The sequence below is a fragment of the Phytobacter sp. RSE-02 genome (genome assembly GCF_040578655.1).
Classification (GTDB): Bacteria; Pseudomonadota; Gammaproteobacteria; order Enterobacterales; family Enterobacteriaceae; genus Phytobacter; species Phytobacter diazotrophicus.
This window is the reverse complement of sequence record NZ_JBEULY010000007.1, coordinates 56693-114363: the sequence shown is the minus strand read 5'-3', so window position 1 is coordinate 114363 and position 57671 is coordinate 56693. Positions and strand designations below refer to the sequence as shown.

Annotated in this window: 53 protein-coding genes and 1 other RNA gene (1 of these 54 cut by a window edge); 32 read left to right on the top strand and 22 right to left on the bottom strand. The window is 53.0% G+C overall.

Annotated features, from left to right (window positions below; genetic code table 11):
* Positions 1–562, top strand: the 3' portion of a protein-coding gene (locus ABU190_RS16145) for a molecular chaperone HscC (RefSeq protein ID WP_354691831.1). 1145 nt of this gene lie to the left of the window's left edge; the window shows 562 of its 1707 coding nt (coding positions 1146–1707); its start codon lies off the left edge, out of view; its stop codon occupies positions 560–562.
* Between the two features lie 3 nt (positions 563–565).
* Positions 566–1894: a molecular chaperone DnaJ gene (locus tag ABU190_RS16140; protein ID WP_354691830.1), complete on the top strand. Its 1329-nt coding sequence runs from the start codon at positions 566–568 to the stop codon at positions 1892–1894.
* Positions 1895–1926: 32 nt separating this feature from the next.
* Here ABU190_RS16140 and ampG read toward each other — a convergent pair whose 3' ends face one another.
* A complete protein-coding gene (gene ampG / locus ABU190_RS16135; RefSeq protein WP_354691829.1) occupies positions 1927–3402 on the bottom strand; it encodes a muropeptide MFS transporter AmpG in 1476 nt (491 codons plus the stop codon).
* A 41-nt stretch (positions 3403–3443) separates the two neighbouring features.
* Positions 3444–4022, bottom strand: a complete 579-nt coding sequence (locus ABU190_RS16130; RefSeq protein WP_041852504.1) for a lipoprotein — start codon at positions 4020–4022, stop codon at positions 3444–3446.
* A 303-nt stretch (positions 4023–4325) separates the two neighbouring features.
* Here ABU190_RS16130 and bolA point away from each other — a divergent pair, with 303 nt between their 5' ends.
* The 9 genes from bolA to ABU190_RS16085 all read left to right on the top strand — a co-directional run bounded on the left by bolA (position 4326) and on the right by ABU190_RS16085 (position 14731).
* The gene (gene bolA / locus ABU190_RS16125; protein ID WP_041852503.1) at positions 4326–4643 is read left to right on the top strand and encodes a transcriptional regulator BolA; all 318 of its coding nucleotides are present in this window, start codon (positions 4326–4328) and stop codon (positions 4641–4643) included.
* 345 nt (positions 4644–4988) lie between these two features.
* Entirely contained in the window at positions 4989–6287 is a 1299-nt protein-coding gene (gene tig, locus ABU190_RS16120; protein WP_041852502.1) for a trigger factor, read from the top strand.
* A gap of 286 nt (positions 6288–6573) precedes the next feature.
* Positions 6574–7197, top strand: coding sequence for an ATP-dependent Clp endopeptidase proteolytic subunit ClpP (clpP, locus tag ABU190_RS16115; RefSeq protein ID WP_041852501.1), 624 nt, complete (start codon positions 6574–6576; stop codon positions 7195–7197).
* 126 nt (positions 7198–7323) lie between these two features.
* Entirely contained in the window at positions 7324–8598 is a 1275-nt protein-coding gene (clpX, locus tag ABU190_RS16110; RefSeq protein ID WP_041852500.1) for an ATP-dependent protease ATP-binding subunit ClpX, read from the top strand.
* 183 nt (positions 8599–8781) lie between these two features.
* Entirely contained in the window at positions 8782–11136 is a 2355-nt protein-coding gene (gene lon, locus ABU190_RS16105; RefSeq protein ID WP_041852499.1) for an endopeptidase La, read from the top strand.
* 210 nt (positions 11137–11346) lie between these two features.
* On the top strand, positions 11347–11619 hold the full coding sequence (gene hupB / locus ABU190_RS16100; RefSeq protein ID WP_041852498.1) for a nucleoid-associated protein HU-beta: 273 nt from the start codon (positions 11347–11349) through the stop codon (positions 11617–11619).
* 207 nt (positions 11620–11826) lie between these two features.
* Complete coding sequence (ppiD, locus tag ABU190_RS16095; protein ID WP_354691828.1) at positions 11827–13701, top strand: peptidylprolyl isomerase; 1875 nt, start codon at positions 11827–11829, stop codon at positions 13699–13701.
* Positions 13702–13845: 144 nt separating this feature from the next.
* Complete coding sequence (locus ABU190_RS16090) at positions 13846–14226, top strand: helix-hairpin-helix domain-containing protein (RefSeq protein WP_354691827.1); 381 nt, start codon at positions 13846–13848, stop codon at positions 14224–14226.
* 97 nt (positions 14227–14323) lie between these two features.
* Positions 14324–14731, top strand: a complete 408-nt coding sequence (locus tag ABU190_RS16085; RefSeq protein WP_041852495.1) for a YbgC/FadM family acyl-CoA thioesterase — start codon at positions 14324–14326, stop codon at positions 14729–14731.
* Between the two features lie 121 nt (positions 14732–14852).
* Here the strand turns inward: ABU190_RS16085 and queC are convergent, their stop codons facing one another.
* Positions 14853–15548: a 7-cyano-7-deazaguanine synthase QueC gene (gene queC / locus ABU190_RS16080; protein WP_354691826.1), complete on the bottom strand. Its 696-nt coding sequence runs from the start codon at positions 15546–15548 to the stop codon at positions 14853–14855.
* 67 nt (positions 15549–15615) lie between these two features.
* Positions 15616–17316 (bottom strand): SgrR family transcriptional regulator, encoded by a 1701-nt coding sequence (locus ABU190_RS16075; RefSeq protein WP_354691825.1) that lies wholly within the window; start codon positions 17314–17316, stop codon positions 15616–15618.
* 98 nt (positions 17317–17414) lie between these two features.
* Between ABU190_RS16075 and cof the strand changes: the two genes are divergently transcribed.
* Positions 17415–18233 (top strand): HMP-PP phosphatase, encoded by an 819-nt coding sequence (gene cof, locus ABU190_RS16070; RefSeq protein ID WP_354691824.1) that lies wholly within the window; start codon positions 17415–17417, stop codon positions 18231–18233.
* A 42-nt stretch (positions 18234–18275) separates the two neighbouring features.
* Here cof and ABU190_RS16065 read toward each other — a convergent pair whose 3' ends face one another.
* Positions 18276–19322: a PLP-dependent cysteine synthase family protein gene (locus ABU190_RS16065; protein WP_041852491.1), complete on the bottom strand. Its 1047-nt coding sequence runs from the start codon at positions 19320–19322 to the stop codon at positions 18276–18278.
* 115 nt (positions 19323–19437) lie between these two features.
* Here ABU190_RS16065 and ABU190_RS16060 point away from each other — a divergent pair, with 115 nt between their 5' ends.
* From ABU190_RS16060 to amtB, 5 genes are all read left to right on the top strand, one after another.
* Positions 19438–19896: an Lrp/AsnC family transcriptional regulator gene (locus tag ABU190_RS16060; RefSeq protein WP_041852490.1), complete on the top strand. Its 459-nt coding sequence runs from the start codon at positions 19438–19440 to the stop codon at positions 19894–19896.
* Between the two features lie 45 nt (positions 19897–19941).
* Positions 19942–21705 (top strand): SmdA family multidrug ABC transporter permease/ATP-binding protein, encoded by a 1764-nt coding sequence (locus ABU190_RS16055; RefSeq protein WP_354691823.1) that lies wholly within the window; start codon positions 19942–19944, stop codon positions 21703–21705.
* Positions 21698–23476, top strand: a complete 1779-nt coding sequence (locus ABU190_RS16050) for a SmdB family multidrug efflux ABC transporter permease/ATP-binding protein (RefSeq protein WP_354691822.1) — start codon at positions 21698–21700, stop codon at positions 23474–23476. The genes ABU190_RS16055 and ABU190_RS16050 overlap by 8 nt, the downstream gene beginning before the upstream one ends.
* Before the next feature lie 255 nt (positions 23477–23731).
* Positions 23732–24070 (top strand): P-II family nitrogen regulator, encoded by a 339-nt coding sequence (gene glnK, locus ABU190_RS16045; protein ID WP_002891893.1) that lies wholly within the window; start codon positions 23732–23734, stop codon positions 24068–24070.
* Positions 24071–24100: 30 nt separating this feature from the next.
* Complete coding sequence (gene amtB / locus ABU190_RS16040) at positions 24101–25390, top strand: ammonium transporter AmtB (RefSeq protein WP_354691821.1); 1290 nt, start codon at positions 24101–24103, stop codon at positions 25388–25390.
* A 66-nt stretch (positions 25391–25456) separates the two neighbouring features.
* Here the strand turns inward: amtB and tesB are convergent, their stop codons facing one another.
* The gene (gene tesB / locus ABU190_RS16035; RefSeq protein WP_041852486.1) at positions 25457–26326 is read right to left on the bottom strand and encodes an acyl-CoA thioesterase II; all 870 of its coding nucleotides are present in this window, start codon (positions 26324–26326) and stop codon (positions 25457–25459) included.
* 214 nt (positions 26327–26540) lie between these two features.
* Between tesB and ABU190_RS16030 the strand changes: the two genes are divergently transcribed.
* Positions 26541–27107 carry a YbaY family lipoprotein gene (locus ABU190_RS16030; RefSeq protein ID WP_071195825.1) on the top strand — a complete coding sequence of 189 codons (567 nt, stop codon included), beginning with the start codon at positions 26541–26543 and terminating at the stop codon, positions 27105–27107.
* A 34-nt stretch (positions 27108–27141) separates the two neighbouring features.
* Here ABU190_RS16030 and ABU190_RS16025 read toward each other — a convergent pair whose 3' ends face one another.
* A complete protein-coding gene (locus tag ABU190_RS16025; protein WP_107222594.1) occupies positions 27142–27453 on the bottom strand; it encodes an MGMT family protein in 312 nt (103 codons plus the stop codon).
* 165 nt (positions 27454–27618) lie between these two features.
* Between ABU190_RS16025 and ffs the strand changes: the two genes are divergently transcribed.
* From ffs to ABU190_RS15990, 7 genes are all read left to right on the top strand, one after another.
* Positions 27619–27715: signal recognition particle sRNA small type (gene ffs / locus ABU190_RS16020), an RNA gene on the top strand.
* Positions 27716–27803: 88 nt separating this feature from the next.
* On the top strand, positions 27804–28355 hold the full coding sequence (locus ABU190_RS16015; RefSeq protein WP_354691820.1) for a GNAT family N-acetyltransferase: 552 nt from the start codon (positions 27804–27806) through the stop codon (positions 28353–28355).
* A 450-nt stretch (positions 28356–28805) separates the two neighbouring features.
* The gene (locus ABU190_RS16010) at positions 28806–29057 is read left to right on the top strand and encodes a hypothetical protein (RefSeq protein ID WP_041852482.1); all 252 of its coding nucleotides are present in this window, start codon (positions 28806–28808) and stop codon (positions 29055–29057) included.
* On the top strand, positions 29054–29272 hold the full coding sequence (locus ABU190_RS16005) for a hypothetical protein (RefSeq protein ID WP_041852481.1): 219 nt from the start codon (positions 29054–29056) through the stop codon (positions 29270–29272). Before ABU190_RS16010 ends, ABU190_RS16005 begins: the two co-directional genes overlap by 4 nt.
* 249 nt (positions 29273–29521) lie before the next feature.
* Positions 29522–30604: a LacI family DNA-binding transcriptional regulator gene (locus tag ABU190_RS16000; protein ID WP_354691819.1), complete on the top strand. Its 1083-nt coding sequence runs from the start codon at positions 29522–29524 to the stop codon at positions 30602–30604.
* 105 nt (positions 30605–30709) lie between these two features.
* Positions 30710–33784, top strand: coding sequence for a beta-galactosidase (locus ABU190_RS15995; RefSeq protein WP_354691818.1), 3075 nt, complete (start codon positions 30710–30712; stop codon positions 33782–33784).
* Positions 33785–33846: 62 nt separating this feature from the next.
* Positions 33847–34200, top strand: a complete 354-nt coding sequence (locus ABU190_RS15990) for a DUF1428 family protein (protein WP_354691817.1) — start codon at positions 33847–33849, stop codon at positions 34198–34200.
* A gap of 235 nt (positions 34201–34435) precedes the next feature.
* Here the strand turns inward: ABU190_RS15990 and ABU190_RS15985 are convergent, their stop codons facing one another.
* Entirely contained in the window at positions 34436–35995 is a 1560-nt protein-coding gene (locus ABU190_RS15985) for an EAL domain-containing protein (RefSeq protein ID WP_354691816.1), read from the bottom strand.
* A gap of 99 nt (positions 35996–36094) precedes the next feature.
* Here ABU190_RS15985 and ABU190_RS15980 point away from each other — a divergent pair, with 99 nt between their 5' ends.
* On the top strand, positions 36095–36811 hold the full coding sequence (locus tag ABU190_RS15980; RefSeq protein ID WP_354691815.1) for a GntR family transcriptional regulator: 717 nt from the start codon (positions 36095–36097) through the stop codon (positions 36809–36811).
* 1 nt (position 36812) lies between these two features.
* Here ABU190_RS15980 and ABU190_RS15975 read toward each other — a convergent pair whose 3' ends face one another.
* Positions 36813–38012 (bottom strand): enolase C-terminal domain-like protein, encoded by a 1200-nt coding sequence (locus tag ABU190_RS15975; protein WP_354691814.1) that lies wholly within the window; start codon positions 38010–38012, stop codon positions 36813–36815.
* A gap of 277 nt (positions 38013–38289) precedes the next feature.
* Between ABU190_RS15975 and ABU190_RS15970 the strand changes: the two genes are divergently transcribed.
* Positions 38290–39657: a PTS transporter subunit EIIC gene (locus ABU190_RS15970; RefSeq protein ID WP_354691813.1), complete on the top strand. Its 1368-nt coding sequence runs from the start codon at positions 38290–38292 to the stop codon at positions 39655–39657.
* Between the two features lies 1 nt (position 39658).
* On the opposite strand, the gene ABU190_RS15965 is transcribed toward ABU190_RS15970, so the two are convergent.
* The 4 genes from ABU190_RS15965 to ABU190_RS15950 are packed head-to-tail and all read right to left on the bottom strand — an operon-like array spanning position 39659 to position 42963.
* Positions 39659–40318: a methionine ABC transporter permease gene (locus ABU190_RS15965; RefSeq protein ID WP_162303311.1), complete on the bottom strand. Its 660-nt coding sequence runs from the start codon at positions 40316–40318 to the stop codon at positions 39659–39661.
* A complete protein-coding gene (locus tag ABU190_RS15960; RefSeq protein WP_108702367.1) occupies positions 40315–41106 on the bottom strand; it encodes an ATP-binding cassette domain-containing protein in 792 nt (263 codons plus the stop codon). The genes ABU190_RS15965 and ABU190_RS15960 overlap by 4 nt, the downstream gene beginning before the upstream one ends.
* Positions 41103–41909, bottom strand: a complete 807-nt coding sequence (locus tag ABU190_RS15955) for a MetQ/NlpA family ABC transporter substrate-binding protein (RefSeq protein WP_041852472.1) — start codon at positions 41907–41909, stop codon at positions 41103–41105. The genes ABU190_RS15960 and ABU190_RS15955 overlap by 4 nt, the downstream gene beginning before the upstream one ends.
* A gap of 25 nt (positions 41910–41934) precedes the next feature.
* A complete protein-coding gene (locus tag ABU190_RS15950; protein ID WP_354691812.1) occupies positions 41935–42963 on the bottom strand; it encodes an isopenicillin N synthase family oxygenase in 1029 nt (342 codons plus the stop codon).
* Positions 42964–43228: 265 nt separating this feature from the next.
* Between ABU190_RS15950 and ABU190_RS15945 the strand changes: the two genes are divergently transcribed.
* Both ABU190_RS15945 and ykgO read left to right on the top strand, forming a co-directional pair.
* A complete protein-coding gene (locus ABU190_RS15945) occupies positions 43229–43489 on the top strand; it encodes a type B 50S ribosomal protein L31 (protein ID WP_271850344.1) in 261 nt (86 codons plus the stop codon).
* Between the two features lie 3 nt (positions 43490–43492).
* Positions 43493–43633, top strand: coding sequence for a type B 50S ribosomal protein L36 (ykgO, locus tag ABU190_RS15940; RefSeq protein WP_006818844.1), 141 nt, complete (start codon positions 43493–43495; stop codon positions 43631–43633).
* Here ykgO and ABU190_RS15935 read toward each other — a convergent pair.
* Entirely contained in the window at positions 43630–44331 is a 702-nt protein-coding gene (locus tag ABU190_RS15935) for a GNAT family protein (RefSeq protein ID WP_354691811.1), read from the bottom strand. The two genes, ykgO and ABU190_RS15935, sit on opposite strands and share 4 nt — an antisense overlap.
* Positions 44332–44430: 99 nt before the next feature.
* On the opposite strand from ABU190_RS15935, the gene ABU190_RS15930 reads away from it, so the two are divergent.
* Positions 44431–45876 carry a PLP-dependent aminotransferase family protein gene (locus tag ABU190_RS15930; protein ID WP_354691810.1) on the top strand — a complete coding sequence of 482 codons (1446 nt, stop codon included), beginning with the start codon at positions 44431–44433 and terminating at the stop codon, positions 45874–45876.
* Here ABU190_RS15930 and ABU190_RS15925 read toward each other — a convergent pair.
* From ABU190_RS15925 to acrA, 6 genes are all read right to left on the bottom strand, one after another.
* A complete protein-coding gene (locus ABU190_RS15925) occupies positions 45854–46321 on the bottom strand; it encodes a YlaC family protein (protein WP_271850341.1) in 468 nt (155 codons plus the stop codon). The genes ABU190_RS15930 and ABU190_RS15925 overlap by 23 nt on opposite strands.
* A 99-nt stretch (positions 46322–46420) precedes the next feature.
* Entirely contained in the window at positions 46421–46987 is a 567-nt protein-coding gene (gene maa, locus ABU190_RS15920) for a maltose O-acetyltransferase (RefSeq protein ID WP_354691809.1), read from the bottom strand.
* A 68-nt stretch (positions 46988–47055) separates the two neighbouring features.
* Positions 47056–47274 (bottom strand): HHA domain-containing protein, encoded by a 219-nt coding sequence (locus ABU190_RS15915; protein ID WP_041852465.1) that lies wholly within the window; start codon positions 47272–47274, stop codon positions 47056–47058.
* A gap of 26 nt (positions 47275–47300) precedes the next feature.
* Entirely contained in the window at positions 47301–47675 is a 375-nt protein-coding gene (gene tomB / locus ABU190_RS15910) for an Hha toxicity modulator TomB (RefSeq protein WP_041852464.1), read from the bottom strand.
* A 520-nt stretch (positions 47676–48195) separates the two neighbouring features.
* Positions 48196–51345 carry a multidrug efflux RND transporter permease subunit AcrB gene (gene acrB / locus ABU190_RS15905; RefSeq protein ID WP_169039820.1) on the bottom strand — a complete coding sequence of 1050 codons (3150 nt, stop codon included), beginning with the start codon at positions 51343–51345 and terminating at the stop codon, positions 48196–48198.
* Between the two features lie 22 nt (positions 51346–51367).
* Positions 51368–52564: a multidrug efflux RND transporter periplasmic adaptor subunit AcrA gene (acrA, locus tag ABU190_RS15900; RefSeq protein WP_041852462.1), complete on the bottom strand. Its 1197-nt coding sequence runs from the start codon at positions 52562–52564 to the stop codon at positions 51368–51370.
* 141 nt (positions 52565–52705) lie between these two features.
* Between acrA and acrR the strand changes: the two genes are divergently transcribed.
* Together acrR and mscK are read left to right on the top strand one after the other, a co-directional pair.
* Positions 52706–53359 (top strand): multidrug efflux transporter transcriptional repressor AcrR, encoded by a 654-nt coding sequence (acrR, locus tag ABU190_RS15895; RefSeq protein ID WP_041852461.1) that lies wholly within the window; start codon positions 52706–52708, stop codon positions 53357–53359.
* 125 nt (positions 53360–53484) lie between these two features.
* The gene (mscK, locus tag ABU190_RS15890) at positions 53485–56838 is read left to right on the top strand and encodes a mechanosensitive channel MscK (protein ID WP_354691914.1); all 3354 of its coding nucleotides are present in this window, start codon (positions 53485–53487) and stop codon (positions 56836–56838) included.
* Between the two features lie 128 nt (positions 56839–56966).
* Here the strand turns inward: mscK and rsmS are convergent, their stop codons facing one another.
* Positions 56967–57119, bottom strand: a complete 153-nt coding sequence (gene rsmS / locus ABU190_RS15885) for a pleiotropic regulatory protein RsmS (RefSeq protein WP_354691808.1) — start codon at positions 57117–57119, stop codon at positions 56967–56969.
* A gap of 14 nt (positions 57120–57133) precedes the next feature.
* On the bottom strand, positions 57134–57661 hold the full coding sequence (gene priC / locus ABU190_RS15880) for a primosomal replication protein N'' (protein ID WP_354691807.1): 528 nt from the start codon (positions 57659–57661) through the stop codon (positions 57134–57136).
* Between the last annotated feature and the right edge of the window lie 10 nt (positions 57662–57671).

The following is a 57671-nucleotide window of genomic DNA, read 5'->3' as shown; positions in this document are numbered from 1 at the left end:
CGGCCATTTCCTGCCGATTATTGAACGCAACGCCTTTGTACCGGTAAGCGTGATGAAAACCGTGAGCACGCTGTTTGATAATCAACAGTATCTGGAGATAGAAGTTTACCAGGGGGAAGCCCGTCGGGTCAGCGACAATCTGTTGCTGGACAAAATGAAGATTAATGTCCCGCGTCGTAAAGCCGGTGACGTGAGCGCTGACATCCGCTTTACCTATACGCTGGATGGCATTCTTGAGGTGGAATGTAAAGTTCAGGGTGAAGAGACCGCTTCAACCCTGGTCATTGAAAAAGTACCCGGCCAGCTCAGCGAAGAGGAGATACGTGAACGTCTTCGTCAGCTTGATGGCCTGAAAATGCACCCCCGTGATGTTCCAGAAAATCGTCATTTACTGGCAGAGGCTTCCCGTTGTTACGAACAGCATCTTGGGGAGCGGCGACAAATTATCGATCACTATACCAGCCTGTTTGAGCAGTCACTTGATCGCCAGGATGTACGTATGATTGCCGCCGCGCGGGATGAATTGCGTCAGGTGCTCAACCAATTTGATGATGGGATGTAAGTGATGTCGACAATGTGGGAAACACTGGGCATCGAACCAACAACCGATGAATCAGCCATTCGCCGGGCATACGCGAGAGAGCTTAAGTTGCATCGTCCCGATCAGGATCCGCAAGGCTACCAGCTACTGCGTGAAGCGTTCGATGCGGCGAAAGCATTCGCAAAAGGCGAGATAATCTGGCTGGACGATGACAATGTGAAAGCGGTCATCAATCTGGACCGGGCGTTGTCTGAATTACCGCAAGCTAAATTACAAGAGGCCGTGCAGCCAGCGCTCCCACCGCAGCCAGACTGGCAGCGAGAAACCCTTGAGGAGGATGCCGAGCGCTTTTCCGTTCAGTTACTTGCCGATGAAAGTGACGCGCTCAGTGCGCTGCGATTCTATCTTGATCATCGCCTGCCTGACGCTCTGGAAGCCCGACGGGTGTTCAGCCTTGAGCTGGCGCAGGCGTTGAGTCAACGACCGGGCATTTCCCGGAGTCTGGTGAACAATGTGTCGGACATTATGGGATGGGATCTGGGTGGGTATCGCGATTCCCACCTGCCTTATTGGGTCGTTCACGCCCTGGAAACGCAAATTGAGGCGACTGCTGCGGACCATCATTGGGACTATCTACGCCGACAGGCTAGCCTCGATCGACAGAGCCGTCTGGCCTGGCGAATCCTCAGCGGCGAAATAGCGCATTTACCCTGGTGGGCGCGACTCATTCCGGATTTTGTTCAGGGGCTATTGAATCAGGTGACTGAGATCAAAAATGCTTACCCACAGTTGCTGGAACGGGTTAACCCGGCGCTGCTCCTGCTTCTTTCGACTCCCACGCCAGCCGTTTCCTGGGGGGCGCTGATCGCTATCTGGTTCTGGGGATTCGCTCTTTATATCCAGGTGCGGGCTGATGAACATTTAGTCTGGCAGGCGGTAACCATGGTGGGGATTGTGATCCTCTACTTATGGGGGGCGCCTGCGTTGCTGGCGTGCTACGAACGTAAGGCACTTCTCGCACGCATAAGCCATATTTTCTTCTGGCTACTTTCATGGGCCATTATGGCGGTCCCGTTGTTCCACATCTACGCGCTACTGTATCACTATCCGCCAGCGAGTGCGGGCGTTGCGCGAGTCTGTATGTTTACTGCGGTGATTACTTACCCTGTCTGGTGGCTGGTGCGCAGTAATTTACATCAGTGGTACGCAATACCCTTTAATGGCGTCGTGAAACTGATCATGCTGCCTATCCTGTTTCTCAAGCAGTTGCCGCCGATGGTCAATGTCGTCGGGCTTATCATCCTGCCACCGTTATACAGTTACGTGATTAAGTGGCTCTATTTTTTCAATTAATCACTGTGCGAGCGCCAGCGATGCTGGCGCTTTCAGACAACACGCGTTTTACGTAACGCCAGAAAATCTAATACTCCGCCATAGACAATACCCACCAGCGCCAGCAATGCGCCGAATTCCAGCAACCTACTGCCAATGTCGACATGGACCCATCCGCTGGCGTTCACTATCAGGATGACCAGCCAGAAACCCAGTAACAGACAGCCAATAGAAAGCAGGCGTAATGCCAGGCGGTAGGCTTTGGCAAACTCAGTGCGTGGCATAAAACGTTCTGTGCGCTGCGTGAATTCAAGCGTCTCTTTACAGAGCAGCAGCATCAACAGACCTGGCAGGGCAGCCGCGATAGAGAACAGGTAAAACATTGACCAGCCATGGGCTTCAACAAACCAGCCTGCCAGCGGCCCAACGTAAACCCGACCAACAGCAGATAACGCGGAAAGCAGGGCAAACTGGGTGGCAGAAAAGGACTTGTTGCACAGTGTCATCAGCAGCGCAACGAAGGCAGACGTCCCCATACCGCCGCAGAGGTTTTCCAGAAAAACCGCTGACGCCATGCTGATCATATCTTTCGGCGTCACGGCAAGCAGCCAGTATCCCGCATTCGAAATGCCTTGCAGCAGACCGAAAATCAGCAACGCGCGAAACAGAGACAACCGTTGCATTAAAACACCGCCCCAGAGCGCGCCAATAATAGTGGCGATAAGCCCAAGGGTTTTGTTGACCACGCCCACTTCACCGGCATCAAACCCGACGCCGCGAATCAGAAAGGTGGTTGTCAGGCTCATCGCGAACGCGTCACCAAGCTTATAAAGGACAATTAATAGCAAGATAAGCCAGGCATTATTGCGACCGAAGAAATCACGCAGCGGTTCGACAACGGCTTGCTCCAGTGAGCGCGGTGCCGGGATAGCGTCTGTCGGTTCAGGGGCCAGCAACGTTGCGATAATGCATGGGATCAACAGTCCGGCCATCAGCCAGTACATGCCTTGCCAGCCGAGCCAGCGGTCCGCCAGCCACAGCGCCAGACCGCCAGACACTAACATGCCTAAGCGATAACCCAGAACGCTGATTGCCGCCCCGGTTCCGCGCTCCTCTGCCGGTAGCACATCCGTTTTCCACGCATCGAAAACAATGTCCTGTGAAGCAGAACAAAAAGCGATAACGACGGCCAGACCTGCCATCCAGCGCAAATGACTGCCTGGCTCAAGAAAGCCCATCGCAGCGACCGCGACAAGTAAACCCAGTTGTGTCAGGAGTAGCCAACCGCGGCGTCGGCCAAGGAAGGGCGGGGTATAGCGGTCCATCATCGGCGACCAGAGAAATTTAAAAACATAGGCCTGGCCGACAAGCGAGAAGAAACCGATGGTTTTCAGATCGACGTTAGCTACTGTCATCCACGCCTGGAGCGTACCGGATGTCAGCGCCAGTGGTAAACCTGAGGCGAACCCCAGCATCAGCAGAATGGCTGATTTGGGTTGCTGAAAAATGCGAAGGTAATGACTGGACATGGTTGAGTACTGGCCCGGCGAACCGGGCCAGCGTGCGGAACTTAACGCGTGTTCTGCTTGATGAACTGATGAATTGTGGTGTCCTGAGACATATCCGCGATGGTGTCGGTCAACACGCTGTTAACGGCATTCGTGATCTTGTCGTTAGTCGCCTGGAGTGCGCCTTCAACGTTATAGCTGGCGCGGTAGTTTTTCGTCATTTTATTGCCGTTAGCTGCGGTTGCGATGATTGCAATATCCGCTTTCGTAGCAATGCTGTAACGCAGATTGCCCTGAGAAACATCGGCATACAGCTGGTTAACAATGATTTGCAGGTTAGCCGCACCGCTTGGGCCTATCATATAACCGCGCGCAGTCATTTGTTTTTCCAGCACTTCTTGTAGCAGGAAGCGCAGGTCACGGGATGCCGTTAGGGTAACCAGTTGGTTATCGCGAGTGACTTTTGCCAGTGCCTGGTCAGGGCGCTGGTCTGCGCCAGTGATGCTCACTGTAACGCCCATCAGGCTAGGATCCTGCTGTGGCAGCGTAATCTTCGGTGACACTTCAAGAGTGGTTGGCGGGGTGGCGCACCCGGCCAGCATAAATAAAGCGACCAATGGGAAGAGAAGTTTTTTTAACATGTTCAGGCTCTCAGTGGATCTTAAGCTTAGATAGGGAAAATTCTTGCCATCATAACATCGCCGTCAACAAGGGGAAGTCCTCAATGCATGTAAATTCATCGCCTTGTGCTTTTTTTAATCGCACGAACGATTTGCTCTGTCGAACATGACGTCATTTTTGACCTTTTCAGTAGAGTTCATACCTTTGACTGAGAAAATAGGACGAAAGCTAAATTTTTGTTGTTTTCTTGTTATGGACAGGATAAAAGCGGCTAACATTTAAAGGGATGGGTCGCATCTCAGCGTTGTCGGAGGAGTCCTTTCATGATGATACGTGAGCAGATAGAAGATAAATTAAGGGCAGCGTTTGAACCCGTGTTCCTCGAAGTTGTTGATGAAAGCTATCGTCACAATGTACCGGCCGGTTCCGAAAGCCATTTCAAAGTTGTGCTGGTCAGTGACCGCTTTTCCGGGGAACGTTTCCTCAACCGTCACCGTATGATCTACGGCACCCTTGCGGCGGAACTCTCGTCCACCGTTCATGCACTGGCTCTGCATACCTACACGATTAAGGAGTGGGAAGGTCTGCAGGACACCGTTTTCGCCTCGCCGCCATGCAGGGGAGCAGGTAGCATCGCGTAAAACGCATTTGCAACTGCCAGAGCTTTTCCAGTATGTTGCGTACAGTTTAAGTAAAAACGGCCTACGGGCCGTTTTGTTTTGTCTGAGTTTTGAGCGAGAAGCGCAATTTTTAGGTCAAAATTACCTCGGAATTGTGAAAAATGGCGCAACAATGCGGCGTTCCCGTTCTCGACTCACTAAAGTGATGCCGCTATAATGCCGCGTCTTTATATATGAACGTCTTCGGGATGATTCTGGTGACAGGGAATGTATATCTGATTTGAGAGAGCATCCCGGTTCTGCGAAGCCCTATGACAGCTTCCAGAGTAGAGTTGACCGAGCACTGTGATTTTTTGAGGTAACAAGATGCAAGTTTCAGTTGAAACCACTCAGGGCCTTGGGCGCCGTGTAACGATTACTATCGCTGCTGACAGCATCGAGACCGCTGTGAAGAGCGAGCTGGTTAACGTAGCGAAGAAAGTACGTATTGACGGCTTCCGTAAAGGCAAAGTACCGATGAATGTCGTTGCTCAGCGTTATGGCGCCTCCGTACGTCAGGACGTACTGGGCGAACTGATGAGCCGCAACTTTATTGACGCGATCATTCAGGAAAAAATCAACCCGGCTGGCGCACCGAACTATGTTCCGGGCGAATACAAACTGGGCGAAGACTTTACCTACTCCGTAGAATTCGAAGTTTATCCGGAAGTTGAGCTGAAAGGCCTGGAAACTATCGAAGTTGAAAAACCGGTTGTAGAAGTGACCGACGCTGACGTCGACACTATGCTGGACACCCTGCGTAAACAACAAGCAACCTGGAAAGATAAAGATGGTGCTGTTGACGCGGAAGACCGTGTGACTGTTGATTTCACTGGCTCTGTAGACGGTGAAGAGTTCGAAGGCGGCAAAGCCACTGATTTCGTGCTGGCGATGGGCCAGGGTCGTATGATCCCTGGCTTTGAAGACGGCATCAAAGGCCACAAAGCGGGTGACGAGTTCACCATCGACGTGACTTTCCCGGAAGATTACCACGCTGAAAACCTGAAAGGTAAAGCGGCGAAATTCGTTATCAACCTGAAAAAAGTTGAAGAACGTGAGCTGCCGGAACTGACCGAAGAGTTCATCAAACGTTTCGGCGTTGAAGATGGTTCTGTTGCTGGTCTGCGTGCAGAAGTTCGTAAGAACATGGACCGTGAGCTGAAAGGCGCAGTGCGTAACCGCATCAAGTCTCAGGCAATCGAAGGTCTGGTAAAAGCGAACGAGATCGAAATCCCGTCTGCCCTGATCGACAGCGAAATCGACGTTCTGCGTCGTCAGGCTGCTCAGCGCTTCGGTGGTAACGAGAAACAAGCGCTGGAGCTGCCGCGTGAGCTGTTTGAAGAGCAGGCTAAACGCCGCGTGATCGTTGGTCTGCTGCTGGGCGAAGTGATTCGCACCAACGAGCTGAAAGCTGACGAAGAACGCGTGAAAGGTCTGATCGAAGAGATGGCTTCTGCTTACGAAGATCCGACCGAAGTTATCGAATTCTACAGCAAAAACAAAGAGCTGACCGATAACATGCGTAACGTCGCTCTGGAAGAACAGGCTGTTGAAGCTGTACTGGCAAAAGCAAAAGTGACTGAGAAAGCAACCAGCTTCCAGGAACTGATGAACCAGCAGGCTTAATTTACTCATCCGGTATAAAGAGTAAACAATAAGCCCGTCACCTTCTGGTGACGGGCTTTTTTTATCGCATTGATGTTATCAGAAGTGTGCTAAAAGGGCGTTTCAGTGTTAGCGTAACAGCAAAAGGTTGTTATGCTTGAAATAAGGTGTGGTCATCCCCATTAAGGGACTATCGACTGTGAACACTCTGGCTGATAATCCGTCCGTGAGGGGTCGTAGTCAGACCTGGCTCACTCAAGTACAATCAGTACAGCAGGTTATTTATTTTTAGATCCAGGAGACGGACATGTCATACAGCGGCGAACGAGATACCTTTGCACCCCATATGGCCCTGGTGCCAATGGTTATTGAACAGACCTCACGCGGTGAGCGCTCTTTTGATATCTACTCCCGTCTTCTTAAGGAACGTGTCATTTTCATGACGGGTCAGGTTGAAGACCACATGGCAAACCTGATCGTGGCGCAGATGTTGTTCCTGGAAGCGGAGAATCCGGAAAAAGATATTTACCTGTATATTAACTCTCCGGGTGGCGTTATCACCGCCGGAATGTCAATTTACGACACCATGCAATTTATTAAGCCTGACGTCAGCACCATTTGTATGGGGCAGGCCGCGTCCATGGGCGCATTCCTGCTGACGGCGGGAGCAAAAGGCAAGCGTTTCTGCCTGCCAAACTCACGCGTGATGATTCACCAGCCGCTGGGTGGTTACCAGGGGCAGGCGACGGATATTGAGATCCACGCCCGTGAAATCCTGAAAGTGAAAGGGCGTATGAACGAACTCATGGCGCACCACACGGGTCAATCTTTAGAGCAAATTGAACGAGATACAGAACGTGACCGTTTCCTCTCTGCGAACGAAGCCGTCGAATACGGTCTGGTTGATTCAATTTTGACCCATCGTAATTAATGCTCAGGCCGGAGTAGTGCCGCTATAATGAATATCGAGCGGCACTACGCTGGCAAGCGTTTTGCGCCTGGAATGGCATTTGCGTCGTCATGTGCGGCACAAAGAACAGAAAAGAGGTTTTGACTCATGACAGATAAACGCAAAGATGGTTCGGGCAAACTGTTGTACTGCTCTTTTTGCGGCAAAAGCCAGCATGAAGTGCGCAAGCTCATTGCCGGGCCGTCCGTGTATATCTGCGACGAATGTGTTGATCTGTGTAACGACATTATTCGCGAAGAGATTAAAGAAGTTGCGCCGCATCGCGAGCGCAGTGCACTGCCGACCCCGCACGAGATTCGCCATCACCTGGACGATTATGTTATCGGTCAGGAACAGGCGAAAAAAGTGTTGGCCGTCGCGGTATACAACCATTACAAACGTCTGCGCAACGGCGACACCAGCAATGGTGTTGAGCTGGGCAAAAGTAACATTCTGCTGATCGGGCCAACCGGTTCCGGTAAAACGCTGCTGGCTGAAACACTGGCGCGCCTGCTGGATGTTCCGTTTACCATGGCGGATGCCACCACACTGACCGAAGCGGGTTATGTGGGTGAAGACGTTGAAAACATCATCCAGAAACTGTTGCAGAAGTGCGATTACGACGTACAAAAAGCGCAGCGCGGCATCGTCTACATTGATGAGATCGATAAGATCTCGCGTAAGTCTGACAATCCGTCTATCACCCGCGACGTATCTGGTGAAGGCGTACAGCAGGCGTTGCTGAAACTGATCGAAGGTACCGTGGCAGCCGTGCCGCCGCAGGGGGGTCGTAAACACCCGCAACAGGAATTCTTACAGGTTGATACCTCCAAAATCCTGTTCATTTGTGGTGGCGCATTCGCCGGTCTGGATAAAGTGATTTCCCATCGTGTTGAAACCGGTTCTGGTATCGGCTTTGGCGCGACGGTAAAAGCGAAATCCGAAAAAGCGAATGAAGGCGAACTGCTGGCCCAGGTTGAGCCGGAAGATCTGATCAAATTTGGTCTGATCCCGGAATTTATTGGTCGTCTGCCAGTGGTGGCAACCCTCAACGAGCTGAGCGAAGAAGCGCTGATTCAGATCCTGAAAGAGCCGAAAAACGCCCTGACCAAACAGTATCAGGCGCTGTTCAATCTTGAAGGTGTGGATCTGGAGTTCCGTGACGAAGCCTTGACCGCTATCGCGAAGAAAGCGATGGTGCGTAAAACGGGTGCGCGTGGTCTGCGTTCCATCGTCGAAGCTGCGTTACTGGACACCATGTATGATCTGCCGTCTCTGGAAGAGGTCGACAAAGTGGTTATTGATGAGTCCGTTATTGCCGGGCAAAGCAAACCGCTGTTGATCTACGGTAAGCACGAAGCGCAACAGGCATCTGGTGAATAATTCACCAATCCATACATGCAGTTAATGTAAAAGGGGGGATTTTATCTCCCCTTTTATTTTTCCTGATTCTCGCCGTTGAATGTGTGGGAAACATCCCCATATACTGCTTTACATGTTAATGGTGCGTGTTGCACAGTCACGTCACCGGATTACCTGGCGGACATTAAACTAAGAGAGAGCTCTATGAATCCTGAGCGTTCTGAACGCATTGAAATCCCCGTATTGCCGTTGCGCGATGTGGTGGTTTATCCGCACATGGTCATACCCCTGTTTGTAGGGCGGGAAAAATCTATCCGTTGTCTTGAAGCGGCCATGGACCATGATAAAAAAATCATGTTGGTTGCACAGAAAGAAGCCTCAACGGATGAGCCGGGTGTAAACGATCTTTTCACCGTCGGGACCGTGGCCTCTATTCTGCAGATGCTGAAACTGCCTGACGGCACTGTCAAAGTGCTGGTGGAAGGTCTGCAGCGCGCGCGCATTACCACGCTGTCGGATAATGGCGAACATTTCACGGCTAAAGCGGAATATCTCGATTCCCCGGCCATTGATGAGCGCGAGCAGGAAGTGCTGGTACGCACTGCCATCAGCCAGTTTGAAGGCTATATCAAGCTCAACAAAAAAATCCCACCGGAAGTGCTGACTTCGCTGAACAGCATTGACGACCCTGCGCGTCTGGCCGATACCATTGCCGCGCATATGCCATTGAAACTGGCCGACAAACAGTCCGTTCTGGAGATGTCCGACGTTAATGAACGTCTGGAATATCTGATGGCGATGATGGAATCGGAAATCGACCTGCTGCAAGTCGAGAAGCGCATCCGTAATCGCGTTAAAAAACAGATGGAGAAATCTCAGCGCGAGTACTACCTGAACGAGCAGATGAAGGCCATTCAGAAAGAACTCGGCGAGATGGATGACGCGCCGGATGAGAACGAAGCGCTGAAACGCAAAATCGACGCGGCCAAAATGCCAAAAGAGGCAAAAGAGAAGGCCGAAGCCGAACTGCAGAAACTGAAAATGATGTCCCCGATGTCTGCGGAAGCCACCGTGGTCCGCGGTTATATCGAGTGGATGATTCAGGTTCCGTGGTATGCGCGCAGCAAAGTGAAAAAAGACCTGCGTCAGGCGCAGGAAGTGCTCGATACCGACCACTATGGCCTTGAGCGTGTCAAAGACCGCATCCTTGAGTATCTCGCGGTACAAAGCCGTATGAACAAACTCAAAGGCCCAATCCTGTGTCTGGTTGGACCGCCGGGGGTGGGTAAAACCTCTCTGGGTCAGTCCATCGCCAAAGCGACAGGACGTAAGTACATCCGTATGGCGCTTGGCGGCGTGCGTGACGAAGCGGAAATTCGCGGTCACCGTCGTACCTATATTGGCTCCATGCCAGGCAAACTGATCCAGAAAATGGCCAAAGTGGGCGTGAAAAACCCGCTGTTCCTGCTCGATGAGATCGATAAAATGTCTTCGGACATGCGTGGCGATCCAGCATCTGCTCTGCTGGAAGTGCTTGATCCGGAACAGAACGTTGCATTTAGCGATCACTATCTGGAAGTGGATTACGATCTCAGCGATGTCATGTTTGTCGCGACGTCTAACTCCATGAACATTCCGGCACCGCTGCTCGATCGTATGGAAGTCATCCGTCTTTCCGGTTACACGGAAGATGAGAAGCTGAATATTGCTAAACAGCATCTGCTGACGAAACAGATCGAACGTAATGCGCTCAAACCGACGGAACTGACCGTGGATGACAGCGCCATTGTCGGCATTATCCGTTATTACACCCGTGAAGCGGGCGTGCGTAGCCTTGAGCGTGAAATCTCGAAATTGTGCCGTAAAGCGGTGAAACAGTTGCTGATGGATCCGACACTGAAACACATCGAGATTAACGGGGAAAATCTGCACGATTACCTGGGCGTTCAGCGCTTTGACTATGGCCGCGCGGATGACGAAAACCGTGTAGGTCAGGTAACCGGACTGGCGTGGACCGAAGTCGGCGGCGACCTGCTGACCATCGAAACCGCGTGCGTACCGGGCAAAGGCAAGCTGACTTATACCGGTTCGCTCGGTGAAGTTATGCAGGAATCTATCCAGGCCGCGCTGACCGTGGTGCGTGCACGGGCGGAAAAACTCGGTATTAACGGGGATTTCTACGAAAAACGCGATATTCACGTTCACGTACCGGAAGGAGCTACGCCGAAAGACGGCCCAAGCGCCGGTATCGCGATGTGTACCGCGCTGGTTTCTTGCCTGACAGGCAACCCGGTACGTGCTGATGTGGCGATGACGGGTGAAATTACCCTGCGTGGTCAGGTTCTGCCGATTGGTGGCCTGAAAGAAAAACTGCTGGCGGCACACCGTGGCGGGATCAAAACCGTGCTAATTCCTTACGAGAACAAACGCGATCTTGAGGAAATTCCGGAAAACGTCATTGCCGACCTGGACATCCATCCGGTTAAGCGCATTGATGAGGTTCTGGCCCTGGCATTGCAAAACGAACCGTTTGGTATGCAGGTCGCGACCGCAAAATAGTGACCGCGCGCAAAGAGCGTTGATAAAAACAAGGCTGGTAAGGCATTTCGGACTTGCCAGCCTTTTTTTGTATAGCTAATTTAGATTGCTGGTTGGGTGTGTCATCATCAACTGGTGTTGTAAGGGCATGACAGGCCTGATATAACTGCTGCGCGGTCGCGCTGTGAAGGACTCAGGCGCGATATAAATTATAAAGAGAGGAAGAGAAGAGTGAATAAATCTCAACTGATAGACAAGATTGCCGCGGGGGCTGACATCTCTAAAGCGGCTGCTGGACGTGCGTTAGATGCTTTAATTGCTTCTGTTACTGAATCTCTGAAAGAAGGGGACGATGTAGCGCTGGTAGGTTTTGGTACTTTTGCTGTTAAAGAGCGTGCTGCGCGTACAGGTCGCAACCCTCAGACCGGCAAAGAAATCACTATCGCCGCAGCTAAGGTTCCGGGCTTCCGCGCTGGCAAGGCACTGAAAGACGCGGTTAACTGATCGCTTCCCTGTGGGAGGTGAAAAGTACAAGGGCGCATCGAGAGATGTGCCTTTTTTATTTATTCAGTCACTCTTATCTGAGTTTCTGCGAGTTGTGGGCTGACAATTGCCCCCTTTTCTTGTCAAAATACGACCCTATACGCAGCGTCGGGAAACTGAGTGACTGCGAGAGGTCTACAGTCACCTACAGCGGAGTGTTGTTACACCATGATGGACAATTTACGCACGGCAGCAAACAGCATCGTGCTCAAGATCATTTTCGGCGTCATTATCGTGTCGTTCATTTTGACCGGCGTCAGTAGCTACCTTATTGGCGGTAACAATAATTATGCCGCAAAGGTAAATGACCAGGAGATTGGTCGCGCACAATTCGAAAATGCGGTTGCCAGTGAACGTAATCGTATGCAGCAGCAGCTGGGTGACCAGTTCTCAGAGCTGGCCGCGAATGAAAACTATATCAAATCCATGCGTCAGCAGGTGCTGAACCGTCTTATCGACGAAGCACTGCTGGACCAGTACGCGCATAACCTGCATCTGGGCATCAGCGATGAGCAGGTTAAGAAAGCGATTTTCTCCACCCAGGCTTTCCAGACCAACGGTAAATTCGATAACGACCGTTTCAACGGCATCGTCAACCAGATGGGTATGAATGCAGATCAGTATGCACAGGCGCTGCGCAACCAACTGACCTCTCAGCAACTGATCAACGCGATTGCGGGTACTGACTTCATGCTGAAAGGTGAGACGGATGAACTGGCGGCGCTGGTTTCCCAGCAGCGCGTTGTTCGTCAGGCGCTGATCGACGTGAATGCGCTGGCGGCAAAACAGACCGTAAGCGATCAGGAGATCGCCGGCTTCTATGAGCAGAATAAAACCCGCTTTGTCTCCCCGGAGCAGTTCCGTGTCAGCTATATCAAGCTGGATGCGGCCAACATGCAGCAGAACGTCAGCGACGCGGATATTCAGTCTTATTATGATCAGCACATGGATCAGTTCACGCAGCCGCAGCGTAATCGCTATAGCGTTATTCAGACCAAAACAGAAGATGACGCGAAAGCCGTGCTGGACGCACTGAGCAAAGGGGCAGATTTTGCCGCACTGGCGAAAGAAAAATCCACTGACATTATCTCTGCCCGTAACGGCGGTGATATGGGTTGGCTGGAGCCGGCCACCACACCTGACGAACTGAAAAATTCGGGCCTGAAAGACAAAGGCCAACTGTCAGGCGTGATCAAATCTTCCGTTGGCTTCCTGGTTGTTCGTCTTGATGACATTCAGCCTGCAAAAGCTAAACCGCTGAGCGACGTTCATGACGAGATCGCCGCGAAAGTGAAGCAGGATAAGGCACTGGATGCCTGGTATGCCCTGCAACAGAAGGTGAGCGAAGCCGCAAGTAACGATAATGAATCTCTGGCGGGTGCTGAGCAAGTCGCTGGGACAAAAGCCGTTGAAACGGGCTGGTTTAGCCGTGATAGCCTGCCGCAAGAGCTTAATTTTAAACCGGTTGCCAATGCTATTTTTGACGGTGGTCTGGTGGGTGTGAACGGTGCGCCGGGCAGTAACTCTGACATTATTACTGTCGATGGCGACCGCGCCTTCGTGCTGCGTGTGAGTGAGCATAAAGCAGAAGCGATTAAGCCACTGGAAGACGTTAAAGCTCAGGTCAGTGATATCGTTAAGCACAACAAAGCGGAGCAGCAGGCCAAACTGGATGCTGACAAGCTGATCGCTGAACTGAAAGCGGGTAAAGGCGACGATGCGCTGAAAGCCGCAGGGTTAAGTTTTGGCGCAGCGAAAACCTTGACTCGTACCGGTCAGGATCCGATTAGCCAGGCTGCCTTTAGCCTGCCGCTGCCGGAAAAAGACAAACCGGGCTATGGCGTAGCGAACGATGCCCAGGGCAATGTCGCGATTCTGGCGTTAGATGAAGTGAAAGCTGGCACCATGCCGGACGACCAGAAGAAAGCGATGGTTCAGGGGATTACCCAGAACAATGCACAGATCGCTTTCGAGGCGCTGATGACCAACCTGCGTAAAGAGGCCAAAATCAAACTTGGCGCGATTATGGAACAGCAGGAATAACGAGACGCTTCCCACAAATATTGCAACGCTTTGCAATTCAAAAGGCCGCTTTCGCGGCCTTTTCCACATTTGCGCTTCGCCATTTGTACCGTTTTTCCCGGTTGTTTATCGTAGCCTCGTTGTTAAACACCAAGGAGAAACAGCATGAAACATGGAATCAAAGTACTCTTACTGACCCTTTCTTTTGCCTGTACTGGCATCAGCCATAGTGCGCTGGCAGCCCCCAATGGCGGTGGTGTGAAAGCGCCAGCGGTGCAAACCAAAGCCGATAATGGCGCGACGCCGAATGCTAAAACCCCCGACACGGCAAAAAGCACTGATGATGACGGTACACGGGTTAGCATTAATACCGCCAGTGCCGAGGATCTGGCGCGGGTGATGAATGGGGTGGGCATGAAAAAAGCACAGGCGATTGTGAGCTACCGGCAAGAGTACGGTCCCTTTAAGACCCTGGACGATCTCAAGCAGGTGCCTGGTATGGGGAGCGCGCTTGTTGAACGCAACCTCGGAAATCTGACCCTATAAAAGATGATGCTTGCGTAGTGGCGAAATTTTGCCAGACTAGAGAGGTCATACCAGTTATGACCTCTGTTCCTATAACAAAAGTAAAGGTTAAAGCGCTATGCAGACTCAGATCAAAGTTCGTGGTTATCACCTCGATGTCTATCAGCATGTGAACAATGCCCGTTATCTGGAATTCCTGGAAGAAGCGCGTTGGGATGGGCTGGAAAACAATGAAAACTTCAAATGGATGACGACGAATAACATCGCGTTCGTGGTCGTCAACATCAATATCAATTACCGTCGTCCTGCCGTGCTGGGCGACCGCCTGACGGTGACCAGCCACGTTAAACAGATTAACGGACGAAGCGGCGTGCTCAGCCAGGTCGTGACGCTGGAACCGGGAGGTGAAGTGGTGGCCGATGCGTTAGTGACCTTTGTGTGTATTGATCTTAAAACGCAAAAGGCGCTGGCGCTGGAAGGGGAGTTACGTGAAAGGCTGGAAGAGATGATCCGCGAAGAGGCGTGACTGTCGCAAAAATCTCCCGGATGCGGCATAAATGCCTTATCCGGGCTACACGATTATTGCAGTGGATACAAATTGTAGCCCGGGTGCGCTTCGGTATGAACCGGGAACCCAGAAGGGTACGTTACTTCAACCCGGTTTTCTTTTTCATGGTAGCCATCACCCCGGTCTTATCGGCCAGGTAATGGCTCAGGCCATTCGCCCGCAGGTTACAGGCGGCGCACTGTCCGCAGCCATCGCCTTTGATGCCGTTATAGCAGGTCAAGGTCTCATTGCGCACCAGTTCCAGCTTGCCCCAGTAATCTGCCAGCGCCCAGGTTTCGGCTTTGTCTATCCACATCAATGGCGTTTCAAAGCGAATGTCTTTCGCCATGCCCAGATTAACCGCATGGTTCAGGGCTTTGACAAACTCATCGCGGCAGTCCGGATAACCGGAAAAATCGGTTTCGCAAACGCCGGTGATCACCGCTTCGGCCTGCACCTGATATGCGTAAATGGCCGTCAGGGTCAAAAACAGAATATTGCGCCCGGGTACGAACGTATTCGGGATACCACTGGCATCAGGCTGATAATCCGGTACCGGGATGCTGTCGCGCGTCAGGCTGCTAACTGCCAGTTCATTCAGTAACGTTACATCCAGCACTTTGTGCGCACGTGCACCTAACTGTAATGCCAGTTCACGCGCCACATCGATTTCCGCACGATGACGCTGACCATAATCGAAGGTGACACAATGCACTTCATCGTATTGTTGCAACGCCTGAACCAGACAGGTTGTGGAATCCTGCCCGCCACTAAACACGACTACGGCACGTTTCATAATTATTCCCGGTATTCATTCATAAAGGCGATATGGTAGCGCGTGCGGATTGCCCCGACCAGCTTCTTCACTGCGCCGGTGCCGGTAGCCAGGCCTGGGTAAAATCAAACCAGCCACGGGTGTTCAGGCGAATGCCTTCTACGCCTGGCGGCGCGCTAATCCGATACTGATAATTAAACAGCGGTGTAAGTATGGCCTCTTCCATCAGGTGGCTGAATACCGCCTGCAACGCCTCGCTACGCGCAGTTTCGTCAGGCACGCTTTGCACGGCATCGAGCGTAGCCTGCAAATGGGAGAATTGCGCACGGCTGAGTACATTGGGCCAGACCGGGTCGCAGCGCAGCCACTGTTCCAGCGCATACTCCGGGGCTTCGCCAATCAGCCTGTCGCCCATCAGTAAGTCTGCCTGAGCCAGCGCACTGCACCCATCCCAGGTTTTCGCATCATGAAAAATCAGCGTGACATCGCAACCCAGTTCGGCCAGATAACGTTTGAACTGTTGCGCCATAGTGTGTAATTCCACCGGCAGATGGTAAAGCAGGGTTAGCGTGGGCGGTAACTCAATACTCTCTTCCGGCGGCCACTGTGGAATCGTCCAGCCAGGGAGCAGTTCTTTACTGGGGGTAATGAGGTTTTCATCCAGCGGCAATGTTTCCAGCAGCGACGTCTGATGGATGATCTGCACAAGGCGTCGTGACTGTGCCGGGGTGAGATTCGCGCCAATACGCTGTGTCAGGTAACAAAACCCAAGGCTGACACTGTTACTCACTTGCTGCAAATGTACGAGATCATCGGGCTCGCCAATCGCAATCTGCACCGGGTGGCGACAACTGGTCCCGAGATTCTGTTCAAAAAGCTGCGGTGTAATCCAGAACTCCACCGCTTTCAATAATGGATGGGTGAGGTGGTACTGCTCATGACTTTCCAGTCTGACCAGTTCCTTACTGAATGAGGCCAGACGGAACGGCCCGGTGCCGATAAGCGGTATTTGCGGATGCGCCAGCGTGGTGGCATAGCTGGCAAGCCGGTGCGCCAGCCAGAAATCCGGATGGTGCAACGTAAATGTCAGACAGTGGGAATGGGTAGCCTCTACGCTTTTGACGCTGGCGAACAACTTCCGCAAGGCGGGCAGTTCAAGGAGTAGCATGAAACGTGTTTGTAACTGGCGAACATTCACGACATCGCCGTTATGCCAGTGCAACGTCGTGCGGATATGAAACCGCCAGGTCAGTTTGTCCTCGCTAATATCCCAGTGGTGCGCTAAATCCCCCTGCGGTAAAAAGCTATCGTCAACGAAACGCGTCAGGCCAGAGAAGATTTGCCCGGCAAGATGCTGTTCCGCCCGACCGGGTAAAAAACCCTGCCGTAGCGGCTCCAGGGGGCGGTAGTAAGGAATGCGTAACGTCGGGGTATCGTTTTGCCAGAGCCCGCCAAGGAACGGATTCAGTAAAATGCGCAAATCTTCCGGCGCGAGCTGCGCCAGCGCCAGCGCGTTTTGCTGCTGGCCCTCATTCAGCGCCTGCTCCATCATCTCCTGGCGCAGGAATTCCGGCGTCCGCAAAAACTGCAGGGCCGCACGTTTACCCCGCCCGGAACGGGAGTCCCAGTTCAGCCAGCCGGCTTCCTGCATCTGGCGTAACAGCGTACGCATATGGCGTTCGCTGCAAAAACAGCGTGCGGCAAGTTCTGCCACGCTGACCTGTTGCGCTTCTCCTGATGAGACCTGCCAGAGGCGCTGGTATTGATTGAGTCTGTTGAGGAGTCGCATAAACCCGGAACAATTCTCTCTATCTGCTCACTATTACTTCCGTATATATCAGGCAATACTTCTGCGCAATACACGGCGATCACATCTGGAGATGAAATATGGCCCGGCTGGCTGCTTTTGATATGGACGGTACTTTGTTGATGCCCGATCACCGCCTTGGTGAGCAAACTGTAGCAACGCTGCGCCGTCTGCGTGAACGCGACATTACCCTCACTTTTGCGACTGGCAGGCATGCGCTGGAGATGCGCAAGCTCATCGACATCCTCGCGCTGGACGCTTTTTTGATAACCGGTAACGGCACGCGCGTCCACTCTCTGGATGGGGAGCTTTTACATCGCCAGGACCTTGATCCCGAAGTGGCTGAACTCGTACTGCACAGCAAATGGGATACGCAGGCCAGCATCCACGCGTTTAACGATGACGGCTGGATGACGGATAAACCTGTCCCGGAGGCGTTGGACGAGCATATCTACAGTGGATTCAGTTACCAGTTGGTGGATCTCAAGCGACTGCCTGCCCATGAGGTGACCAAAATCTGTTTTGTGGGTGAACATGACGACCTGTGCCGCTTGCGGATCCAGATGAATGAAGTGTTAGGCGGACGCGCCAATTTATGCTTTTCCGCCTCTTATTGTCTGGAGGTATTACCGCTCGGCTGCAACAAAGGTTCGGCGTTGACCATGCTCAGCTCGCTGTTAGGCGTGCCGATGCAGGATTGCATGGCGTTCGGCGACGCCATGAATGACAGAGAGATGCTGGCAAGCGTAGGGCGCGGCATGATCATGGGAAATGCCATGCCACAGTTGCGCGCCGCGCTTCCACACTTACCGGTTATCGGACACTGCCGCGATCAGGCCGTGTCGCACTTCTTAACGCATTGGCTGGATACACCTAATCTTCCTTATTCCCCCGAATGATGAGATCTTTTCCAGCGGCCAGGTGTGAATGCCTGGCTTTTTTTATTTTATCAGCGAGTTAATTTCTTCCCGCCACGGGCGAATATCGCCGATATTGGCTTCGACCCACTGCGGGTTGTAGTAGGTATCAAGATAACGTTCGCCGCTGTCGCACAACAGGGTCACGATAGAGCCACTCCGCCCCTCGTCGCGCATACGCGCCGCCAGTTGTAAGGCTCCCCACATATTGGTGCCGGTCGATGCGCCAACCCGACGCCCTAATTGTGTCTCCAGCCATTGCGCCGTTGCCACACTGGCGGCATCCGGCACTCGCAACATCTCGTCCACCACGTCAGGAATAAATGACGGCTCGACGCGTGGTCGGCCAATGCCTTCAATTTTGCTTCCCACCGAGGAACGCAACCTGGCGTCTCGGGTTTGCCAGAAATCGAGGAACACCGAGTTTTCCGGATCCACGACCATCAGTTCGGTGCTATAGCCCTGGCAGCGAATGTAACGCCCGATAGTGGCCGATGTGCCGCCCGTGCCTGCGCTCATGACGATATAGTCCGGCACCGGATGCGGCTCGTTTTTCATCTGGCGAAAAATGCTATCCGCAATGTTGTTATTACCGCGCCAGTCGGTGGCGCGCTCGGCATAGGTAAACTGATCCATATAGTGGCCGTTCAGTTCACGCGCCAGGGTTTCTGAGGCCGCATAAATCTCGCAGGCACTCTCCACGAAGTGACAGCGACCACCGTAGAATTCAATCTGCTCGACTTTTCGTTTTGCCGTGCAATAAGGCATAACGGCAATAAACGGTAATCCCAACAGACGGGCAAAATATGCTTCTGATACCGCCGTTGAACCGGATGACGCTTCAATGATGGTGGTGCCTTCTTTAATCCAGCCATTACAAAGGCCATAGAGAAAGAGTGAACGCGCCAGACGATGTTTGAGGCTTCCGGTTGGATGCGTACTTTCATCTTTCAGATAGAGCCGAATGCCGGGGAAAGCAGGCAGCGCGAGACGGATCAGGTGCGTGTCCGCAGATCGCTGATAATCGGCATTGATTTCGTTAATGGCGTGCTTAACCCAGTCACTGTTCATACATCGTTTCCATTTATCATTTTGTGCCCAGATTAGCGGAAAACGCAGGAAAAATTGTTGCCATTTAAACTTTGAAATAGACTGTTAAGAGAAAAAGTTTCTCCGGGAAGGCGTAATGCTAGATAAAATAGATCGTAAGTTGCTTTCTTTGCTCCAGCAGGACTGCACACTCTCTTTGCAGGCGCTGGCGGATGCCGTTAATCTGACCAGCACGCCATGCTGGAAACGACTAAAGCGGCTTGAGGAGGAGGGTATCCTGCTCGGACGTGTGGCCGTGCTGGATGCGGAGAAACTGGGTCTGAGCCTGACCGCATTTGTGCTGATCAAAACCCAGCATCACAGCAGCGACTGGTACTGTCGCTTCACCGCCGTGGTCTCGGAAATGCCGGAAGTACTTGGATTCTGGCGTATGGCGGGGGAGTATGATTACCTGTTACGCGTTCAGGTTGCGGACATGAAACGTTATGACGACTTCTACAAAAAACTGGTCAATAGTGTACCTGGCTTGTCCGATGTGACATCCAGTTTTGCGATGGAACAGATAAAATACACCACGGCTTTGCCCATTGAATAACCCTCCCGGCGGTAGCCGGAAAACTCACGTTCAGGATGTAACCGCGTGCGATTATTTGCTCAGTTAAGCTGGTACTTTCGCCGGGAGTGGCGACGCTATCTCGGTGCTGTAGGCCTGCTTATCATTATTGCGATTCTACAACTCGTCCCGCCTAAGGTGGTGGGGATCATTGTCGATGGTGTTACCCGCCAGCACTTTACCGCATCGCAGATCATGATGTGGGTAGGGACACTGGTGCTGATTGCTATCGTCATCTACCTGCTGCGCTATGTCTGGCGCGTCTGGCTGTTTGGTGCGTCCTATCAGCTCGCCGTTGAGCTACGCGAAGATTTTTACCGCCAGCTCAGCCGCCAGCATCCGGAATTTTATCTGCGCCACCGTACCGGCGACTTGATGGCGCGCGCTACGAATGACGTTGACCGGGTAGTGTTCGCCGCCGGGGAAGGCGTGCTCACGCTGGTGGATTCACTGGTGATGGGCTGCGTGGTGCTGGTGGTGATGTCCACGCAGATTAGCTGGCAACTGACGCTGTTGTCGCTGTTGCCAATGCCGATTATGGCCATTTTTATTAAACGTTACGGCGACCAGTTGCATCAGCGCTTCAAGCTGGCGCAGGCAGCGTTCTCCTCGCTGAACGATCGCACTCAGGAGAGCATGACCAGCATTCGCATGATCAAGGCGTTTGGTCTGGAAGACAGGCAATCGGCGCTGTTTGCCGCGGAGGCCGCCGATACCGGGGCGAAAAACATGCGTGTCGCCCGCGTCGATGCCCGTTTTGATCCGACCATTTATATTGCTATCGGCATGGCAAACCTGTTGGCGATTGGCGGCGGGAGCTGGATGGTGATTCAGGGCTCGCTCACGCTGGGGCAACTTACCAGCTTCACCATGTATCTTGGCTTAATGATTTGGCCGATGCTGGCGCTGGCCTGGATGTTTAACATCGTTGAGCGCGGCAGCGCCGCCTATAGCCGTATTCGCGACATGCTGGCGGAAGCGCCGGTGGTGACCGACGGTACCGAACCGGTTCCGGAAGGGCGTGGTAGCCTGCAGATTGCGATTCGCGAATTTACGTATCCGCAAACGGCACATCCGATTTTGAATAATGTGAATGTCTCCTTGTTACCTGGCCAGATGTTAGGGATTTGCGGGCCAACCGGGGCGGGTAAATCCACCTTGCTCTCTCTGATTCAGCGCCATTTCGATGTGGAGCAGGGGGACATTCGTTTCCATGGGGTGCCGCTGACGCAACTAAAACTGGATGACTGGCGCAGCCGCCTGGCGGTGGTGAATCAGACGCCGTTCCTGTTCTCCGACACTGTCGCCAATAATATCGCGCTGGGTAAACCGGGGGCGACGCAGGACGAGATTGAACATGTGGCGCGGCTTGCCAGCGTGCATGAGGATATCCTGCGCCTGCCGCAGGGCTACGATACCGAGGTCGGCGAGCGCGGCGTGATGCTCTCCGGCGGGCAAAAGCAGCGTATCTCAATTGCCCGCGCGCTGCTGCTGAACGCAGAGATTTTGCTGTTGGACGACGCGCTCTCTGCCGTAGATGGCCGCACCGAGCACCAGATTCTCCATAACCTGCGTCAGTGGGGAGAAGGGCGTACGGTAATTATCAGCGCCCATCGCCTGTCGGCGCTGACGGAAGCCAGTGAGATTTTAGTGATGCAGCACGGACATATCGGGCAGCGCGGACAACATGAACAGCTTGCGCGCCAGCCCGGCTGGTATCGCGATATGTATCGCTATCAACAACTGGAAGCGGCGCTGGACGACACGCCAGAGGAGGCGGTTGATGCGTAAGTTAGTGCAACAGTGGCCTACCCTGAAACGTTTGCTGGTCTACGGTTCTCCCTGGCGCAAACCGCTGACCAAAGCCGTCGTGATGCTGTGGGTCGCAGCGGCGGCGGAAGTGTCCGGTCCGGCGCTGATCAGCTATTTTATCGATAATATGGTGGCGAAAAGTTACCTGCCCGTTGGGCTGGTGGCGGGGATGGTCGTTGTCTATGTCGGCTTGCAGGTGCTGGCGGCCGGGCTGCATTATGCCCAGGCGCTACTGTTTAACCAGGCCGCCGTCGGCGTGGTACAGCGGTTGCGTACTGATGTGATGGATGCTGCTCTGCGACAGCCGCTGAGCGCGTTCGATACCCAGCCGGTCGGGCAGATCATTTCGCGCGTGACCAACGATACCGAAGTGATCCGCGATCTCTATGTGACGGTGGTGGCGACAGTATTGCGCAGTGCGGCGCTGATTGGCGCGATGCTGGTGGCGATGTTCAGCCTCGACTGGCGTATGGCGCTTGTCGCTATCTGCATCTTCCCGGCAGTTATCATCGTGATGTTGATATATCAGCGTTACAGCACGCCAATTGTGCGCCGTATGCGGGCCTACCTGGCGGATATCAACGATGGCTTCAACGAAGTCATCAATGGGATGAGCGTGATCCAGCAGTTTCGACAGCAGGCGCGTTTTGGTGAGCGCATGGGTTCAGCAAGCCGCTCCCATTACCTGGCGCGAATGCAGACGTTACGTCTCGATGGCTTCCTGCTTCGTCCTTTACTGAGCCTCTTTTCCGCGCTGGTGCTATGCGGCCTGTTAATGCTGTTTGGCTTTAGCCCGGCTGGCACGATGGAGGTTGGGGTGCTGTATGCCTTTATCAGCTATCTTGGCCGCCTGAATGAACCCCTGATTGAGCTGACGACCCAGCAGTCGATGCTCCAGCAGGCAGTAGTGGCCGGGGAGCGTGTCTTTGAGCTGATGGACTGTCCACGCCAGACCTATGGCTACGACGATGAGCCGCTAAAAAGCGGGTCTATTGATATCAACGATGTCTCGTTTGCCTATCGTGATGACCGTCTGGTGCTGCAGGACATTAGCCTGAATGTACCTGCCCGCAGTTTTGTGGCTCTGGTGGGGCATACCGGTAGCGGTAAAAGTACGCTGGCAAGCCTGCTCATGGGCTACTACCCGCTGACCAAAGGAGAAATTCGCCTCGATGGTCGACCACTCTCCGCGCTGAGCCACAGCACATTGCGTAAAGGAGTAGCGATGGTGCAACAAGACCCGGTGGTAATGGCGGATACCTTCTTTGCCAACGTCACGCTGGGGCGTGATATTTCCGAGGAGCAGGTCTGGCATGCGCTGGAGGTGGTGCAATTGGCCGGGCTGGCGCGCGAAATGCCGGAGGGGATTTATACCCGCCTTGGCGAGCAGGGGAATAATCTCTCCGTTGGGCAGAAGCAACTGCTGGCGTTGGCGCGTGTACTGGTTGAGACGCCACAAATCCTGATTCTGGACGAAGCAACGGCGAATATCGATTCAGGCACCGAAAAAGCCATTCAGCAGGCGCTGGCGGCGGTCCGGCAGCACACGACGCTGGTCGTGATTGCACACCGGCTGTCGACGATTGTCGAGGCGGAAACCATTCTTGTCCTCAATCGCGGTCAGGCCGTTGAACGTGGCACGCATCAGCAACTACTTGAGGCAAAAGGGCGCTACTGGCAGATGTATCAACTGCAACTGGCAGGGGAGGAGCTTGCCGCCAGTGTTCGAGAAGAATCGCTAATCGCCTGATGCACCAAAATTAAGCATGCTACTAACAGGATCCGCTGTTGGTGCAAAAAAGTAACGCACCACGCACTGTCGTGGTGCGTTTTTCTTTTCCAGGAACAATCTGAACCATTCCCATTTTCATCGCTGCGCTATGACATCCTTCTTAGACGGCTTAACAGCCTGAAATTTTCCCGTTTTTCATTTTTGGCACACCACTTGCAATATCTCATGCGTATTAGCTGCGGCCATTATCGATTTTCGACTGGAGGGGGATCTATGAAGCTGGTTACCGTGGTAATTAAGCCATTCAAACTGGAAGATGTTCGTGAAGCGCTGTCTTCAATTGGTATTCAAGGGTTAACCGTGACCGAAGTGAAAGGTTTCGGACGTCAGAAAGGACACGCTGAGTTGTACCGTGGTGCGGAGTACAGCGTTAACTTCCTGCCAAAAGTGAAGATTGATGTGGCAATTGCTGACGATCAGCTCGATGAAGTCATTGATGTCATTAGCAAAGCGGCCTACACCGGAAAAATTGGCGACGGCAAAATTTTCGTTGCCGAGCTGCAACGCGTCATTCGTATTCGTACCGGCGAAGCCGACGAAGCGGCACTGTAATACCTGGCACACAGTGAGGGGATGGGTAAAATGAAGAAAGCAATATTAAAAGCGGGTCTGGCCTCGCTGGCACTACTGCCGTGTCTGGCTATGGCAGCCGATCCGGTTGTCGTCGATAAAGCCGACAATGCCTTTATGATGATTTGCACCGCGCTGGTGCTGTTTATGTCAATTCCGGGCATCGCCCTGTTCTATGGTGGTTTAATCCGCGGTAAAAACGTCCTTTCTATGCTGACGCAGGTTGCGGTTACGTTCGCACTGGTATGCGTGCTGTGGGTGGTTTACGGCTACTCTCTGGCCTTTGGCACTGGCGGCAGCTTCTTCGGTAGCTTCGACTGGGTGATGCTGAAAAATATTGAGCTGAAAGCGCTGATGGGCACCATCTATCAGTACATTCACGTTGCGTTCCAGGGCTCGTTTGCTTGTATCACCGTCGGCCTGATTGTCGGTGCGCTGGCAGAACGTATCCGTTTCTCCGCAGTACTGATTTTCGTCGTGGTATGGCTGACGCTGTCCTACGTGCCGATCGCACACATGGTCTGGGGCGGCGGTCTGCTGGCAACCCATGGCGCCATGGATTTTGCGGGCGGTACAGTCGTTCACATCAACGCAGCCGTTGCAGGCCTGGTGGGTGCTTACCTGATTGGCAAACGCGTCGGTTTCGGTAAAGAAGCGTTTAAACCGCACAACCTGCCGATGGTGTTTACCGGTACGGCAATCCTCTACTTTGGCTGGTTCGGCTTCAATGCCGGTTCTGCAAGCGCGGCGAACGAAATTGCGGGTCTGGCTTTTGTTAACACCGTCGTGGCAACAGCGGGTGCAATCCTCTCCTGGGTCTTCGGTGAGTGGGCGCTGCGCGGCAAACCGTCTCTGTTGGGTGCCTGTTCTGGTGCGATTGCTGGCCTCGTGGGTATCACTCCGGCGTGTGGTTACGTTGGCGTGGGTGGCGCGCTGATCGTGGGGATCGTTGCAGGTCTGGCGGGTCTGTGGGGCGTTACTGCTCTGAAACGCTGGCTGCGTGTTGACGACCCGTGTGATGTCTTCGGTGTTCACGGCGTGTGCGGTATCGTAGGTTGTATCATGACAGGTATCTTCGCAGCCACTTCACTGGGCGGCGTGGGTTATGCTGAAGGCGTGACCATGGGCCATCAGGTTCTGGTACAACTGGAAAGTATCGCCATCACTATCGTATGGTCTGGTGTCGTCGCCTTCATCGGTTACAAACTGGCTGATATGACAGTGGGTCTGCGTGTCCCGGAAGATCAGGAACGCGAAGGGCTGGACGTCAACAGCCACGGCGAAAACGCCTACAACGCCTGATCGAACTGAGTTATCTCCTGAGCAACAAAAGCCTCCCATCGGGAGGCTTTTGTTATTGTACTGCGGTCAGACCGCCGCATCGCGGTTACGCATCACCCCTTCCTGCACAGTGGAGGCGACCAGGACACCATCCCGGTTGTAAAACTCTCCGCGGACAAAACCGCGTGCGCTCGATGCCGAGGTACTTTCCACACTGTAAAGCAGCCAGTCGTTTAAATCGAAAGGGCGATGGAACCACATGGAGTGGTCGATGGTTGCCACCTGCATGCCTTTTTCGAGAAAACCTACGCCGTGTGGCTGGAGCGCAACCAGCAGGAAGTGAAAGTCCGATGCGTAGCCGAGCAGATATTGCTGGACGCGTAAATCCTGCGGCAACGTGCCATTGGCGCGCATCCAGACCTGGCGGGTTGGCTCGGCGACGTGTCCTTTTAGTGGATTGTGAAATTCCACGGGGCGGATTTCAATCGGCTTGTCGCCGAGAAATTTCTCTTTTACCAGTGGCGGTAAAAACGCAGACAGCTCGCGGGCAATTTCCGTTTCGGATTTCAGTGACTCCGGTGCTGGCGCATAAGGCATCGCCTTTTGATGCTCATAGCCCGGTTCCGGTGCCTGGAATGACGCCGTCATATAAAAAATCGGTTTCCCGTTTTGAATGGCCGCCACACGACGAGCGCTAAAACTATTACCGTCGCGTAACACTTCGACGTCATAAATAATGGGTTTCTGGCTATCGCCCGGACGCAGAAAATAGCTGTGAAACGAGTGCACCAGCCTGTCTGCCGGTACGGTTTCTTTCGCCGCGTATAGCGCTTGCCCAACCACCTGACCACCGAACACCTGGCGCAGACCTAAGTCTTCGCTCTGCCCTCGAAACAGACCTTCCTCTATTTTTTCCAGATTCAACAATGACAGCAGATTTGTAAGCGCCTGACTCATAGATGTCCTCAATAAAAATAAAACCGACGCAGCGGATTCCTTGATCAGTATAACCTGGAAATAAAAGTGGTCCGATGGGTGCAATAATCTGAATAGATGGGGGTTTGCAGGCAAAAATCAGTGACATGTGCCACACTTGAACACGTTACGATGGTCCAACCACACATTCTGGCAGAAAACATTCTTGCTGGTGCATAGAAGATAAGGAGAACTCATGAAACTCGTGCACATGTTAAGTGGTTTAGCAGTCGCTGTAGCGCTGACTGCCTGCGCAAAAAAAGCCGCAGACATTCCAACGCCTGCACCAAACCCGCAGGCACCTGCGGCGAGTACGGCGGCGATAACCCAACCTAACGTTTCTGGTACGGTATGGATCCGCCAGAAAGTGGCGTTACCGCCGAATGCGGTCCTGACCGTCACTGTCTCTGACGCCTCCATGGCCGATGCGCCGTCTAAAGTGATTGCCCAAAAAGCGGTACGTACCGAAGGTAAACAGGCACCGTTTAGCTTTGTCTTGCCGTTTAACCCGGCAGACATCCAGCCTAACGCGCGTCTGCTTCTGAGTGCGGCTATTACCATTGACGACAAAATGGTCTTTGTAACCGATACGGTTAAACCGATCATTAACCAGGGCGGTACGAAAGCTGACCTGACACTGGTTCCGGTCCAGCAGACCGCTATTCCATTGCAGTCAGGCGGTGGCGCGACAACTACCGTGCCTTCAACATCCCCAACCCAGGTAAGCCCTTCTACGGCAACGCCTGCACCGACGCAGATGTAATGTGCGTGCCTCCTCTCCTGCGGGAGAGGAGGTTTCAGTAAATCCAGCGATAGCGCTGCATATCAATCTGTCCACTGCCGGATACCGCTACACCTTCTTCCATTAATGCCTGTCGCTGACGTTGTAAATCCGGTCCGCTTAATGAAATTGAGCCGTGTCGATTAACCACCCGATGCCAGGGTAAAGTACTGCCCTCCGGTAAACGCTTTAGCACGCCACCGACCTGTCTGGCTGCACGTGGCGACCCCGCCAGCCTGGCGACATCACCATAGGTTGTGACATAGCCCTCTGGAATCGAGGCGACGATTTGCCATACCCGCTGTGGAAAAGAATCGTGATTATCCATACTGCCTTCCTGACTGACGAAAGGTCAGCATAAACAGCCTGGTCGTGACTGTGAAGGGGAGATTGCGCAAGAAATCGGCATCCGTCAGGGTGCGGCTTGCAATTGCGGCATGGGACATGGATAATGCGCCAGCGCGTTGGTTAACAACGCTCTCAATGGGGGCTCTGTTGGTTCTCCCGCAACGCTACTTTGTTTACCAGGTCAGGTCCGGAAGGAAGCAGCCAAGGCAAAGGACGTGTGTGCCGGGATGTAGCTGGCAGGGCCCCCACCCATTTCTGGTACCTTCTTTTATCTTGCCCTCTGTGCGCTTTCTGTTTTATGGTCAATTTACCGCCGTTTATGCAGAAAGGATGCCTGTGACCACACCGCAACTCACCACCGAACGATTACTCCTTCAGCCGCTGGTTTCCGCCGATGCGGAACAAATTCAACGTGTCTTCCCTCGTTGGGAGATTGTGCGTTATCTGATTGGCTCGATCCCCTGGCCTTATCCGGACGATGGCGCTGCCCAGTATGTTAATCATGTCGCTTTGCCAGCGACAGAAGCGGGAAAGGGCTGGTACTGGACAATTCGGCGTAAAGCCGAGCCAATGCAACTTATTGGCGTTATATGTCTGATGGACCTGCCCGATAACAATCGTGGATTCTGGCTGGCGCCAGAGTGGCAGGGGCAGGGCCTGATGTCAGAAGCCAGTGATGCGGTGACGCGCTACTGGTTTGAGGAATTAGATAAAGAGGTGCTACGTGCGCCAAAGGCTGCCGTGAACACACGGTCAGTTAATTTTTCGCAGCGTAGCGGTATGCGTCTGGTCCGTCGCGAAAAAGCACACTATGTGGCGGGTGAACTGGATTCCGAACTTTGGGAAATCACCCGCGAGGCGTGGCGGGATTTACAACGCTAACTCAGCGGTTGCCTCCGGTAACGGTGCTGCGCGATTTTTGAATTTCCATGGTGTTGCCTGCGGAGGAAACCAACGCCGTTTTAGTAGGGTAGAGATCCCTATCCTGCATCTCTCTTTGCTAAGTGATAATTAGCGGTTAAGGTTCTTCTTATTCGCATTATGCTAGTGCTGGCGAAGGGCAAGTAAAGCAATTTGCTGACTCGTTACACCAACACCACCTCGAAAAAACACGCCACCGTCACCCCTTTCCGTGGCTGCCGTTATCCATTCCCAGCCATTAATAATGCATTGTCATATATTTGAAATATTACTTTCACTTAAATGTCATAAAACAAGGTTAAAATATTTGTGGATATTTTTAATTTGTCATAAGCTTTTAATATAACTCTGGATCAGTATGTTAACTTCGTGTATTAATACTTTGCTAACTTCACACGGGAAGGGATAATCATGACCAGTGCGGTATTGAACGTCAAAATTGATCAGACGTTAAAAGAAAAGCTCCGTCATTACGCAGAAGAAAATAATGAGAACCTCAGTACGGCGACTGAAAAACTGCTGCTGTTGGCGTTTCAGTCAGTTGAACAGGGCGGAGTATCGGAAGAGGATATCGATAACCAACACCTTGAAGAAGAAAGTACTGCTCCATTAAATCCAAAAGAGATCAAGGCATTACGTAAACTTCTGAAGAAGAAAAAATGAACCAACAACTGCTCTCAACGGCCAGCAATTATTGCGAGGCCTGTGACCTGTTACGATCAGGTTTTGTTAAACATGTCCGTCTGAACTGGAATATTGGTAGCGATGAGTTTTTTCGCATCGCTACCGACTGGTGTGATGCTGGCGCAAAAATAAAAAAAGAAGGCGATAGTTTCGTTATTTCTATAAAAGGGTTTCCTATTCCGCGTCAGCAGTAATTGTATTGTCATGAAACTGTCATTTAAATTGCACTCAGTTTTGTGATGATGATACAAAATATAATTCAGTTGTAACCATCTCATCATCACGGACGATGTTTACGACGGGCCAGTCTGGCTCGTCGACATTTCTTTTCCCCCGCTTTGTTTGCCTCACGCGTATAGCTTTGCTGGCATTTCTTACACCTGCATAACAGTTGCTGGCGTAATCGGGTACACTGACGCGAAATCCGTCGCCAGATGAGTGCCATGAAAACCATTACGCTCTATGATGTCGCCCGCCTTGCCGGGGTCTCTTACCAAACCGTTTCGCGCGTTATCAATCAGGGCGAACATGTGTCTGCCCGGACGCGGGAGAAAGTGCTGGCGGCGATGGCGGAACTGCACTACATCCCCAATCGCGGGGCGCAGCAACTGGCGGGGAAACGGACCAAAACGCTGGGGCTACTGACTTCCGACCTGGCCCTGCATGCTCCCTCTCAAATTGCCTCGGCGGTGAAATCCCGCGCCACACAATCCGACGTGAATGTGATCATTTCCATGCCGGAAGTGCAGGACGCCCGGGGATGTACTGCTGCGTTGCAGGATCTACTGGCCCAACGGGTCGATGGGTTGCTGGTTAACGTTCCGCTGGATGATGAACAGGCAGAGGCCTTATCGGCACTGGCAGGCCCGGTGCCGGTCCTCTTCCTTGATGTCAGTGAAACGGCGGCCGTCAACAGCCTGATTTTTGATGCCGATCAGGGGGCACGGCTTGGCGCTGCACACTTGCTGGAACAGGGGCATCAGCGTATTGCGTTGCTGGGGGGGCCGCAGTCATCGGTCTCTGCAAGGGCAAGAATGTCAGGATGGCTGGCGGCACTGGCGGAGTCGGGATTATCGCCCTGTGGCTGTGAATACGGCGACTGGAGCGCGGCATCCGGCTATGAAAAAGGGCATCTGCTTCTGGCGGCAGATACGCCGCCGCAGGCTATCCTGGTCGCCAACGATCAGATGGCCCTTGGCGTGATACGTGTCTGCGCGGAGCGGGGCTTAACCGTACCGGGCCAGATTTCAGTGGTCGGTTATGATGATACCGCCGACAGCGCCTGGTACTCACCGCCGCTCACGACCATCCGCCAGGCGTTCAAACTCGCGGGCGAGCGTAGCGTAGAATGGCTCCTTGCACGCCTCTCCGGTGACGATACTGGAATTGGCCAGACGCGGCTGCCGGTGACGCTGGTAGAGCGTGCCTCGACCTCACCGGTAACATCGATTAACGTCAGTGGCGAAACGCTGGCCAGACGATTGAATGAGCTGGCACAACTCGCTGCGCAGCTCGATCGCCGTTAACGCTTTTGTGATCCTTTTCGCTTTGCTGCTCGTAAACCCTTTACGTCAGCGCTAATTCGGTGCATTGTGCATAAAATTGTGAGCGCTTCGCAAAATGAGGTCGATATGTCTGTTTCCGCGTTAAGTTCGTTATTCTCTCGCCGGGACTGGGAAAACCCGGTCATTACGCACTGGCACCGTTTACCGGCGCATGCGCCAATGTCAAGCTGGCGGACGGTGGACGAAGCGCTTCGTGATGAGGTGCCGTCAACCCGTCGTTTACTTAACGGCGCCTGGCAGTTTAGCTTCTTTTCATCACCTGAATCTGTACCGGAAAGCTGGATCACGGCCGATCTCGCCGATGCGGTGCGAATGCCGGTGCCGTCGAACTGGCAGATGCAGGGCTTTGATACCCCCATTTACACCAACGTGACCTATCCCATCGCGGTGAATCCACCGTTTGTACCGCAGGACAATCCGACCGGTTGTTACTCGCTCACATTTGATCTCGAAGAACAGTGGCTGGCGAACGGGCAAACGCATGTTGTTTTTGATGGGGTCAACTCCGCGTTTTATCTCTGGTGTAACGGCCAGTGGGTCGGCTATTCCCAGGATAGCCGCCTGCCTGCGGAATTTGATCTGAGCAACGTGCTGGTGGCCGGGGAAAACCGTCTGGCAGTTATGGTGCTGCGCTGGTGCGATGGCAGTTACCTTGAAGATCAGGATATGTGGCGCATGAGCGGCATTTTCCGTGATGTCTCCCTGCAACATAAACCCCATACCCGCATTGCCAATTATCACTACACCACCCAACTGAATGCGGAATTTACCCACGCGCAATTGCAAACGGAGATAACGCTCGCCGGGGAGTTTGCTGGCTGCCTGGTGGTCGTCGCCTTGTGGCGAGGGGATGAGAAAATGGCTGAGGCCAGCCAGAGACCGGGTAGCGCAGTGGTGGATGAGCGCGGAGCCTGGGCCGAGCGCGTAAGCGTGACGATGCCCATTGAGCGGCCATTACTATGGAGCGCGGAAACACCTGAGTTGTATCGTTTGACGATGGCGCTGTATGACGGTGAAAACCATCTGCTGGAAGTGGAAGCGTGCGATGTGGGCTTCCGCCATGTTGAGATCAGCGAAGGGCTGCTAAAACTGAACGGTCAGCCGCTGCTGATCCGTGGGGTCAACCGCCATGAACACCATCCGGAAAACGGTCAGGCGATCGATGAAGCCACGATGCGCCGCGATATCGAACTGATGAAGCAGCACAATTTCAATGCCGTACGCTGTTCACATTACCCCAACCATCCGCTGTGGTATCGCCTGTGCGATCAGTACGGGCTCTATGTGGTGGATGAAGCAAATATTGAAACGCACGGCATGGTACCGATGAGCCGTCTGGCGGATGATCCGCAATGGCTACCGGCGATGAGCGAGCGTGTCACCCGCATGGTGCAGCGCGATCGTAACCACCCGTCGATCATTATCTGGTCGCTGGGAAATGAGTCCGGTCATGGCGCGTCGCATGACGCACTCTATCGTTGGGTGAAAACCACCGATCCAACACGTCCGGTACAGTACGAAGGCGGTGGCGCCAATACTGCGGCAACAGATATCGTCTGCCCGATGTATGCCCGCGTCGATCAGGATCAACCGTTTCCGGCGGTGCCGAAATGGTCGATAAAAAAATGGGTCGGAATGCCGGATGAAACCCGTCCGCTGATCCTTTGTGAATATGCGCATGCCATGGGCAACAGCTTCGGCGGGTTTGCCAAATACTGGCAGGCTTTCCGTGCTTACCCCCGCCTGCAGGGCGGGTTTGTCTGGGACTGGGTTGACCAGGCGCTGACCAAACTCGATGAAAACGGTGAGCCATTCTGGGCCTATGGCGGTGATTTCGGCGATACGCCAAATGACCGACAGTTCTGCATGAACGGGCTGGTCTTCCCGGACAGAACTCCGCACCCGGCGCTCTATGAAGCGCAACGCGCCCAGCAGTTTTTCCAGTTCCAACGGGTCAGTACCTCACCGCTGGCAATCAAGGTAACGAGCGAGTATTTATTCCGTTCGACGGATAACGAAGTTCTGCGATGGTCTGTTACCCGTGATGGCGAGGTGCTGGCGCAAGGGGAGGTGGTGCTGGCGATTGCCCCGCAGGGAACCCAGCGTATTGAACTTAACTGCCCGCCTTTGGCCGCGCAACCGGGGGACGTCTGGCTGAATGTGGATATCTATCAGCGTGATGCGACAAGCTGGTCACCCGCGCAGCACCGCTGCGCCTGGGATCAGTGGCAACTGCCGACAGCGCTCGCATTACCAAGAGAAAAAGCCGCACAACCGCGGCCCGCGTTACAGACTGACGCTGCACATTTCGTGATTGAGCAGGGCGGGCATCGCTGGCAGTTCAGCCGGACGAGCGGCCATCTGACGCAGTGGTGGCGTGATGGTCAACCGACGCTCCTTGCGCCGGTACTTGATAACTTTACCCGCGCTCCGCTGGACAATGATATCGGCGTCAGCGAGGCCACGCGCATCGATCCCAATGCGTGGGTGGAGCGCTGGAAAGCGGCGGGAATGTATGATCTGACGCCAGTGTTGTTGCAGTGCGACGCGCTGGAAAATGCCACCGATGTGGTCATCGCCACGCGCCATGCCTGGCAGTACAACGGGCAGACGCTGTTTATCAGTAAAAAAACCTGGCGAGTGGCTGGCGATGGCGTTCTGCATGGTGATGTTCAGGTGCAACGCAATCTGGATGTGCCGCCGCCTGCGCGTATCGGCTTGCAGTGTCAGCTTGCTGAGGTTGCAGAGCAGGTCAGTTGGCGGGGACTTGGGCCGCATGAAAACTACCCGGATCGCAAACTGGCCGCGCGGCAGGGACGTTGGACATTACCGCTCGCGCAACTGCATACGGACTATATTTTCCCGACCGAAAATGGCCTGCGTTGCGACACGCGCGAGGTGAATTATGGTGCGCACCGTCTGAACGGGCAGTTCCACTTTTCCCTGAGTCGCTACAGCCAGCAGCAATTAAGGGAAACTTCTCACCGCCATTTACTGCGCGAAGAGGCCGGATGCTGGCTGCAACTGGATGCCTTTCACATGGGGCTCGGTGGCGACGACTCCTGGAGTCCGAGTGTGTCCCCGGAATTTATCCTCAGCGACGATGTCGTGCGCTACACCTTCTGCTGGTCTCAGGGCTAAACTTAGTCAGCCAGACGCAGCGGGAATCGTCCCGCTGCGCGGTTCACTTCGGAGGCTCACTCATGAAGTATGTCGATGGGTTCGTGGTGGCGGTTCCGGCAGATAAGAAAGACGCTTATTTGCAACTCGCGGCCAGGGCCGCTCCGCTGTTTAAAGAGTTTGGCGCAACGCGAATTGTGGAGTGTTGGGCCGACGACGTTCCGGCTGGAAATTTCACCGACTTTCGTCGGGCGGTAAAAGCAGAAGATCATGAAGAGGTGGTTTTTAGCTGGATTGAATATCCATCTAAAGAGGTTCGTGATGCCGCCAATCAAAAAATGATGGCCGATCCCCGCATGCGTGAGCTGGGAGACCAAATGCCTTTCGATAGCAAACGTATGATTTATGGCGGCTTTGTCCCATTGCTGGATGAATGATCCTCAGGACACTTCTCTAACAATCCCCTCTGGCGTAATGCAGGGCTTGCGGTATGTCGGCTGAGAGCCGTCTGAGACCCTGTACTTTGCCAGCCCAGTGTCATGATGCTCTTTTCACGCTGCGGATGCTCACCACCGGACTGTATTTCAGCCAGTGGCGCACATCATGCAGCGGTGAGAATGGCTTTTTCATTGCGCTATCTCCACGAGTAAACCCGTTTCACAGGTCACAAACTCAGGAGATATTCCGGTTACTTTCTGCCCAGCACAGAAACGCGTCTTTCGGCAGCGCTTTGCTGTATAACCAGCCCTGGCCGTACTGCACGCCATGTTCGCTAAGCCATTTAAGCTGGACTTCGGTCTCGATACCTTCGGCCACCATCGCCAGCTTTAGCGCTTTGGCCATTTCGATGATATGGGTGGTCATGTTTTTGTATTCCAGCGCATCCACAAAGGATTTGTCGATTTTGATAATGTCGACATCCAGGTTTTGCAGATAACTGAGGCTGGAGTAACCCGTACCAAAATCGTCAATATAGATGGCATGTCCGGCCGCACGTAATGCTGTGATAGTGGGCATGCAGGTTGTGGGATCGGCAAAACCATGTTCGGTCACTTCCAGCGCGATTTGTGACGGCGAAATTTGCCAGTCATTAACCCGTTGCTGTAACTGTGCCGGAAGCGTCAGGGTTAAGAGATCGGAGGGCTCAAGGTTAATGGAGACATGCAGATCCGGATTCTTCTGTAGCCAGGGCCCCATGTCCTCAAACACTTTTTCGATAATCACTTTTGTCAATTGTGGCATCAGCCCCGTTTGTTCCGCCAGCGGAATAAAGGTGTCCGGCGCGAGGTAACTGCCATCCGACTGTCGCCAGCGGGCCAGCGCTTCCGCACCGACAATCTTCCCGTCTGCCAGCGTCACAATTGGCTGGTAGAACATCTCAATTTCCCGTGCGCGAATGGCGTCCTGCATACGGTGTTGCGGTGATTGCAGGCGACGCAGCATGCGCAATAAAAAGAAGGCCAGCACCAGGCTCAGCAGCAGGCCAACAGGCACCCAAATTACCAATAACCGATGCCAGCTCTCTTTAAGCGGCGTCAGCGATGCCCAGGTGATGATGGTCACCCCCAGTTCGGGCACCTGTAACGTATTCCACGCTTCACCGCCGATAAGCCTTTGGGTGGGGGTATTGAGGTCAATATGCTTTAGCATCTCTGGATCCAGCGTGCGGTTGCTGGCTATCACCCGTCCGCTGTTCGTCCCGACCAGCGCAGTATTGATAGGCCACGGGCCATATGAAAGCACATCAATAAAGGAGAGTGGATCGGTAATAACAATGTAGCGACGAGTGCCAAGGCCGACCATTGCACGTGTCAGTCCCAAATCGTTATGGCTGGTCAGCCAGGCACGAAAACCATCTTTAGTTACCCTTTGCGGCGCAGGAAAGGGAGCGCTGCTGCTGTTTCTCTCCAGTGAAGAACAAAGCGGTATTGTTCCTTCGAGGTAAATGACCTCCTGGACATAACGGAATGTATAAGAGATACGTCGCATGGCCAGCAGGTGATCCTGACTACACGAAATACCATCGTAAGTTTCCAGTTGACGCAAGGCCGTTTTCCCCTGGCTAACCACGCGGTCAGCACGCATTTTTACCAATGCGGAGAAAGTATTGAGTTCGTTCATAAACGACTCTTCAGCCTGGCGATGCGCCAGCCAGACGCTTAAAGCCACCGGCAAGAGAACGGCGAACAGCAGTACGCCTGTTATAAGGCTAACTAATCGTCGGTTTGTCATGACCAAAAATCCCTGTTTGATACTGAGAAACAAGCGTATTTAAGACCAGCAAGTGTTATAACACGCGTCAATGAGTGATTTCTTTCAGGAATTGCAGGGATGAAGAAAAAAGAATTTGTGACGCAGGATCTCTTAAGTAAAATTTATCAAAATAACGACGCCGGCCCACGCAAACTTCCCCCTGAAAGGCAGCTAGCCGAAGAGTATGGCGTCTCACGTTTTACCATCCGCCAGGCGGTCGAAAAGCTGGCAAGTATTGGCGTCGTGCGGATCGTACAAGGTTCCGGGATCTGGATTAACGAGCAGGCGCGTAATAACCCACTGGTCTACAACTCCATCACTGAAAAGCGTTTCGATCAGATCCGTTTTCGGCTGATTAGTTTGCATAAGAAACGTCCTGACCGCGATGAGCAGCAGATCTTTGGGCTGACAGATGACAGCTTTATCTGGCAATTTTGTCGACTGCGCTTCGTGGATGAAGAGGCCGTACAAATTGAAATCTCCCGTATGCCTGCTGCTGATTTTGCCGATCTGAATCAACAGATCATTGAGAGCTCACTGCAACAGTATGTTTTAGGCAAGGGGTATCAAATCTCCCATATGTTGACGACCTACCGTGCGGTTAATGTGAGTCGTGAACAGGCGGCGCTGCTGGGGTGCAAGAAAGGCAGCCCGGCGATGCACATCAGTAATCGCGGGATCCTGGAAGGCGGCAGGGTGTATGAAATTAGCGATATTATCGACATTAACTACACCTGCACCTATGTGATCCCGCATAACCGGGCAAATCTTGCCTTTCGTAAAGGCGACACCTGATTTACGGCGTGTGGATTGCGCCATCCGGCAGGCGACTTTGCGTCCATTCATGCGGGCGGTACACCACCGGGAAACGCAGACCTTCCTCTTCATTAAAGGTCACGCCAATACCCGGCGTTTGCGGCGCATAGACAAAACCGTCTTTCACCACCGGAGCGCCGGGGAAGATGTTGTCGGTTTGTACGGAGCGTGGAATGTACTCCTGTATGGCCGCGTTATGCAGATGGATATTGAGGTGCGTATTCACCGCGACGCCAATGGGCGACATATCGCCCGGACCATGCCAGGCGAGGCGTACGCCAAAGGCCTGACACAGTATGGCCAGTTTTAACGCCGGGGTGATGCCGCCGATTTGCGAAATATGGCAGCGAATAAAATCTATGCGCCGGTTCACTATCACATCGTGCCACTCGGCCGGATTATTAAAGAGTTCCCCCATCGCCAGCGGCACGCAGCTATGCTGGCGTACCTGTTCAAGCCAGGCGCTCTGCTGTGGCGGTAAAATATCTTCAATGAAATAGGGCTGATAGGGCTCAAGCTGCTTTGCCAGTTGTATCGCCTGTTGGGGGAAAAGACGTTCGTGCACATCATGCAGAATGTGCAGGCTAAAACCGTATTTTTCCCGCAGCGCCTTGAACATGGCGACGGTGTTGTCCATGTATTCTTGCTGACAGAACCAGGCGCCGGGCGTTGGGTTTTCCGGCGTATGTAACTGCGCTGGCGTGCCGCCGTAGAAACCCAACTGGCAGCGAATATGGCGATAACCCTGTTCGCGCAGGCGGTCTACGCTGGCAAAGAGTTCCTCCAGTGTTTCACCGCTGGCATGGCTGTAAGCGGCGATGGCATCCCGGGATTGCCCGCCAAGCAGTTGATAAAGCGGCATACCGGCTAGCTGGCCTTTGATATCCCATAGCGCCATATCGACGCCGGAAATCGCGTTATTCATCACCGGACCGTTTCGCCAGTAGGCATTGACGTTCATCATTTGCCAGAGGTCTTCAATGTGGTTGGCGTCACGGCCGATCAGAAGAGGCTTTAGATACTCATCGACCATGGTTTTGACCGCCAGCGGACGTTGCTGAAAGGTGGCGCAGCCGTGGCCTGTGATGCCTTTATCGGTCATTACCCGCACGGTAATCAGATTATGTCTGTCGGGGCGAGTGATAAAACATTCGATATTGTTAATTACGGTTGGCGTCACTGGGAAACTCCTTTACAACGACGTGATATGCCGGAATGGGTATTATCATCTCCTTAATTTTGCGCTGAGGTAAACCGTTTTTTTGATAAATTTTTTGGTCAGTTATTCCTTTTAAATTAAATTAAAAACCGTACCAATTTTGATTTTTATGTCTTTTTAAGTGTTATGTGGTGGCAATTTGTGATGCTCATCATGTTTTATTGGTTTGTTTAGTTTTCTCTCTTTCTCTACCCTTGGATACAGATATTAAAACGACAATATTCCTGCAGGAGCATTTATGGGGACGCAAGAAGCCATCAACAATATTATCCGTCTGGTCGGTGGGCAGGATAATATCAACAATGTCTGGCACTGCATGACACGCTTACGCTTTGATCTGGTTGATGATAATAAAGTTGATCAAGGTGCCATCAAGGCATTGCCGGGGGTTCTGGGCGCACAACTGCAAAGCGACCAGTTCCAGATTGTTATCGGGCCGAAGGTCAATAGCTGGTATGAGCAAATGCTGACGGTGCTGGGAAAAGCCCCGCAAGGCGAGACGCATATCAAAGGGCGTAAAAGCCTGGTCTCGATGTTTATGGATACGGTATCCGGCGTTTTTGGCCCTATCGTGCCTGCGATTGCCGGTGCGGGGATGATTAAAGGCCTGCTGGCCGGGCTGATAGCCCTGAAAGTGGTGTCGGCGAAAAGCGACACCGTGGTGGTGATTGATTTGATCGCCAGCGGTGTCTTTTATTTCCTGCCGTTTTTCCTGGCGGTCTCGGCGGCAAAAATTTTCAAGACCAATGAGTACCTGGCAGCGGCAGTCGCAGCCTGTCTGATGTATCCGTCGCTGATCGATGCCGCAAAAGCCCTGGCGGCGCATCAGGAAGGGGCGGTGAGTGCCTTCTGGCTACTCAACGCGCTACCGGTTTCAGTGTTTAACTACGCCTCAAGTGTCATTCCGGTCATTTTCTCTATTCTGGCGCTGAGCTATATCCATCGCTGGGTGGACAGGATAATGCCGGACGTACTAAAAACGGTCTTCACGCCTACGCTGACTTTGTTCCTGGGGGCGCTGGCGGCGCTGGTGATTATCGGGCCGATTGGGATCTGGTTGGGGAAAGTGCTGGCTTTCTTTATTCAGGGACTTTTCGGTATTTCAGCCAGTTTTGCCGGGCTGGTCGTGGGGGCTATTCGTCCGGTAGCCATTCTCACCGGCATGCATCACGCCATGACGCCCATCGCCCTGCAAAACTTTAGTGAGCATGGCTATGACATGCTGATGCCGATGATGTTTATGGCGAATATGGCGATTGCCGGTTCGACGTTCGCCATCTGGCGGATAAGTAAAAACCGTCAGGAGAGAACGGTGACCCTGTCGGCGGCGATCTCCGCGCTTTTGGGGATTACGGAACCCGCGCTCTTTGGTGTCCTGACGCGTTACAAAAAGGCGTTTATTGCCGCCACGGTGGCCAGTTCCCTGGCCTCTGCGTTTATCGCCTTCTTTGGCGTGCGGTTGTATGGTTATATTTTATCGAGCATTTTTAGCCTGCCGGCGTATATCGGCCCGTACTTCGTCTTTGCGCTCTCCGGGGTGGCGATGGCGCTGGTGCTCTCCTTCCTGCTGACCACTGTACTGGTCGGCAAAGACGCGGTGGAATAACTTACCGTCGGTGCGCCAGTCGGCGCACCAGGCGATCGCCTGCCATCTGCACCCCCTGTACCATTGCCAGTAAAATCACCACGGTACCCACCATCACCTGATCGTTAAAGCGCTGATAGCCATAACGAATAGCGAGATCGCCCAGCCCACCGCCGCCAATAACGCCCGCCATAGATGAGAAGCCAATCAGCATCACAACGGTGAGCGTAATGCCCGCGAGCAGCGTTGGCAGCGCCTCAGGTAACAGGGCTTTCGCAATCACATGCCAGACGTTACCCCCCATCGACAAAATGGCTTCGATGCGTCCGTAATCCACCTCATCCAGCGCGCTTTCCGTCAGCCGTGCAAAGAAGGGAAACGCGCCAATGGTGATAGGCACTATCGCGGCGGTGCTGCCAAGAGTGGTACCGATCAGCAGGCGCGTGAAGGGGATAAGCGCTATCAACAACACGATGAATGGCAGCGAACGCCCGAAATTGACGACGGCCCCCAGCAGCGCATTGACACGTGGCAGGGGGAACAGGCCATCACGGCGCGAAAGAAACAGAATAACGCCCAGCGGCAGGCCGATCAGCACGGTAAACAGCGACGCCAAAGCAACCATGTATAACGTCTCCAGCGTGCCGTTGAGCAGCAGCGGCCAGAGGTCTTCCCAACTCATGCTACCCCGCATAAAGGCCTCCCGTTAAAACCGTGGCGGGCAAGGAAATCCTGCTCAGCCTGTGGATCGTGCAATAGCGCATGGCGCAGTTTGGACCAGGGCGCAACCAGCAGATCGGCGATTTTGCCACTCTCCCGTACTTCGCCGTTTTCCAGCAATGCCGCGTGATCGCACAGAGTTTTTACGACATCCAGTTCATGGGTGATCAGCACGATGGTCAAATTCAGCTTCTGGTTAATGTCTGCCAGCAGCGCCAGGACAGACGCGGTAGTTTCCGGATCCAGCGCGCTGGTGGCTTCATCGCACAACAGCACATCCGGTCTTGCCGCCAGCGCCCGGGCGATACCGACACGCTGCTTTTGCCCACCGGAAAGTTGCGAAGGAAAAGCATCGGCTTTATCGCTCAGGCCCACCAGATGCAGTAGCTCTTCCACACGTGCATGGCGCAGCGGTTTCGGCACGCCGGCGATTTCCAGCGGAACGGCGACGTTATCCGCCACCGTACGTGCGTGCAGCAAATTGAAGTGCTGGAAAATCATCCCGGTGCGCAACCGATGCTCGCGCAGACCGGCTTTATCCAACTGTGTAATGTCGCTGCCGTTGATGATGATGCGGCCCGAGGTGGGCCGCTCCAGCAGGTTCAGACAACGAATTAAGGTGCTTTTCCCCGCGCCGCTGCGGCCCAGGATGCCGTAAATAGCCCCTTTGGGGACGTGCAGCGACACGTTGTTCAGCGCCGGTCGGCCTGTTCCGGCATAGGTTTTACTCAGCCCTTCAATATCAATCATGACTGTGGGGCAACCGGGATCACCGAGCCGTTGTAGGTTTTACGAATGAACTCTGCCACCTGTGGGGAGGTGAGATCTTTGGCCAGTTCTTTGATGCGTGGGTCGTTTGCCAGTGACGGGTTGGTTACCAGAATATTGGCGTACGGGTTATGTTCCGCACTCTCCAGTCCCAGCGCATCTTTGGCGGGCGACAAACCCGCTTCCAGCGCGTAGTTGCCGTTGATCACCGCCAGGGCGACGTCATCCAGCGAGCGCGGGATCTGTGGGGATTCCACTTCGAGGATCTTTAAGTGTTTCGGGTTCTCAACGATATCTTTTGGCGTGGCCAGTGTACTTGCCGGATCGGTAAATTTCGCATCCAGTTTGATTAACCCCTGGCTTTGCAGCAGGAACAGCGCACGGCTCAGGTTGGTGACATTGTTCGGGACTGCGACGGTGGCACCATCCGGTACCGATTTAAAATCTTTGTATTTATGCGAATAGATGCCCAGTGGTTCGATATGTACCGTGGCGGCGACGGCAAAGGTTTTACCCAGCGCTTTTTCCTGGCTTTTCAGGTAAGGCACGTGCTGGAAATAGTTGGCATCCACATCACCACTCGCCAGCAATTCATTGGCATTTGCGCCACTGGTCAGCTCAACGATTTTGATATCCAGTTTCGGATCCAGTTTTTTGACGTAGTTCAGGATCTCCGCGTGTGGAACCGGGTCCGCTGCAATACGCAGTGCTTCTGCCTGTGCAGTACCCCATGCCAGAGAAAGAGACAACGCTACCCCTGCCAGTTTAAAAGCGGCATATTTCATGATGTTTTTCCTGTGTTGTTATGGTTTATACGATCAATTGTTCACTGCGCTCACGCAGTACATCGCGGTAATAACGTTCAGCGACATCCGGGTGCGAACGTAAACGCCCTTTCAGGTAGTTCCAGCCAACATCGCGTAAAAGTGGGTTTTGTGGATCGCTTTCCGGCCCTTGCGCCTCACGCGCCAGCGCTTCCGGCAGGGCGTAAACGGGAACCACGGCGTCCAGTTGTGCGCCAAGAAAAAAGGCAATCGACAGGCGGTCTTGTCCGGCGGGCGGCGATACCACACGGTGGACCGTGGCGCGTAAATAGCCATTGGTCGCCAGCTCCAGCAGCTCACCAATGTTGACCACAAAACTACCCGGCAGCGGTACGGCATCGATCCAGTGATCGGGGGAGACTTCGACCTGCAATCCTTTTTGCTCGTCCTGGAGCAGGAAACTCAGAAACCCGGAATCTTTGTGTGCGCCGACACCCTGATTACTCTGGGTGTTATCCTGACCGGGATAGCGAATCAGCTTGATATGTTCATTGGGTTTGTCGCCATACAGTGCGTCGAAGGCATTAGCAGGCAGGCGTAGCGCTTCGGCAAAGGCACGCAGCAGCACAATGGCCATCTCGGTCATCGACTTTTGCCAGTCGAGCAGCGTGGTTTTCAGCTCTGGTTGTTCCGCTGGCCACAGGTTCGGCCCCTGCAAGCGCCTCCAGCGCGGGTCGCTGTCGCTCAACAGCAGTTCCGGGCGTTCCGCGCCGATATCGAACTGTTCTCGCCAGTCTGGTTTACCACGGGTGATTTCCGATGCCGCGCGGTTGTAGCCGCGAAAATGGGGGGAGTGAATCATCGCCACCTGCTGTTTTTGCTCATCACTGAGGGCAAAAAAGCGGCGGGCTTCGTGTTGAACGGCGCGCTGCAGCTCGTCATTCACACCGTGATTAATAAGATAAAAAAAGCCGATGTCGCGTGCGCTGGTGCGCAGCTGATCGAGAAAGGCATCACGTTCAGAGGAGTTGAAGTAGCGGGCCAGATCGAGGATGGGTAATGTTGTCGCGTTCATTGTGTTCTCCGAATAGTCGTTCGCAGGTGATCATTTTTAGAGTCCGGGGTTGGGCACAACAGCAGCGCATCATGATGCTTTCCTCACAAGTGATTTAGGCTCAGCTTGCCTTAAGGCAAAAAAATCAACCAATAACATTCTTTTCTAATTTATGACCGTGCAGGGTTCGTTGCTTTTGCGAAAAATGCATTTAGCGCAGGAGTTGCTTAGGGAAAAGAATTTCGCTAGACTTTTGTTATGTTATAACAATACATGAGAGAGCAAAATGAAACCTGATATCCATCCGCACTACCGCACGGTGGTGTTTCATGACACCAGCGCGAACGAATATTTTAAAGTCGGTTCGACGATTAAAACCGATCGCGAGATTGAACTGGAAGGGGTGACATACCCTTACGTCACCATTGACGTCTCTTCTGTTTCCCATCCGTATTACACCGGTAAACAGAAAGTGGTGGGCAATGAGGGAAGCGCGGCGCGTTTCCAGCAGCGCTATGGGCGTTTTATTGGCGCGAAAAGAGGCTAACGCATGCAGGTACTGAACTCGTTACGCAGTGCGAAACAACGCCACCCTGACTGCCAGATAGTCAAGCGCAAGGGGCGTTTGTATGTGATTTGCAAATCCAATCCGCGTTTTAAAGCTGTGCAGGGAAGAAAGAAAAAGCGTTAATCGCGCAGGCTCTCAAGGGATTGCAACTGTTTGCCGTCGGCAGTGAAATTTCCGGCGGCAAGCCACTGTCGAAACGCCTTATCCAGGCGTGGCCATTCGCTATCAATAACAGAAAACCAGTCGGTATCCCGATTGTGTCCTTTCTGAACCAGCGCCTGACGAAATCGCCCTTCATACTGAAAGCCCAACCGAAGTGCGGCACGACGGGATGGTTCGTTCAGGCTATTACATTTCCATTCGTAGCGGCGATACCCCAGCGTCTCCAGGGCATATCGCATCAATAGCCACTGCGCTTCCGTAGAGGCACGGGTGCGCATAAGCAGAGGAGAGAAATGTACGCTGCCCACCTCAATGACGCCATTGGCGGCGTCAATACGCATGAGCGAAAGAGTACCGACAGGCGACTGCGTGCGGTTATCGATAACCGTGAAATGAATAGGGTCCTTTAATTCACAGACGCTTGTTACCCATGCGGTGAAGGCATCGGGATCGGTTTCCGGTTCACGCAGCAGCCAGGTCCAGTTTCGGTCATCCCCGGTCAGACGATGGGCGGCAAACAGTGCTGGTGCGTGTTCGACCCTCAGCGGCTCCAGGCGGCAATACTGGCCTTCAAGCGTCACGCGTTCAGGAAAAGGGCGGGGCTGCCAGTCGGGAAGGGCATCACCCACGGGTTGTCCGTATTGATTCAGTTGGCTCATAGTGGCTCCTCTTTGCGATTCACCTAGCGTAGAATTTCACTGGTTCCATAAGAAGTGCCATCAAACTATATTTTCATGGGTCCACAAAGGAGCGACGCGATGAATATTCCCGATGACGCTTTACAGGCACTGCTGCGCCCGGCGTTGGCTGAACGTGCAGGATTAACGCGGCAGCGGGCGCTATATATGGCACTGCGGGATGCTATCCGTAGTGGAACGTTAAAAGCACATTCGTTGCTACCGGGCTCACGCGTGCTGGCAAAAACACTCGCCGTTTCCCGAAATACGGTAAACGCCGCGCTCGAACAACTCGCTATTGAGGGCTTTGTTCAGCGTGAACGGCAGGGAACACGGGTATTAATGTTGGCCAGTGCGCCCACCGTATGTAACACGCCTGCTGTATCCCTCGCACAACGGGTCCGGACCCTGCCCCAAGGGGTGATGCGAAATTCTCCCGCACTTGCCTTCACCCCCGGTCTACCGGCGGTGAACTATTTCCCCACGGCAATCTGGCGAAGGCTGAATGAGCGCGTCTGGCGTGACGAGGGCAGTGCACTGCTGGGGTATGGCGAATCTGGCGGGGAGCGGCGACTGCGCGCGGCTATCGCCCGACATCTCGCGCTGGCCAGAGGCATTCATTGTGAAGTCGAGCAGATTGTGATTACCGAAGGCGCCCAGGATGCGCTGATGTTATGCATTCATCTTCTCTGCGATCCGGGGAACAGTGCCTGGGTAGAAGAGCCGGGCTATAACGGTGCAAAAAGCGCTTTTCTGGCAGCCGGGTTGCAAGTGAAAGGGATCCCGGTGGATGAAGAAGGAATGACGCTGGCGGAGACGATAACGCCGCCGCGCATTATCTATACTTCGCCTTCACATCAATATCCGCTGGGCTATGTGATGAGTGCGGCCCGACGTTTGCAGTTGCTGGAGGCGGCCACGCGGACCGGAAGTTGGATCATCGAAGATGACTATGACAGTGAGTTTCGCTATCACGGCGATCCGGTACCTGCCATGCTGGGAATGATCCCCAATCCATCGGTGGTCTATCTGGGAACATTCAGCAAGACGCTGTTTCCGTCGTTACGTATTGGTTTTATGGTGATGCCGCCTGCGTTGGCGAACGCGGCGGCACCAGTTATTAATAGCCTGTTGCGCGGTGGGCATCGTAGCGAGCAACTGGCTCTGGCGCATTTTATTGAGGATGGCCACTACGCGCGCCATCTGGCGGCGATGCGCCGATTGTACCGTAAACGACAGGCACAACTGCGTGAGGCGTTACAGAACGGTTTTGACCTGGAGCATCGGATATTGGGAGGCGAGGGCGGGCTGCATTTGACGCTTTCAGTACCGGGAATCAATGACCTGAATGTTGTGCGTGAGGCGCGCGGGTTTGGCCTTGCGCCTCATGCATTAAGCCATTTTTATTTACAGCCATCACCGGCATCAAGTGGGCTGGTTCTCGGCTACGGTAATACCTCAGCCAGCCTGTTTCCCGGCGGGGTTCGTACGCTGGCGCGGCTGATTACGCAGTCTCGGGGCGGGTAAGGGTAAATACGTCGTAGAAAGAGAGTTCCCCCTTGCGGGATAACATCTGCTGGAGCTGTGTTTTACGCGCAGTATCGACCGCAGGCGAGGTAAGGATGGCGCTGATAAGCTCTTGCGGCACATAACGCGTGTTGTACCATTCGCCGTTATAGCAGACGCGAAAATCGAGCACATCGATATCTTCGTAGTGATAGCGCGGGTAAACATCGAAGAAAAAGAAGCCGTTCAATAAGACGAATAACACCACAAGCAGCCACACGGAGTCCACCAGGGTTTCTGATTGCAACATAACGGCAAGCGTGGCGAGCCAGGCTATATACATGCCGACAAACAGGCCCGGATGTTTGCGAATAAAGCTGATGCTAAAGCGCGGACGGTTGTCTCGCTTTTCGCGCTGGTTAATGTCGTCGATTGTTTCGCTGAGCAGCCGCTGGATCTCTGTCATCTCACGCCTTCGTCTTTGGGGATATACCGATTAGAGCGTATTTTAAGTTGCCATTTTGTGTGAAAAAAGTAACAGTTTATCGACAAAAAAAGATAACAGTTAAATTGCTTCACCCGGAATGGCTTTGATAACTCGGGCGGGGTTGCCACCGACGACCACATTCGGCGGAACGTCTTTTACCACCACCGCACCGGAGGCGATAACTGCATTATCGCCAATGGTTACGCCTGGATTGATTACCGCACGTCCACCAATCCAAACGTTATTGCCAATGCGAACCGGTTTGCCGTATTCGAGACCGCTATTACGCGCGTTGGCTTCCAGCGGATGTGTTGCCGTATAGATATGTACACCTGGCGCTAACATGCAATTGTCGCCAATATGGATGGGGCAGACATCCAACATGACACAATCAAAATTGGCGTAAAAATCCTTACCCAGGAAAATATTGTAGCCATAATCACAGCGAAAGTTTGGTTCGATATAAGCACCTGAACTTTGGCCGAGTAATGCAGCAAGAATCGCACTGCGTTCCGCTTTTTCGTCAGGGGCCGAATGGTTATAACGATGAAGCAGCGCTCTGGCATGCATGCGGTCAGCTCGCAGCGTATCGTCCGCAGGTCGATACGGTAAGCCGGAAATCATTTTAACTTTTTCTTCGCTCATGAAGATAACGTGCGCCTGCTAATGCCGCTGGATAAAAAATTAAAACCGTAAATAAACGTCGGGAAGACTTAGCGTACGAATTTCCACACAGAAGGAGGGATTTTGTCATACAGTTTATTCATGGTTAGCTCAGCCAGACGATGATCGGCTGCTGAATAAAACACCGTCAGTTCATGGTCAGGCAGTTCGTATTTATTTTTTTCAATAACGCGTTCGAGCGTGTCAATTGTCTGACAACGTCGTAATCGCATCAAATAATCAATTTTGGTTAATGGCTTATCAGACATGATTTTACCTTTACTGGTTGAAATATTTAACAGGAGTGACTAACAGGGTTAGCCTTGCTCACATTGACGAAACAGCGGAACAATCGGTTTCCCGATTTACGCCATTTCTGCAAGTCTTGTGTGTTGATACCGTAGCTACTGAACAACATAAACGTATCATCAAGGTATTCGTCTATCTGCTCAATCAGTTTATTATCTTCATTATACTTAATTTTATAATTAAGTGCGAAGGTTGCTATATGTTCAATCAACTCATTTAACTGCAAATTGATTGCCGAAGTAGGATCGTTAACCCATCCATGATGGCTTTCTTCAAGATTCAGGAGACAATCATGGTACAACGTTTCGCAGAGAAATTTAAGCTGCGCGATATCATGCCTTTTTGGCGAGTATTCGTCCATAACACATCCCCTTCTGAGTCGCTTTTTTTACTCACTGAACACTGCTCCGGGGTGGAAACGTCTGATCTGACCAGCAGCATATGCTGCTTTTCCTCATTGATTTAACTATAAGCCAGTCTTAAAAAGATTTCATTGCGCTATTACGAAAAATTACAATTATCGCGTTTTGCTCTCCGAAAATGGAGAGATCGCGCAGTTTATTATCATGTTTTATGTGAGAATTTCCGACATCGAAATCAAAACTTTCCTTACTCTTCATTAGGTTAGTCAATGGTGCTGGATATTTAAGGTTATTTAAATATTCCAGAATCACTAATTACCAGGAATATTCTTACTTAAACTGATTGTACCAGATAATTAAGAATTTTACCTAAGCATATAAGACGCTCTCCTAATGGAGTATTAATTCTGTGCGCTATTACGACTGCACAAAATAAACGAAGAAACAATACGTACTTTTAATGATCAGAAAAGTGAATATGAAAAAGGCCGCTTTCGCGGCCTTTTTCATTCATGACTATCAGTGTTGCTCAACCTTATGGCTGTGCTCAACGTCGTCACTTCTGCGACTAAAGCGGCGGCGCACCACCACAAAGAACACAGGAACGAAGAATATCGCCAGTACCGTCGCGGTAATCATACCGCCCATTACACCGGTACCTACGGCGTTTTGCGCACCGGAGCCTGCACCCGTACTGATAACCAGTGGCAGAACCCCAAGGATAAACGCCAGCGACGTCATCAGGATTGGACGCAGACGCATACGTACCGCTTCCAGGGTCGCTTCAATAAGCCCTTTGCCCTCTTTATCCATCAGATCTTTGGCGAATTCGACGATAAGTATCGCGTTCTTCGCCGACAAGCCGATGGTTGTCAGCAGGCCCACCTGGAAGTAAACGTCGTTAGTCAGACCGCGTAAGGTTGCGGCCAGCAGCGCACCAACAACCCCGAGCGGGACCACCAGCATAACGGAGAACGGAATTGACCAACTCTCGTACAGGGCTGCCAGACACAGGAACACCACGATCAAGGAAATGGCGTACAGCGCAGGCGCCTGGTTACCTGACAGACGTTCCTGATAAGACATACCTGTCCAGTCATAGCCAATACCCGTCGGCAGTTTACCGGCCAGTTGTTCCATCATCGCCATTGCTTCACCGGTACTTTTACCCGGAGCAGCCTGACCGAGGATTTCCATGGATGGCAAACCGTTATAGCGTTCCAGACGCGGAGAGCCGTACTCCCAGTGCGACGTTGCAAAGGCAGAGAAAGGCACCATCGAGCCGCTTGTCCCACGGACATACCAGTTACCGATATCGCTCGGCAGCATACGGTATTTCGCGTCAGACATAACGTACACTTTCTTCACACGACCACGGTCGATGAAGTCGTTGACGTAGCTACCACCCCATGCCGCGCCAAGCGTGGTATTGATGTCACTTAAGGAGACACCCAACGCCTGTGCTTTTTCCTGGTCAATATTGATTTTGAACTGTGGCGTATCCTCGAGGCCGTTCGGACGCACACCCACCAGCAGATCCGGATGTTGTGCAATCTCACCGAACAACTGGTTACGCGCCTGCATCAGCTTGTCATGCCCCAGGTTCGCCTGGTCAATCAATTGGAAGTCAAAGCCGGTCGCCGTACCCAGTTCAACGATCGCTGGCAGGTTAAAAGCGAAGACCATCGCATCTTTAATTTGCGAGAAGTGCGCACTTGCACGACCTGCAATTGCCGGTACTTTGTTCTTCTCACCCGGACGTTCATCCCAGCCTTTCAGCGACACGAACGCCAGACCGGTGTTCTGACCACGCCCGGAGAAGCCGAAGCCGTTAACGGTAAACACAGAGTTCACGTTATCTTTTTCGTTTTCCAGGTAGTATTTCGACACTTCATCCAGCACTTTCTGCGTACGCTCTTGCGTCGCACCCGCCGGAAGCTGCGCCATGGTCAGGAACACACCCTGGTCTTCATCTGGCAGGAACGAACTTGGCAGACGAACGAACAGGATAGCCATGCCAACCACGATAAGAACGTAGAGCAGCAGGTAACGCCCCGTACTGCGCAGAATGTTACCTACGCTGTCGGTGTAGTGGTGCGTGCTCTTATCAAATACGCGGTTAAACCAGCCAAAGAAGCCTTTCTTGCCTTCACCGTGATCGCCTTTGGCAATCGGTTTAAGCATGGTCGCACAGAGTGCTGGCGTCAGGATTAACGCTACCAGCACAGAGAGCGCCATTGCTGAAACAATGGTGATAGAGAACTGACGGTAAATCGCACCGGTTGAACCACCGAAGAAAGCCATCGGGATAAATACCGCCGACAGAACCATCGCGATACCGACCAGTGCGCCCTGAATCTGGCCCATGGACTTACGCGTGGCTTCTTTTGGCGGCAAGCCCTCTTCGGACATGACACGCTCAACGTTCTCTACGACGACGATGGCGTCATCCACCAGCAAGCCTATCGCCAGCACCATACCAAACATGGTGAGAGTGTTTATCGAGTAACCAAATGCTGACAGTATGGCGAAGGTACCTAACAGAACGACTGGCACCGCGATGGTTGGAATCAGCGTTGCGCGGAAGTTCTGCAGGAACAGGTACATGACCAGGAATACCAGTACGATCGCTTCAACCAGCGTTTTCACCACTTCGTTAATCGAGATCTTAACGAATGGGGTGGTATCGTACGGATAAACCACTTTCAGCCCGTGCGGGAAGAATGGCTCCAGTTTGGCGATAGTGGCGCGCACCGCGTTTGCGGTATCCAGCGCGTTCGCGCCGGTTGCAAGCTTAATACCAAGACCGGATGCGGGTTGACCGTTGTAGCGGGCGATAACGTCGTAGTTTTCGCCGCCCAGCTCAATTCTTGCCACGTCACGCAGACGAACCTGCGAACCATCCTGGTTAACTTTCAGCAGGATCTTACCGAACTCTTCTGTGGAGGTCAGACGTGTTTGCGCGATGATAGAGGCATTCAACTGCTGGCCTTTCACCGGCGGCGTCCCACCTAACTGACCTGCTGCGACCTGGGCGTTCTGCGCTTTAATTGCCGTAATGACATCAACAGGAGTCAACTGGAAGTTATTCAGTTTGTTCGGGTCCATCCAGATACGCATTGCATATTGCGCACCGAACAGTTGTACGTCACCCACACCTTTGGTACGGCTGACCGGGTCTTTCACGGTGGCGCCCACGTAGTCGGCAATATCTTCCTGCGTCATGGAACCATCGGTACTGATCATACCGAGAACCATCAGGAAGCTACTGGACGACTTCTCAACGCTCACACCCTGCTGCTGAACTTCCTGCGGCAGTAATGGCATTGCCAGTTGCAGTTTGTTCTGCACCTGTACCTGGGCGATATCCGCATCGGTACCAGAGTCAAAGGTGATGGTGATCTGTACCGTACCAGAGGAATCACTGGTGGAGGACATATACAGCAGGCCATCGATACCGTTCATGTTCTGTTCGATAACCTGCGTAACGGTATCCTGCACCGTTTTTGCATCAGCACCTGGGTAGGATGCACTGATCTGAATTGCCGGTGGCGCAATTGTTGGATATTGCGCGACAGGCAGCTTCAGGATCGCCAGTCCCCCCGCAAGCATGATGATTATGGCGATCACCCAGGCAAATATGGGGCGATCAATAAAGAAATTTGGCATGTCTTAACGGCTCCTGTTTAAGTTAAGACTTAGACGGCTGTGACTGCGCGCCGGCCTGGGCTTGCTCTTTATTCTCAGCGGTCACTTCCTGTGCTTTTACCTGCGCACCGGGTCTTACTTTTTGAAGGCCTGTCACAATCACGCGATCGCCTGCTTTCAGGCCATCTGTCACCAGCCATTTATCGCCAATGGCCTGAGTCGCGGTGAGTTTACGGATTTCGACTTTATCGCCTTCACCCACGACCATCGCGGTAGCATCACCACGCGGGGTACGGGTCACACCCTGCTGTGGAACCAGCAGTGCATTAGGATTGGTGCCTTCTTCGAGTTTCGCGCGCACGAACAGACCTGGCAGCAGCGTCATATCCGGGTTCGGGAAAATGGCACGCAGGGTGATAGAACCGGTGGTTTGATCAACAGTGACGTCAGAAAACTCCAGTGTACCGCTCTGCGGGTATTTCGTGCCGTCGTTGGTCACCAGCTCGACTTTCGCTTTACCGTTTTCCTGTTTCAGCGTGCCGTTCGCCAGTTCCTGTTTCAGCCGCAGGTAGTCGTTGCTGGACTGTGTAACATCAACGTAGATAGGGTCCAATTGCTGAACGGTTGCCAGCGCGGTTGTCTGCCCGGTCTGCACCAGCGCACCTTCGGTCACGGACGATTTACCAATACGGCCGCTGATCGGAGAGGTGACTTTGGTGTAAGCAAGGTTGATACGCGCGGTTTCAACCGCGGCTTTTGCCGCAACGACAGCCGCATCGGCCTGCTGTGCGTCAGCCTGAGCCGTATCATAATCTTGTTGGCTGATGTACTTGGTACCCAACAATTTCTGATAACGGGCAGCGGTCATGCGTGCGATATTTGCCGCAGCCTGCGCTTTTGCCAGATCGCCTTTCGCGCTTTCATAAGAAGCCTGATAAGTGGCCGGATCAATCTGATAAAGCGAGACACCCGCTTCTACATCACTACCTTCTGTGAAGTTGCGTTTTAAAATAATGCCACTGACCTGAGGACGGACTTCCGCAACGCGAAACGCGCTGGTTCTACCTGGAAGTTCGGTTGTGATCTGCAGAGGTTCTGTTTTTAGCGTGACGACGCCGACTTCTGGCGCCTGACCCGCAGCACCCTGCTGAGCGGGTTTTTCATCACATCCTGTAAGCGCTAAGCTGCCTGAAAGCATCAGAACGACCGCCAGAGGCGTTAACCCTCTGTTTTTGTTCATATGTAAACCTCGAGTGTCCGATTTCAAATTGATCAATGGATCAAATGTCCCAAACCCATTGCTGCGTTTATATTATCGTCATGCTATGGTACAAACATTCATAAATGTATGTAAATCTGACTCCTGTCAATTCACCAACATATGGCACGAAAAACCAAACAGCAGGCACAAGAGACACGCCAGCACATCCTTGATGTGGCCTTGCGTTTGTTCTCCCGGCAGGGCGTATCAGCGACCTCACTGGCAGATATTGCACAGGCAGCGGGGGTGACCCGTGGTGCGATTTACTGGCACTTCAAAAATAAGTCGGATTTATTCAGTGAAATCTGGGCGCTGTCAGAATCCAGCATCAGCGATCTCGAAACTGAGTATCGGGCAAAATTCCCTGACGATCCACTGTCAGTTTTAAGGGAAATTTTGGTCTATATCCTTGAAGCAACCGTAGTCGAAGAGCGTCGCCGACTCATGATGGAAATCATTTTTCACAAGTGTGAGTTTGTTGGCGAAATGACGGTCTTGCAAGAGGCGCAGCGTAATTTGTGCCTGGAGAGTTACGACCGCATCGAGCATACACTTAATGAGTGCATTAAAGCCAAATTGCTTCCTGAGAGCTTACTCACCCGCCGGACGGCAGTACTGATGCGTGCCTATATTTCCGGTGTGATGGAGAATTGGCTTTTCTCGCCCCAATCTTTTGATTTAAAGAAAGAAGCCCGAGACTATGTCGCGATATTACTGGAGATGTGTCAGTTTTGTCCAACGCTGCATAATAAAGCGTCAGGCCTTTCAGCCTGAGTCAGAATGAGCGGAAAAAGCGACTGCTAACATTACGTTACTAGGTTGTAACTTCACGGCGTGATATTCTTCGCGCGTGGCTAGCTTCGGCCATCTTTCCTGTTCACAGATTAATCACGCAAATGATGCTGCAATCCACACGCTCAAAAAGTGCGCTCCCGGTTTTGGCTGCCGCGCTGTTTTTTGTCCTTGCCTTTATTACAGGCAGTGCCTTCGCGGCCCCGACAAACAACGACTTACCCGCTCGCTCCGATGTCCAGAGTCAGCTCGACGCTCTGAATAAGCAAAAAGATCCCACCGCTACGGATAAACTGGTTATTCAGGATTTAACGGAAACCCTCGATGTTCTGGATAAAATTGAACGGGTTAAGCAGGAAACTGTTCTCTTAAAACAGAAAATCACCCAGGCGCCGGACAAACTGCGTCAGGCGACTGATGCTCTCAATGCGCTCAGTGATAAAGATAACGACGATGAAACACGCAAAACGCTGGCAACGCTTTCTCTGCGCCAGCTTGAGTCGCGCGTGGCACAATTACTGGACGACTTACAAACGGCTCAGAACGATTTATCGAATTATAACAGCCAGTTAGTCTCGTTACAGACGCAGCCGGAGCGTGTGCAAAGTTCCATGTACACCGCTTCGCAACAGTTACAGCAAATCCGCAATCGTCTTAATGGCACGGCGGCAGGTGAGGGGGCTCTGCGTCCGACGCAGCAGACACTTTTACTTGCTCAACAGGCATTGCTGAATGCGCAAATCGAACAGTTGCGTAAGAGTCTCGAAGGTAATACTACGTTGCAGGACACGCTGCAGAAACAGCGTGATTACACTACTGCGAACAGCAATCGCCTTGAACATCAACTACAACTGTTGCAGGAAGCCGTCAATAACAAGCGGCTGACGCTGACAGAAAAAACCGCCCAGGAAGCCGTAACGCCGGATGAAACCGCGCGTATCCAGGCGATGCCGTTAGTGAAGCAGGAACTGGACGTTAACCACCAGCTTAGCCAGAAGCTTATTACCGCGACAGAAAACGGTAACTCGCTGGTGCAGCAAAACATCAAAGTGAAAAACTGGCTTGACCGTGCGCTGCAATCTGAGCGCAACGTGAAAGAGCAGATTTCAGTACTTAAAGGCAGCTTGCTGCTGTCGCGTATCCTTTATCAGCAACAACAAACGCTCCCTTCCGCTGATGAGCTTGAAGACATGACCAACCGCATTGCGGACTTGCGTCTGGAGCAGTTTGAAGTCAACCAACAGCGTGATGCCCTTTTCCAGAGCGATGCGTTCGTGGCAAAACTGGAAGAGGGGCATTCGAGTGAGGTTAACGACGAAGTACATGACGCGCTGTTACAAGTCGTGGACATGCGTCGTGAACTGCTCGATCAACTGAATAAGCAGCTTGGTAATCAGTTAATGATGGCGATTAACCTGCAGGTTAATCAGCAGCAACTGATGAGCGTGTCGAAAAGTCTTCAGGAGATCCTGACGCAGCAAATTTTCTGGGTAAACAGCAACAAGCCAATGGACGGGGACTGGGTTAAATCTTTCCCTCAGGCGCTGAAAGACCAGATAAGCAAAATGAAAATCACCGGTAACTGGGAAAAAGCCTGGCCTGCGGTGGCCATTGCTTTCCTCACAGGCCTACCGCTGTTACTGATTGCTGGCTTAATTCGCTGGCGTCTTGGCTGGTTGCGCAGCTATCAGGCGCGTCTTGCAACCCAGGTTGGCCAGTTACGCAATGACAGTCAGTTACATACGCCGAAAGCGATTCTTATCGACCTCATTCGCGCGCTGCCTGTCTGCCTGATCATTCTGGCGATCGGCCTCATTTTACTGACGATGCAGCTCAATATCAGTGAACTGCTATGGGCATTCAGTAAAAAACTGACCGTATTCTGGCTGGTATTTGGCCTGTGCTGGAAGGTGCTGGAAAAAGACGGCGTGGCGGTCAACCACTTCAACATGCCGGAACAACTGACCAGCCACTGGCGTCGGCAGATTGTGCGCATCAGCCTTGCGCTGCTGCCACTCCATTTTTGGTCCGTGGTCTCTGAGCTTTCGCCACTGCACTTGATGGATGATGTGCTTGGACAAACGGTCATTCTGCTTAACTTGCTGGTCATCACCGGGCTGGTATGGCCGATGTTCCGGGAAAGCTGGCGGGATAAAGAGTCTCATAGCATTCGTCTTATCACCATCACCGTTCTGGCGATTGTTCCGATAGCATTGATGGTGCTTACGGCAACCGGGTATTTCTATACAACGCTGCGCCTGGCCGGACGCTGGATTGAAACTGTCTATCTGGTCATCCTCTGGAACCTGCTTTACCAGACTGTGTTGCGTGGCCTGAGCGTTGCAGCGCGCCGTATTGCTTACCGTCGTGCGCTGGCCCGCCGCCAGAACCTGATAAAAGAAGGGGCCGAAGGCGCTGAGCCGCAGGAAGAGCCGGGTATAGCCCTGGAGCAGGTCAACCAGCAGACATTACGTATTACCATGTTGCTGATGATCGCCCTCTTTGGCGTCGTGTTCTGGGCGATTTGGTCGGATTTGATCACCGTTTTCGCTTACCTGGATAGCGTTGTCCTGTGGCACTACAACGGCACGGAAGCGGGGGTCGCCGCCGTAAAAAGCGTGACCATGGGGAGCATGCTGTTTGCCTTAATTGCCACGGTGGTGGCCTGGGCGCTAATTCGTAACTTACCGGGTTTGTTGGAAGTTATCGTCCTTTCGCGCTTGAACATGCGCCAGGGGGCGTCCTATGCCATTACCACCATTCTGAACTATGTCATCATCGCCGTTGGTGCGATGACGGTGTTTGGATCGTTGGGTGTCTCATGGGACAAATTGCAATGGCTGGCGGCAGCTCTCTCGGTTGGTCTGGGTTTTGGTTTACAAGAGATTTTCGGTAACTTTGTCTCCGGCCTGATTATCCTGTTCGAGCGTCCGGTGCGTATTGGCGATACCGTCACCATCGGCACCTTCTCCGGGTCGGTAAGTAAGATCCGTATTCGTGCCACCACGATCACCGATTTTGACCGTAAAGAGGTCATTATTCCCAACAAGGCGTTTGTGACCGAACGTCTGATCAACTGGTCGCTGTCAGACACCATTACCCGCGTGGTCATCCGTCTGGGCGTGGCGTACGGCTCCGATCTGGATAAGGTGAAAGAGGTATTGTTAAAAGCGGCGATGGAGCATCCGAAGGTGATGCACGATCCGGAGCCGTCGGTGTTCTTTACCACCTTTGGCGCGAGTACGCTGGATCATGAACTGCGTCTGTATGTACGTGAACTGCGCGATCGTAGCTATACGGTGGATGAGCTAAACCGCACGATCGACAGACTGTGTCGTGAAAATAACATCAATATCGCCTTTAACCAGTTGGAAGTGCATTTACGCAATGCCAGCGGTGACGAGCATACGGAAGTGAAGCGCGAGCTGAAAGGCGACGATCCGACGCCTGCGCAGAGTTAATTCAGATATCTCTCTTGTCGTAGCCCCGGTAAGCGCTGGCGCCGCCGGGGATTATTCCCGGATGGCGGCGTGACCGCCTGTTCCGGGCTACGGTTTTCTCCCGCTCCCCGTGGGAGAGGGCACCAGGCTTAACCCTCACGCTTCCTCACTTTGCGTTCAAAATCCCGCTGCACAATTTCCAGCGCTTTGAGCACGGTTTCCGGCGCAATAGCATGCTCTTCCAGCAGCATAATCAGATCGACCGCCAGCTTGACCTCATCCGGTGCATCTTCCAGCGACATACTCTCTCCTCGGGTTAACGTGTCAGGCGCGCCAGCACCCGCTCAATATTATCCAGCGCCTCGCGACAACGGCGCAATCTGCCTTCAAATGCAGTGATTTCTTTATGTAATTGCTGCTGTTCGGCGAAAGTTTCGACAGTTGCCAGACGCGTTTCCCGCTCACGTTTCATCGCCATCAGACGTTGTTCGAATTCCTGATGTTGCAGTCGTTTACGCTGCCATTTTTGAATGCCGGGCGCGGAATTATCCCACTCACGCAGCGACCATGAGGCCGATTCACGACTCAGGGCGGCAATCTGTGCCCCAAGGTGCTCTGCAAGCCATGCCACCTGCTCGATTTGCTGTGCGTCGACGGCATGGCGAAGCGCGCTCAGACTGTGCCGGGCTTCTTGCAGGCAGGCATCCATTGTGGTGCTACGTGTACGGAACAGATGACGGTCAAAACGTGGGCTCACCGTGGCGTGCTTTGCCTGAGGAGCGATTTGCCGCGCCAGCTCGTCCAGCTTTTGTTCCAGAGCCTGTAAAAGCAACGCGCTTCTCACGATTATCTCC

Excerpts from the sequence above, each read along its gene's own strand:
- ABU190_RS15985 (WP_354691816.1), bottom strand. The coding sequence starts at position 35,995 with ATGACAAACCGACGATTAGTTAGCCTTATAACAGGCGTACTGCTGTTC.
- ABU190_RS16005 (WP_041852481.1), top strand. The coding sequence starts at position 29,054 with ATGAACCAACAACTGCTCTCAACGGCCAGCAATTATTGCGAGGCCTGT.
- tomB (WP_041852464.1), bottom strand. The coding sequence starts at position 47,675 with ATGGACGAATACTCGCCAAAAAGGCATGATATCGCGCAGCTTAAATTT.
- lon (WP_041852499.1), top strand. The coding sequence starts at position 8,782 with ATGAATCCTGAGCGTTCTGAACGCATTGAAATCCCCGTATTGCCGTTG.
- ABU190_RS16015 (WP_354691820.1), top strand. The coding sequence starts at position 27,804 with ATGCCTGTGACCACACCGCAACTCACCACCGAACGATTACTCCTTCAG.
- ABU190_RS15995 (WP_354691818.1), top strand. The coding sequence starts at position 30,710 with ATGTCTGTTTCCGCGTTAAGTTCGTTATTCTCTCGCCGGGACTGGGAA.
- maa (WP_354691809.1), bottom strand. The coding sequence starts at position 46,987 with ATGAGCGAAGAAAAAGTTAAAATGATTTCCGGCTTACCGTATCGACCT.
- acrR (WP_041852461.1), top strand. The coding sequence starts at position 52,706 with ATGGCACGAAAAACCAAACAGCAGGCACAAGAGACACGCCAGCACATC.
- ABU190_RS15930 (WP_354691810.1), top strand. The coding sequence starts at position 44,431 with ATGAATATTCCCGATGACGCTTTACAGGCACTGCTGCGCCCGGCGTTG.
- ABU190_RS16030 (WP_071195825.1), top strand. The coding sequence starts at position 26,541 with ATGAAACTCGTGCACATGTTAAGTGGTTTAGCAGTCGCTGTAGCGCTG.
- ABU190_RS16000 (WP_354691819.1), top strand. The coding sequence starts at position 29,522 with ATGAAAACCATTACGCTCTATGATGTCGCCCGCCTTGCCGGGGTCTCT.
- ABU190_RS15980 (WP_354691815.1), top strand. The coding sequence starts at position 36,095 with ATGAAGAAAAAAGAATTTGTGACGCAGGATCTCTTAAGTAAAATTTAT.
- ABU190_RS16060 (WP_041852490.1), top strand. The coding sequence starts at position 19,438 with ATGCTAGATAAAATAGATCGTAAGTTGCTTTCTTTGCTCCAGCAGGAC.
- ABU190_RS16140 (WP_354691830.1), top strand. The coding sequence starts at position 566 with ATGTCGACAATGTGGGAAACACTGGGCATCGAACCAACAACCGATGAA.
- ppiD (WP_354691828.1), top strand. The coding sequence starts at position 11,827 with ATGATGGACAATTTACGCACGGCAGCAAACAGCATCGTGCTCAAGATC.
- rsmS (WP_354691808.1), bottom strand. The coding sequence starts at position 57,119 with ATGTCGCTGGAAGATGCACCGGATGAGGTCAAGCTGGCGGTCGATCTG.
- ABU190_RS16025 (WP_107222594.1), bottom strand. The coding sequence starts at position 27,453 with ATGGATAATCACGATTCTTTTCCACAGCGGGTATGGCAAATCGTCGCC.
- acrB (WP_169039820.1), bottom strand. The coding sequence starts at position 51,345 with ATGCCAAATTTCTTTATTGATCGCCCCATATTTGCCTGGGTGATCGCC.
- ABU190_RS15970 (WP_354691813.1), top strand. The coding sequence starts at position 38,290 with ATGGGGACGCAAGAAGCCATCAACAATATTATCCGTCTGGTCGGTGGG.
- ampG (WP_354691829.1), bottom strand. The coding sequence starts at position 3,402 with ATGTCCAGTCATTACCTTCGCATTTTTCAGCAACCCAAATCAGCCATT.
- tesB (WP_041852486.1), bottom strand. The coding sequence starts at position 26,326 with ATGAGTCAGGCGCTTACAAATCTGCTGTCATTGTTGAATCTGGAAAAA.
- ABU190_RS16085 (WP_041852495.1), top strand. The coding sequence starts at position 14,324 with ATGCAGACTCAGATCAAAGTTCGTGGTTATCACCTCGATGTCTATCAG.
- ABU190_RS16075 (WP_354691825.1), bottom strand. The coding sequence starts at position 17,316 with ATGCGACTCCTCAACAGACTCAATCAATACCAGCGCCTCTGGCAGGTC.
- ABU190_RS15955 (WP_041852472.1), bottom strand. The coding sequence starts at position 41,909 with ATGAAATATGCCGCTTTTAAACTGGCAGGGGTAGCGTTGTCTCTTTCT.
- ABU190_RS15925 (WP_271850341.1), bottom strand. The coding sequence starts at position 46,321 with ATGACAGAGATCCAGCGGCTGCTCAGCGAAACAATCGACGACATTAAC.
- clpP (WP_041852501.1), top strand. The coding sequence starts at position 6,574 with ATGTCATACAGCGGCGAACGAGATACCTTTGCACCCCATATGGCCCTG.
- mscK (WP_354691914.1), top strand. The coding sequence starts at position 53,485 with ATGCTGCAATCCACACGCTCAAAAAGTGCGCTCCCGGTTTTGGCTGCC.
- ABU190_RS15915 (WP_041852465.1), bottom strand. The coding sequence starts at position 47,274 with ATGTCTGATAAGCCATTAACCAAAATTGATTATTTGATGCGATTACGA.
- ABU190_RS15990 (WP_354691817.1), top strand. The coding sequence starts at position 33,847 with ATGAAGTATGTCGATGGGTTCGTGGTGGCGGTTCCGGCAGATAAGAAA.
- clpX (WP_041852500.1), top strand. The coding sequence starts at position 7,324 with ATGACAGATAAACGCAAAGATGGTTCGGGCAAACTGTTGTACTGCTCT.
- acrA (WP_041852462.1), bottom strand. The coding sequence starts at position 52,564 with ATGAACAAAAACAGAGGGTTAACGCCTCTGGCGGTCGTTCTGATGCTT.
- ABU190_RS15960 (WP_108702367.1), bottom strand. The coding sequence starts at position 41,106 with ATGATTGATATTGAAGGGCTGAGTAAAACCTATGCCGGAACAGGCCGA.
- ABU190_RS15945 (WP_271850344.1), top strand. The coding sequence starts at position 43,229 with ATGAAACCTGATATCCATCCGCACTACCGCACGGTGGTGTTTCATGAC.
- ABU190_RS15950 (WP_354691812.1), bottom strand. The coding sequence starts at position 42,963 with ATGAACGCGACAACATTACCCATCCTCGATCTGGCCCGCTACTTCAAC.
- ABU190_RS15935 (WP_354691811.1), bottom strand. The coding sequence starts at position 44,331 with ATGAGCCAACTGAATCAATACGGACAACCCGTGGGTGATGCCCTTCCC.
- amtB (WP_354691821.1), top strand. The coding sequence starts at position 24,101 with ATGAAGAAAGCAATATTAAAAGCGGGTCTGGCCTCGCTGGCACTACTG.
- ykgO (WP_006818844.1), top strand. The coding sequence starts at position 43,493 with ATGCAGGTACTGAACTCGTTACGCAGTGCGAAACAACGCCACCCTGAC.
- bolA (WP_041852503.1), top strand. The coding sequence starts at position 4,326 with ATGATGATACGTGAGCAGATAGAAGATAAATTAAGGGCAGCGTTTGAA.
- ABU190_RS16010 (WP_041852482.1), top strand. The coding sequence starts at position 28,806 with ATGACCAGTGCGGTATTGAACGTCAAAATTGATCAGACGTTAAAAGAA.
- ABU190_RS16090 (WP_354691827.1), top strand. The coding sequence starts at position 13,846 with ATGAAACATGGAATCAAAGTACTCTTACTGACCCTTTCTTTTGCCTGT.
- ABU190_RS16065 (WP_041852491.1), bottom strand. The coding sequence starts at position 19,322 with ATGAACAGTGACTGGGTTAAGCACGCCATTAACGAAATCAATGCCGAT.
- ABU190_RS15965 (WP_162303311.1), bottom strand. The coding sequence starts at position 40,318 with ATGAGTTGGGAAGACCTCTGGCCGCTGCTGCTCAACGGCACGCTGGAG.
- cof (WP_354691824.1), top strand. The coding sequence starts at position 17,415 with ATGGCCCGGCTGGCTGCTTTTGATATGGACGGTACTTTGTTGATGCCC.
- queC (WP_354691826.1), bottom strand. The coding sequence starts at position 15,548 with ATGAAACGTGCCGTAGTCGTGTTTAGTGGCGGGCAGGATTCCACAACC.
- ABU190_RS16130 (WP_041852504.1), bottom strand. The coding sequence starts at position 4,022 with ATGTTAAAAAAACTTCTCTTCCCATTGGTCGCTTTATTTATGCTGGCC.
- tig (WP_041852502.1), top strand. The coding sequence starts at position 4,989 with ATGCAAGTTTCAGTTGAAACCACTCAGGGCCTTGGGCGCCGTGTAACG.
- glnK (WP_002891893.1), top strand. The coding sequence starts at position 23,732 with ATGAAGCTGGTTACCGTGGTAATTAAGCCATTCAAACTGGAAGATGTT.
- ABU190_RS16050 (WP_354691822.1), top strand. The coding sequence starts at position 21,698 with ATGCGTAAGTTAGTGCAACAGTGGCCTACCCTGAAACGTTTGCTGGTC.